We start from the raw sequence: 57,671 nt of genomic DNA, 5'->3' as shown, positions 1-57,671 counted from the left end.
TAATTGATAGCGGCTGGCCCCCTGCCCGAACAGGGTTACCATAGGGGACGCTTGCCAAGGATGAACGCCAAGGTACCTCTCATGAATATAATTTTTGTCCTGATCCCCATCGCCATCCTGTTTGTGATCATCGCCGGGGTCGTCTTCTTCTGGGCCATTCGCTCCGAACAGTTTGAAGATCTCGACCGGCAGGGTTCCAACATCCTGTTTGACGAAGAGCAACCTACCCACAAACCCGTAAAGCCTGCTGACCATGACCCACAACCTTGATCTGGCCGGCGCCCTGCTGGTCGGACTGGCAGGCTCCGCCCACTGCATCGGCATGTGTGGGGGTGTCTCTGCCGCGCTCTCCATGGCGATCCCCGCCAACAAGCAGCACTTTTGGGGGCGGCTCGCCTATCTGCTCAACTACAACCTCGGCCGGATCCTGAGCTATGTCATTGCAGGTGCACTGGTGGGCGGCCTGCTCGCCACCACCAGCGAGCTGGGCACAGGCAAACACGCTATTGCCGGTTTGCGTCTCGTGGCAGCGCTATTGATGATTGCGCTTGGCCTTTATCTGGCGGGCTGGTGGCAAGGGATCTTGCTGCTGGAGCGGCTCGGCGCAAGACTTTGGCCCCGTATCAAACCGCTGGCGGGCAAGTTTCTCCCCTTCACCTCACCTGTGCAGGCACTGCCCTTTGGCATGGTGTGGGGTTGGCTGCCCTGCGGGCTGGTCTACTCCATGCTGACCTGGAGCGCGGCGGCCGGTTCGGCCAGTGGCGGGGCGCTCATCATGCTCTTTTTTGGTCTCGGCACCCTGCCCACCCTGTTTGCGTTGGGAGGGCTTGCCGATCGCCTGAGATACTGGCTCACCCTGCGCAGTTTGCGCCTTGGCGGTGCCCTGCTGCTCATTTTGTTCGGGGTGCATACCTTCTGGATTGGCATTGCTTCCTTTTGAAACCCTATCCAAAACGGATGAGTTGATGGTAAACTTGTTTGATATAAATCAATTATTCGTATGAGCCTATGATCCCGGAAAAGAAACCTGGCAGACGTATCCAGAGCGGTGGCTGTGCAATTCATTGCCAGGATTGCAGCATCAGTCAGCTCTGTATTCCCTTCACTCTGAACGACAACGAGCTTGATCAGCTGGACAGCATCATCGAGCGCAAGAAGCCGATCCAGAAGGGTGAAGAGCTGTTCAAGGCTGGCGATGAGTTCAAATCGCTCTATGCCATCCGTTCCGGGACCATCAAGTCTTACACCATCACCGAGCAAGGGGATGAGCAGATCACTGCGTTCCACCTCGCTGGCGATCTGGTCGGTTTTGATGCCATCAACAAGCAGGCCCACCCCTCCTTCGCCCAGGCGCTGGAAACGGCCATGGTGTGCGAGATCCCCTTTGAAGTGCTGGATGATCTCTCCGGCAAGATGCCCAAACTGCGCCAGCAGATCATGCGTCTGATGAGCAGCGAAATCATGGGCGATCAGGAGATGATCCTGCTGCTCTCCAAGAAGAATGCTGAAGAGCGCCTCGCCGCCTTCCTGCACAATCTGTCGGTACGCTTCTCCGAGCGCGGTTTCTCCGCCAAGGAGTTCCGTCTATCCATGACCCGTGGTGACATTGGCAACTATCTGGGTTTGACCGTCGAGACCATCAGTCGTCTGCTCGGCCGTTTCCAGAAGTCCGGTCTCATCAGCGTTAAAGGCAAATACATTACCGTGCTGGATCAGGTCGCCCTTGGCATGATGGCCGGAGCCACTCGCCCGCCCTGCGGCTGATTTTTCCGCTTACCCTCCCGCTTTTCTTCTTCTTTCCCTGCCGGATCCTTTCCTCTGGAATGTGATCCGGTACGTTCCCCATACCCTCCTCCTGCGCTAAGCTGTAATGGCTAAGATTCTGCTGTCATTGGACTTTTCCAAGGAGGAGAAGATGGTCAAATATCAGAATATTCTGGTGGTTATCAATCCAGAAGAGGAGCGTCAAATCGCCCTCGAACGGGCAGTCAAAGTCGCCGAGCTGGACGAAAACGCCCATCTGACCCTGCTGCTCACCATCTATGACTTCTCGTATGAAATGACTGCCATGCTCTCGGTGGACGAGCGGCAAGAGATGCGTGATGGCGTCATTTCACAGCGACGTGAGTGGCTGGACGAGATCCTGACCCCCTATCGGGCACAGGGGATCGAGTGCGAAGTGAAAGTAGTCTGGCACAATCGTCCCTTCGAATGCGTCATTCAGGAAGTGCTGGAGCAGCGCCACGATCTGGTGGTCAAAGCCACTCATCATCACAGCTTCCTGCAAACCTTCATCTTTACCCCCACCGACTGGCACCTGCTGCGCAAATGCCCCTGTCCGGTGCTGCTGGTCAAAGAGGGTCACTGGCAACGGGGCGGCAACATCATCGCCGCCATCAACTGCTCAAGCGACGATCCGGATCAGAAATTGCTCAACGAACGGATCACCCAGGAGGGAAGCGACATCGCCGAGCTGCTGGGCTCCAATCTCTATCTGGTCAATACCTACCCGGGCACCCCGGTCAACGTGGCCATCGAGCTGCCGGAGTTTGATCCCAACGCCTACAACGAGGCGATCCGCAAACACCACGAAAGCCTGCTGCTCAGCCATGCAGACAAATTCGGGATCGGTCATCTCTGGACCCGGGTAGCAGAGGGACTACCGGAAGAGGTGTTGCCGGATATGGCCGAAGAGCTCAAGGCGACCCTGATGATCATGGGCTGCGTCGGCCGTACCGGGCTTTCTGCTGCTTTGCTCGGCAATACCGCCGAACATGTGATTGACCGCCTCTCCTGCGACATCCTGATCCTCAAACCGGCGGACTACAGCTGCCCGGTCGACAGCCGTCGCAATCAATCATAAGGTGCCTGGCACCTTGCCCTCCCCCGGGACATGGCTATAATAACGCGCTTATTTGTGTCCCGGGTTTTACGAGCATGCTAGAAGAGCTAAACGCCAAAGAAAAATACAGTTTTAACAAACTGCAGAAGCGCCTGCGGCGCAACGTGGGTCAGGCCATTGCCGACTTCAACATGATTGAAGAGGGCGACAAGGTCATGGTCTGCCTCTCCGGCGGCAAGGACAGCTTCGGTATGCTCGACATACTGATGAGCCTCAAAGCCAGCGCCCCCATCCATTTCGATCTGGTTGCCGTCAACCTGGATCAAAAGCAGCCCGGTTTCCCCGAACATGTGCTGCCCGAGTACCTGGATTCCCTCGGCATCGAGTACAAGATTGTCGAAGAGGATACCTACTCCATCGTCAAGGAGAAGGTACCGGAAGGCAAAACCACCTGCTCCCTCTGCTCACGGCTGCGCCGCGGTATTCTCTATCGCACCGCCCAGGAGCTGGGTTGCACCAAGATTGCCCTTGGCCACCACCGCGATGACATCCTTGAGACCCTGTTCCTCAACATGTTCTACGGTGGCAAGCTCAAGTCCATGCCGCCCAAGCTGGTGAGCGACGATGGCAAGAACGTGGTGATCCGCCCGCTGGCCTACTGCAAAGAGAAGGATCTGATCCGCTACGCCGACGTCAAAGCCTTCCCCATCATTCCGTGCAACCTGTGCGGCTCGCAGGAGAACCTGCAGCGTCAGGCCATCAAGCAGATGATGCAGGATTGGGATCGCCGCTTCCCCGGTCGTATCGAGACCATGTTCACCGCCATTCAGGACGTGATCCCGAGCCACCTGCTCGACCACAAGCTGTTTGACTTCAAGAGTATCAACCGTGACTCCGGCATCATAGATGGCGGCGACAAGGCGTTTGATCCGCCCGAGATGCCAAAGGCGCCGCTGCTGGATATCGACGAGATGGACATGCTGGATGTGATTGAAGTGCGCTAAGCCGCGCTCACATGACACACGCCACGCAATAAAAAAGGAGCGATGATCGCTCCTTTTTTGCTTTCTGGATTGGCCTGTCACTGCGGTGACAGCGCGACCGATCTCACCCTTTATGCAGCCAGGGGGTCAGGCGCAACACGTCACCCTGCAGGCGCAGTTGCCCGGTGGCGAACGCGGCCAATTGCTCATTGCTCAGCAGCAGGTGGCCTTCCTGCCAGGGCAGCGCCTCCTGACGGGCGCCATCAATCAGATAAGCAGTGCCGCTCTGCTCCACCAGAGTAATGCGCACCCCTTCCATCTTCGGCAGGAAGTGCTTGCCGACCATGCCCGCCATCTTGTCGAGCAGCGACTGCATCTGCTGCTGACGGGCCGCCAGCTCGGCCAAGGGCAGCTCGGGCCCGTTCGGTGCGTCGGCCATAACCTGTACCGTCATATCGCAAGTGGCGTGCTCTTCTTTAAGGCCAACGGTCACGATCCCCTTGTCGAGGTTGAGATCCTCATCAAAAGGCAGGCGCAGTTCGCTATCGACCGTTACATCGCCCGCCACTTCCTTGCTGTCGGTTGCAACCCGGGCAAAGGTGAGGCCACAGCGCTGACCATTTTGCGGATCGGTCAGATAAAACCCCAGTCTGGCGTGACCAAACTCCCCTTTGGCAAAGGTCTTCATCTGGCTGTAGAAGGTGCTGTATTGCAGATCCAGCACCGGCTCAGCCAGCGCCAGCCCTGGCAGCAAGAGCGTGCCCAGCAGACTATGGCGCACAGCCTTGGTCACTCCATATCGACGGGTCATTCAACGTCCTTTTGCATCATGCATTGAAATGGTTGGGGCCTTCTGTCACCTCGTTAACCTCTACCCCCACCCCGCAGAGATCCCGATAGAGGATCCCCTTGCAGTTGAAATAGAGCGGTGCCACCCAGATAAGCCCCAACCCCATGGGGATCAGAGCCAGGAAGAAGAGCGCAGTCATCACGCCGTGGAACAGCACAATGCTGGGCCAGCCGCGGGCAAAGAGCTTGAGAGAGACCAGAATGGCCTGGGGCGGCGTCAGGCCGCGCTCCAGCACCAGAGGTACGGTAAAGAGCAGCCCCATGCCGATCAGGGCCGAGGGGATGAAAGAGAGTACGGCGGGCAATCCCAGCAGATCGAACAGCGGGCCAAACAGGCTGGTGAGCAGACTGCCAAGCAGGCTCAACATGCCGAGGCGTACAAAGTGGCGGAAGAAGTCGAACACCTGGTTGGCGCGGGCGCGCACCCCGACCGACTGCTGCAACCCCAGCATATCGAGGGAGCTGGTCATGGGGGCCATCACCACCGTCATCAGCAGACTCAGCACCATGGCCACATTCATCTGGCTGTCATCCCCCAGATAGGGCAACAGCAGCACATTGCTGAGCAGGATCCAGATCGCCGTCACCCCGACAATCGCCAGCAGCAGGCCAAATCCGGTACGGCGGGTCTGTTGCCATCCCTCCTGGATGACCCCTTTCAGATCAAGGCGGTAGCCCTGGTTCAGAGACTGCTCAAGGGAGCCGCCAATACGCATTTTATTACTCAATTGACTATCCAATATCGAAAACGACCAAATCAGGTGGCACATTATAGCGATTTGGTCTGCTATTCGTAGCCGTTTTTCCTGCGCAGTTGCGGCTAATTCGGGCCAAAAAGCCTTTAATTTCATGTGTCGGCTGCATAGAATGCGGCCCTCTTTCAACACGATGGCCACTGGCTGGGGTGAGACTGGCGGATGATGAACAATCCACAGGTAATTGTCGCGCTGAACAAGATCAGCAAAAAATACGATGGCAAGGTGATCCTGAGTGACCTTGACCTTGAAATCTATGACGGTGAATTTCTTACCCTGCTGGGCCCTTCCGGCTGTGGCAAGACCACCCTGCTGCGCCTGCTGGCCGGGCTCGAATCGGTCGATGGTGGCACCATCCATCTGGCCGGTGACGAGATCACCCATATCCCCGCCGAACACAGGCACATCAACACCGTGTTCCAGAGCTATGCGCTCTTCCCCCATATGACGGTGTTTGAAAACGTCGCCTTTGGCCTCGAGATGCAGAAAGTACCGGCCAGCGAGATCCGCCAGCGGGTCGAGGAGACTCTCGCCATGGTGCAGCTCACCGAGCTGGCCAACCGCCGCCCGGATCAGCTCTCTGGCGGTCAGCAGCAACGGGTCGCCATCGCCCGCGCCGTGGTCAACAAGCCCCGCCTGCTGCTGCTCGACGAATCCCTATCGGCGCTCGACTACAAGCTGCGCAAGCAGATGCAGAGCGAGCTCAAGGCGCTGCAACGTCGCCTTGGCATCACCTTTGTCTTCGTTACCCATGATCAGGAAGAGGCGCTCACCATGTCTGATCGCATCCTGGTGATGGAGGGCGGCAAGATCATCCAGCGCGGCACCCCGCGCGATATCTACGAATCGCCAGCCAACCTGTTCGTGGCCCGCTTTATCGGCGAGATCAATGTGATGGATGGCAAGCTGATCAGCCAGCGTGAGCCCGGTATCTGGCAGGCCGAGGTAGAGGGGCGAGAATGCCTGCTCCATACCACACTACCGTTTCAGCCAGACGACAAGGTACTGGTGCTGCTGCGCCCGGAAGATCTGCGCATTCTCGATCAGGATGACGATCAGAGCGGCGCGCTGCGGGGCAACATCCGCGAGCGCAACTATAAGGGGGCGACGCTGGATTCGGTGATCGAGCTCGAAAGTGGCAAACAGCTGCTTATTTCCGAGTTCTTCGACGAGGATGACCCCGATTTTGACTATCGCCTTGGTCAGGAGGTGGCGATCCACTGGGTTGACAGCTGGGAGGTGGTGTTGCCCTATGAGCCTCACTAATCTGCGGGTACCGCACAGCTTTGCCCACAACGGCTTTCGCAACGGGGCCATCGCGCTGATCCTCGGCTGGCTGACGCTGTTTGTCTTCCTGCCCAACCTGATGATCATCGGCGTCAGCTTCCTGACCCGTGACGAGTCCGAGCTTATCGCGCCGCTCTTTACCCTGAGCAACTATGGCCGCCTGCTGGACCCCCTCTATTTCGAGGTGCTGCTCCACTCCCTCTGGCTGGCGCTGCTCGCCACCGCCATCTGCCTGCTGGTGGGCTACCCCTTTGCCTGGCTGCTGGCTCATCTGCCAGCGCGTGTCCGCCCGCTGCTGCTGTTTCTGGTGGTGGTGCCGTTCTGGACCAACTCCCTGATCCGCACCTATGCGCTTAAAGTGCTGCTCGGCACCCGGGGACTGATCAATGGCTGGCTGCTGGATCTGGGGCTTATCGAGCGACCGCTGCAGATGATGTATACCGAGGTGGCCGTCATCATCGGGCTGGTCTATGTGCTGCTCCCCTTTATGGTGCTGCCGCTCTACTCCAGCATCGAGAAGCTGGATGGCCGTTTGCTGGAGGCGGCGCGAGATCTCGGCGCCAACGGCTGGCAGCGGCTGGTGCGGATCATCCTGCCCCTCACCCTGCCCGGCATCATCGCCGGTTGTCTGCTGGTGTTCCTGCCCGCCATGGGGATGTTCTATGTCTCCGATCTGCTGGGGGGCGCCAAACACCTGCTGATCGGCAACCTGATCAAGACCCAGTTCCTCAACAGCCGTGACTGGCCCTTTGGCGCCGCCATCAGCGTGATGCTGACGGTGCTGATGGCGCTGTTGGTCTACTGCTACTGGCGGGCGGGCAAACTGCTCAGCAAGAAGGGGGAGCTGGCATGATGCGCTCACTGAAAGCTCTGTTCCTGCTGCTGGTGTTTGGCTATCTCTATGTACCCATCGGGGTGTTGATCGCCAACTCCTTCAACCTGTCGAAATATGGCATCGACTGGCGCGGCTTTACCCTGGGCTGGTATGAGAAGCTGTTTGCCAGCGCCAGCCTGATGCAGGCAGCCCAGCACTCCCTGACCATCGCCGCCCTCACCGCCACCGCGGCCACCCTGATCGGCACCCTCACCGCCGTAGCGCTGTTTCGCTACCGCTTTCGCGGCAAACAGTACGTGAGCGGCATGCTGTTTGTGGTGATGATGTCCCCCGATATCGTCATGGCCATCTCCCTGCTGACCCTGTTTGTGGTGACCGGCATTGCGCTCGGCTTCTGGTCGCTACTGATCGCCCACATCACCTTCTGCCTGCCGTTCGTGGTGATCACCGTCTACTCGCGGCTGTGCGGTTTTGATGTACGGATGCTCGAGGCAGCGCGGGATCTGGGGGCTGGCGAGTGGATCATCCTGCGCCGCATCATACTGCCGCTGGCCCTGCCGGCGGTGATGGCGGGCTGGCTGCTCTCCTTTACCCTGTCGCTGGATGACGTGGTGGTGAGCTCCTTTGTTACCGGCCCGGCCTACGAGATCCTGCCGCTCAAGATCTACTCCATGGTCAAGGTGGGGGTCTCCCCCGAGGTCAACGCCCTGGCCACCCTGATGCTGGTCGCCTCCCTCGGGATGGTGCTGCTGGCGCAACTGTTACTGCGCAAACGGCAGGGTTAACCCTGCCCGTTTCGTCCCCGCCATCTTTGGCGAACTCTGTCACGGTGGGCCGCAAGGCCCCATAACCCCAAGGAGTTGTTGATGACAATCCAACACAAGGCCGGCGCCCTGCTGGCAGCCGCCCTCACCCTCACCACCCCGCTGCTGAGCCAAAGCGCTCACGCGGCCGACGACAAGGTGGTCTACTTCTACAACTGGTCGGAATATGTGCCGGATGGCCTGCTGGAGCAGTTCCAGCAAGAGACCGGCATCAAGGTGATCTACTCCACCTACGAATCCAACGAGACCCTCTACGCCAAGCTGAAAACCCATGGCGACGGCTATGACGTGGTGGTGCCCAGCACCTATTTCATCTCGAAAATGGCCAAAGAGGGAATGCTGCAGCCGCTGGATCGCGCCCAGCTGCCCAACTTCAAGCACCTCGACCCTACCCTGCTCAACCACGAGTACGACCCGGACAACCGCTACTCCATCCCCTATATCTGGGGCGCAACCGGGATCGGCACCAACACCGACATCATCGAGCAGCCGGTCACCAGCTGGAAGCAGCTCTGGGCACCGGAGTGGAAAGAGAGCCTGCTGCTGATGGACGATGCCCGCGAGGTGTTCCATATCGCGCTGGTGCAGCTGGGTTACAGCCCCAACACCCAGGACAAGGCGCAAATTGCCGAAGCGTTCGAATACCTGAAAAAGCTGATGCCCAACGTCAAGGCGTTCAACTCCGACAACCCGGCCGACCCCTTTATCGCCGGTGAGGTCAATATCGGCATGCTGTGGAACGGCTCGGCTTATGGCGCCCAGCGCGAATACCCCTCCATCCAGATGACCTACCCCGAAGAAGGGGCGGTACTCTGGATGGACAACCTCGCCATCCCGGCCAAGGCCAAGCATGTGAAGGAAGCCCACGCCCTGATCAACTTCCTGATGCGCCCCGATGTGGCCGCCAAGGTGGCCGAGGCAATTGGCTACCCCACCCCGGTCAAGGATGCCATTCCCCTGCTCACCCCGGCGTTTCGCAACAACACCATGGTCTTCCCGAGCGACGAAATCAAACGCAAGGGCGAATTCCAGTCCGATGTGGGGGACGCCTCCCACCTCTACGAGCAGTACTTCCTGCAGCTGAAAGCCATGGTGGCCAAGGCGGGTTAAGTCGGCGGTTAATCGGCCCTGACGGGCTTAATGGATAAAGGGGGCAATATTTGCCCCCTTCTCATTTTAACCACCAGCGCAATTTTTAAGCACAACAGTCATTGACACAGAGAGGCTCAGGCGCGCATAGATTAAAAGCAAAATATATAGATAGTCACCTTTAAGCCAGACAGACCACAACTCTTGTCCGCTCTCCACAACAGCCAGCTTCAAAGCAAACTTGCAGGGGAATATGAGAGTGGTAGTGGTGTCTTTTTCTATTCAGAATGGGTTCAGCATTGCTCCATTGTGGAGATATAGGCACAATAGATACGTTTATGGGGAATGACTGGCAGTCTTATCGAAACCGCGAAGGTCCGATTACGCTTCGCTAATCGAACCGATGTCCCAGCCATTCATCTAATCTCTATTATGAGAAAATAAATTGGAGCGACTACGAACTAAAATATGGATAGCTCAAAAATAACGCCTGAAAGAATTACAAAACCAATACAGCTACTCGGGGCATGGCTTGTTGGCCTACTTTCTGTTGATAGTGCTTTTCTAGTTGCTGCCACTAGAATGGATGCTAGTAGTTGGCAAGCTGGCGCTTTAGTTATCGCTGCAATTATTAACGTGCCAGTTTTTATAGGTGCGTTATTTCTTCTTCAGACCAAATTTCGACCAGAGCTTCAAGAAGACTCTTATTACTCCACATATCTAAGTAGTCGCACAAATGAACCAATAAGAGTCTCCAGAAAAGATGCACATGTGATAGATCTTGAGAAGAAAATTGATTCTATTGAAAAACTTTTGTCTTCAAACAAGACTGAACCCCCGTCTGGTTTAGCTTTATCTGACCTTTCATGTGGAGTAAATATTCATCTTTCAGACAGAGTACAGATTCTTAAAAAGCTAAATTCAATTGGCATATTAGGATTTACTGAATTTGGTGATGATGCTGCCCCTCCACCTTTCAGAAAAGTTGCTGTTTCAGAAACGTTATCTCATTCGGAGTTAAAGGAAGTTCTAAGGTTGGCGCAAGAACTTGGCTTTACTCATTATGGGTACATTCAACCTTTTGAAGAAATATCCGAGGATATATTGTTTGGTGCATATGGAACAGATGACCTCAGGCTGATCACTCCAGCTTAAGATACATGTCAAAGGCGGCAATCGTACCTCGTGCGCTTCACGTGGGAGTTAAGATATAAGTAACTCCTCCCGCCTATATAAGCAGTACTTAAAGAAATGGTGATCAAAGCCGATTAAATTCGGCGCTTTTTCATTACCCCTCAGGGGTGTAGATTGGTGGGGGGGCAAACGTTGCCCCTCTCTTTTTTCATGACTGCCCGTAGTGCTCCGCGAAGCAAGGTTTCGCAAGTATCGCGGGTGGCCTGAGCCAATCAGGAGTATTCATGTCCGATCTGACCCTCTATTTCGCTCCCGGCACCTGTGCCATGGCCGTGCAGATTGCCCTGCTGGAAGCGAATGCCCTGTTTCAACCCCGTCTCGTCAACCTCGCCGCAGGGGAGCAGCGTGACCCTGCGTATCTTGCCATCAACCCCAAAGGGCGGGTGCCTGCCCTGATCACCGAGCAGGGCACCCTGACCGAGACCCCGGCCCTGCTGCTCTATGTGGCGCAGCGCTTCCCCGCAGCCAAGCTGGCGCCGCTTGACAACCCGTTCCTGCTGGCCCGCATGCAGGAGGTCAACAGCTTCCTCGCCTCCACCGTGCATGTCTCCCACGCCCACGGTCGCCGTGGTAGCCGCTGGGCCGATGACGAGCAGGCCATTGCCGCCATGCAGCAGAAAGTCGCCAGCAATATGCGCGATGGCTTTGCCCAGATTGAGCAGCACTATCTGGCCGGTCCCTGGGTACTGGGCGAGCAGTTCAGCGTGGCGGACATCTATCTGTTCGTGGTCGCGGGCTGGCTGAAAAGCGATGGGGTCGAGATCAGTGAATTCCCCAAGGTTGCCGATCATTATCAGCGCATGCTGAGCCGTCCGGCGGTCGCCAAGGCACTAGCCAACTAACCATAAAATCAATAGTTCGATAAATAACAAGGGTGTCAGGGCTCTGCTGACACCCTTCCGGCCTCCTCCCCTGCACTTCTTCTCCCGCCTTTGAGATCGTTTTCACATTTCCGTGGTTTTGCCGTGGCCCTTCCCCGGTAAAAAGCCTATCTTTGCGCCATGACGCAACCGGTTGCGTAACCGGTTGCCTAGCGGTTCACAGATTGACGGGCCAAGGCCTGATGAGGTGCTGTATGAAACGAGGCGTACTGCTCAATGCTCCCCTGAGTGCTCTGGTGGCACAGATGGGCCACACCGACGAGATCACCGTCTGCGATGCAGGCTTGCCCATTCCGGCAGGTCCGGAGCGGATCGATCTGGCGCTGATGGCGGGGACACCCAGTCTTGAAACCGTACTGACCGCCCTGCTCACCGATCTGGTGGTGGAGAAGGTGATCATGGCGAGCGAGATCAAGCAGATCAGCCCCGCCGCCCATCAGGCGCTGGTCGATCAGCTTGAAGCCCACGCAGCCGCCCAGGGCAAGCCTATCGCTATCGAATACTGCCTGCATGAGGAGTTCAAAACCCGCTCCCGTCAGAGCAAGGCCATCGTGCGCAGCGGCGAGGTGACTCCCTACGCCAACCTGATCCTCTGCGCCGGTGTGGCGTTCTGACACTCTTCAAAGAAGGCCTCTTCAAGGAAGCTGCAAATGAGCACAACCTCCCCCCTATCACCCATTCTGGAGCTGACCGGGATCGTCAAGACCTTCCCCGGTGTGCGCGCCCTCGACGAAGCGGGTCTGCGGGTCTATCCGGGCCAGGTGATGGCCCTGCTCGGTGAAAATGGCGCCGGCAAATCCACCCTGATGAAGGTGCTGACCGGCATCTATCAGGCCGATGCGGGCAGCGTCAGCTACCGCGGCCAGCCGGTCCACTTCAAGGGCCCCCGCGACTCTCAGGATCAGGGGATCAGCATCATCCATCAGGAGCTGAACCTGCTGCCGGAGTTGTCGATTGCCGCCAACATCTTCCTCGGTCGCGAACCGCGCACCCGTTTTGGCAGCATCAACCACAAACAGCTTCGCGAGCGGGCAAGCGGCCTGCTGGCGCGACTTGGCGTCAAGCATGGCCCAGATACCCGGCTCGGGGATCTCTCCATCGGCGAACAGCAGATGGTGGAGATTGCCAAGGCGCTGTCGTTCGATGCCAGCGTCATCATCATGGACGAGCCGACCGATGCGTTGACCGATACCGAAACCGAGCAGCTGTTCAAGGTTATCCGCGAGCTGCGCGAACAAGGCTGCGGCATCGTCTATATCTCCCACCGCCTCAAGGAGATCTTCGAGATCTGCGATCGGGTCACCGTGCTGCGGGACGGCAAGTGGATCGGCGAGAAGGCGGTGAGCGATCTGGATGAAGACAAGATCATCGAGATGATGGTGGGTCGCCGGCTGGAAGAGCAGTACCCGCGCCTTGAACGCGAGCTCGGCCCCGTCAGCCTGCAGGTGAAGGATCTGGCCGGTCCCGGCGTGCGCGGGGTGAGCTTCTCCCTGCGTCAGGGGGAAATTCTGGGCTTCAGCGGCCTGATGGGCTCCGGCCGTACCGAGCTGATGAAGCTGATCTATGGCGCCAGCCCCATCAGCGCCGGTGAAGTGGCAGTGGACGGTCATGCGCTGGTGCCCAAAAGCCCGGCCGATGGGCTGGCCGCAGGCATCGCCTATATCTCTGAAGATCGCAAGGGCGATGGGCTGGTGCTGGAGCTGTCGGTGCGCGAAAACATGAGTCTGTGCGCCCTCGACGAGTTCATCAGCAACGGCAAGATTGACGGCAAGGCCGAGCGGCAGGCGGTGAGCGACTATGTGCGCCTGTTCAACATCAAGACCCCGAGTCAGGATCAGCTGATAAAGCTGCTCTCCGGCGGCAACCAGCAGAAGGTGGCCATCGCCAAGGGGCTGCTGACCCGGCCCAAGGTACTGATCCTCGACGAGCCGACCCGCGGCGTCGACGTGGGGGCGAAAAAGGAAATTTATCAGCTGATCAACCAGTTCAAGAAGGAGGGGATGAGCATCATTCTGGTCTCCTCCGAGATGCCGGAAGTGCTCGGCATGAGTGATCGCATCATGGTGATGCACGAAGGGCGCATCAGCGCAGAGTTCAACACCCGCGATGCCAATCAGGAGAAGCTGATGGCGGCGGCAGTCGGTAAACAGTGGCAAGCAGAGCAAGAGGCATCCCAATGACAACCCAAACCCTTTCCCGCCGTGGCGTCATGAGCAAGGCGTGGTGGATCGAGAACAAATCCCTGGTCGCGCTGCTGGTCCTGATTGGTGTGGTCTCCTTTCTGAGCCCCAACTTCTTCACCGCCGACAACCTGCTCAACATCCTGCGCCAGACCTCGGTCAACGCCATCATGGCGGTCGGTATGACGCTGGTTATCCTTACCGCCGGTATCGATCTGTCGGTCGGCTCTGTGCTGGCCCTGTGCGGCGCGCTGGCCGCCACCATGGTCGCCATGGAGCTGCCGATCTGGCTGGTGGTGCCCCTCACTCTGGGTGCCGGCGCCCTGCTGGGCGGCGTCAGCGGTCTCATCATTGCCAAGGGCAAGGTTCAGGCATTTATCGCCACCCTGGTCACCATGACCGCCCTGCGCGGCATCACCATGGTCTATACCGAGGGTCGCCCCATCTCCACCGGTTTCAGTGACGGCGCCGATCACTTCGCCTGGCTTGGTACCGGTTACCTGTTCGGTCTGCCGGTGCCCATCTGGCTGATGGCTATCGTCTTCCTGCTCGCCTGGTTCATGCTCAACCACACCCGTCTCGGTCGCTACATCTACGCCCTGGGCGGCAACGAATCGGCCACCCGTCTCTCCGGTATCAATGTAGATCGGGTGAAGCTGGCGGTGTATGGTCTGTGCGGCGCGCTCTCGGCGCTGGCGGGTCTTATCGTCACCTCCCGCCTCTCCTCTGCCCAGCCTACCGCCGGCATGGGTTACGAGCTGGACGCCATCGCCGCCGTGGTGCTGGGTGGTACCAGCCTGATGGGGGGCAAGGGCCGCATCATGGGCACCCTGATTGGTGCGCTGATCATCGGCTTCCTGAACAACGCCCTCAACCTGCTCGATGTCAGCTCCTATTACCAGATGATCGCCAAGGCCAGCGTGATCTTGCTTGCCGTGATGGTCGACAACAAAAGTACCCGATAACAACGTAAAACACGCCACACACAAGGAATGAAATGATGAAAAAGCTCAATACCCTGCTCGCTGCCGCCATCATGTCCGTGCTGGGCACCGCCCAGGCTGCCGACCATACCCTGGCGATGGTGGTCTCCACCCTCAACAACCCCTTCTTCGTCACCATGAAGGAGGGAGCCGAAGCCAAGGCCAAGGAGCTTGGCTACGAGCTGGTGGTGCTGGACTCCCAGAATGACCCGGCCAAAGAGCTCTCCAACATAGAAGATCTCACCGTGCGCAAGGTCAACGCCATCCTGATCAACCCGACCGACTCCGAAGCGGTGGGCAACGCCATCCGTCTGGCCAACCGCGCCAACATCCCGGTACTGACTCTGGACCGCGGCGCCGCGCAGGGTGAGGTCAAGGCTCACATTGCCTCCGACAACGTGGCGGGCGGCAAGCTGGCCGGTGACTTCATCACCGAAAAACTGGGTACCGGTGCCAAGGTGATCCAGCTGGAAGGGATTGCCGGCACCTCCGCCGCCCGTGACCGTGGCGAAGGTTTTGCCCTGGCCGTGGCGGCCAACAAGCTGCAGGTGCTGGCTTCCCAGCCTGCCGACTTTGACCGCACCAAGGGTCTGAACGTCATGGAAAACCTGCTGGCGGCCCACCCGACCGTTCAAGCCGTCTTTGCCCAGAACGACGAGATGGCGCTGGGTGCCATCCGCGCCGTGCAGGCTGCCGGTAAAGAGGTGATGATCGTCGGCTTCGACGGCACTGACGATGGCAAAGCCGCCGTTGCCAAGGGTAAACTGGCCGCCACCGTGGCCCAGCAACCAGCCCTGATCGGTGCCATCGGCGTCGAGACTGCCGACAAGGTGCTGAAAGGTCAGCCGGTAGAGAAATCCATTCCGGTACCGCTGCAAGTGGTCAGCAAGTAAGTGCTCGAGGGGAGGTTCGCCTCCCCTTTTCCCTCTCGTTCAGGTGCCTCCCGGCTTGAACTCACTCAGTCAGCGTGTTCAAGCCAAGATGCATCAGGAGTAATCAACATGAATCGTCTCGTCGTTCTGGGCAGTGTCAATGCAGACCATGTGCTGCGCGTTCCCCACTTTCCTCGCCCGGGTGAAACCCTGACCGGTCACAGCTATCAGGTGGTGCCCGGTGGCAAGGGGGCCAATCAGGCAGTCGCAGCTGCCCGCCTTGGCGCCCCCGTCTCCTTTATCGCGCGCATCGGTGATGACGCCATCGGCCACCAGATGAAGAGCGGCTTTGCCAAAGATGGCATCGACGTCAGCGCCGTCGAGCTCGATCCCAAGCTCCCGACCGGTATCGCCATCATCTATGTGAGCGATGAGGGGGAGAACAGCATAGGTATCTCCGCCGAAGCCAACGGTGCCATCACCCCTGCTGTGGTGAAAAACCACGAAGCGATGATCGCCGACGCCCACACCCTGCTGTTGCAGCTGGAAGTGCCGCTCGAGAGTGTCCATGAAGCTGCACGGCTGGCCCGCGCCAACGGCACCCGGGTGGTGCTCAACCCCGCCCCCGCCCGTCCGCTCTCGAGCGAACTGCTGGCACTGGTGGATCTTATCACCCCCAACCAGACCGAGGCCGAGCTGTTGACCGGCGTGAAAGTCACCGACGAAGCGAGTGCCCGCGAGGCGGCCGCCCGTTTCCACCAGATGGGCATTGCGGACGTGATGATCACCCTGGGGTCGCAGGGGGTCTATTGCAGCAACGCACAGCAGCAACTCATCCCGGGCTTTCGGGTCAAGGCGGTGGATACCACTGCCGCGGGCGATACCTTCAACGGCGCCCTGTTGGCGGCGGAACTGGCCGGTGCCGATTTCCACAGCGCGGTGCGCTTTGCCCACGGTGCCGCAGCGCTCTCAGTCACCCGGTTCGGCGCCCAGAGCTCGATCCCGAGCAAGCAGGAGGTCGACACCTTCCTGCTTGAGCAGACTGCACTGGGGCACTGATGGCCAATATCAAGGAGGTGGCGGCGCTGGCGGGGGTCTCGACCACCACCGTCTCCCATGTCATCAACGAGACCCGTTTCGTGGCCGAGGAGACCCGCGCACGGGTCTTCGCTGCCATGCGCGATCTCAACTATGCCCCGAGTCTGGTGGCCCGCAGCCTCAAGGTGAAGGAGACCAACAGTATCGGCATGCTGGTCACTACCTCCAGCAACCCCTTCTTTGCCGAAGTGGTGCGCGGGGTGGAGCGTTACTGCTTCGAGCAGGGCTACAACCTGATGCTGGGCAACACCGAAGGGCAGGCAGAAACCGCCCTCTCCTACCTCAAGATGATGCTGCGCAAGCGGGTCGATGGCCTGCTGATCATGTGTAGCGAAGGCCAACAAGAGGTGTTCAACCAGCTCGACTGGCTCAAGAGCCTGCCGGTGGTGGTGATGGATTGGGGGCTGGTCAGCGAGGATGTGGATCTTATCGCCGACAACTCCTTCCACGGTGGTTATCTCGCGACCCGCCATCTGATTGAGCTAGGCCATACCGCCATCGGTTGTATCACAGGCCCCCACAGCCGCGCCCCCGCCAACCAGCGCCAAGCTGGCTTTGAGCAGGCGTTGCAGGAGGCAGGTCTCACGCTCAATCAAGAGTGGATCCAGGAGGGTGATTTTGACTGCGCCAGCGGCCATCAGGCGATGACCCGTCTGCTGGCATTGCCCGAGCGTCCCACCGCCCTCTTTGTCTGCAACGACATGATGGCAATGGGAGCAATCAGTGCCGCCCATCAGGCGGGGCTGGTGATCCCGCGGGATATCTCCATCGTTGGCTATGACAATGTGGCGCTGGCCGAATTTATGTCGCCACCGCTCACCACCGTCAACCAGCCCAAAGAGGAGCTGGGACGCCTCGCCGTCACCCGCCTGCTGGCCCGCATCAACGGCGAAGTGGTGGAGAACCACCTGATCACCGTCGACCCTGACCTGGTGATCAGGCAATCCTGCGCCCCTCGCCCCTGATTTTCAGGGGCAACAAAAGAACAAGGCGACCCCGAGGTCGCCTTGTTTCATTCTGTCTCTTGCCGGTGCAATACCGCTTTTTGCCCTCAGGCCAGCGACCTCGTTTCCCTGGTTGCCAGCACTTGCAGTGGCACCAACCCCAATCGTCGGGCCAGCGGTTGCAACAACTCGCCATCTTCATCACCCTGCGGCAGCCAGTAGCGGACAGGCCAGCCGGCTGCCAACTGCGCCGCGGTGGTGCTGCCAATCTCTCTGAGCGCCAGAGAGCAACCCTGCTGCCGCAATCCTGCTAGCAGGGCACCATCCGGCTGCAGCGTCGGTATCAGCAACACCAGCAGCGTACGGGAAGCCTCTGGCAGATAGGCCAGTAAATGGGTCAGCTGGGCCTGGTTGTCGAGCGGGACCAGCAGTGCCCGACCATCGGCATACTGCGCCTCATGCGTTTGCAGCACACGGGCCAACACGGGCCCCAGTACGCCGCACTCCTGCAGCCAGCGCATGTGGCAGGGCGCCCCCTGCTCACGCCACTCAAGTGCCAATTGCCACATGTCGTTGCCCTGTCCGTCCGTCAGCGCCTGCAATGCCACTCGCAGCGGTGCAGGCTCGCGCCCCGCCAGCCACTCTCGCAGCTGATGAAGCTGCTGCTGACTCAACTGCAACTGCTGCAGCATGGCTGGCTCAAACCAGCTGATCGCCCCCTCCTGGCTACGCTTGGCCTGGTTGAGGGCCAGGATGGCCTGATCCAGCAACCGGGCGGCATCCTGTTGCTGCGCCTTGGCGACCCCGAGTCGACAGGCCAGATCGAAGCTGCACTCCCGGGTCACGAACTCGAAATGGAGCAGATCCACCAGCTCATGAATGGCGGTTTCCAGCGCATCATTCGCCTTGGTCAGCACCACGGCAAATTCATCTCCGCCGAGCCGGTAAGCGTGGCTGCCATGGGCCTGCTGCAGCTTGTTGGCCACCATCTGCAACAGCCGATCACCGACCTGATAACCCAGCAGATCATTGACCTGCTTGAAGCGCTTGAGATCGAGCACCACCAGGGCGCTCACATCATCGGCATGCAGAGCGCGAGAGAGCTGCTCCTGCAGGGCACGGCGGTTGCCAAGCTGGGTCAGGGGATCGAGCAGGGCAAGCCGGCGGTTCGCCAAATTGGCGCGAATGAGGGCTGCGACCAGAGCGCCGCCAGTCAGCAGCAGGATCAGTTGCCAGATCTGCAGCCAGAACAGGCTGTTGCGGATCTGGCTGACCGAATGCTCCCGCTCCTGGCCAGAGAGGATCTGATCCCCTATCTGTTCGACGAGACGGGTCTGTCTGGCGATCGCCTCCTGCAAGCGGGCAAGCTCAGCCCCCTCGCGCAGCGCACCAGCCTCCATCTGGGGTTCGAGCTGCTTGATCTGCTCAAACAGGGTGGCCAGCACTTTGCCGAGCCCGTGCCGCTGGCGCATCTCGGCGGTCTCACTGCTGATGAGGAAGATATCGAGCCGGTTCCACAGCAGATCGTAATCAAGGCTCAGGGTCTCCATCGACAGTCTGCCAGCCCGATAGAGCTGCAGGTCGTAGAGGAAACGCTGGGATTCGAGCATTACCTGGCTGATGTTCCAGTGGACATTGCGGTAGAAGGTATCGACCAGTTGCTCCTGCCGATACTGCAGATAGAGGCTGCTGCCCGACGAGAGCAGAAACAGCAGCGACACCGCAACCAACAGCAGATTTTGGCGGGATAGCCCCATCAATCGACGATCTCGATGCGGGTCACCTGCCACACCATGCAGTTGTGAATGGCAGGCACGTCCAGCTTGGGATAGGTGGTGAACGGGATGAGCAGCCAGAGCGGCCCCTTGTTGCGCCGGGTCAGCGGTTTGCCGTCCTCCTGACGCACCAGGGTCAGCGGCACGCCGTCGAACAGGGCCAGATCCACCACCTGCTGATAGCCGTTGAGGGCCGAGACGGCGATCTTGCGAGCATCCAGGATCCCTTGCGCCGCCAGCACTGCTGACAGGGTCGGCCCGCGATAGTGGTGGGTGCCCTGGGTCCAGGGGGTAGTCGTGGTGAATTCGGTCTGTGGCAAGGCGGAGAGGGCCGCCTCATCGAGGGTCACCTGCTGGCCATCTGGCAGTACCAGGGTCATCAGGGGGATAGAGGCCGATGCGCTGGCACTGGCCAGCATCAGGAGAAAAAAAGCGATCCATTGCTTTACTGCGGTCATGGTAATTTGCGCCAACTGCGTCCCATTTTTTTAATGGTTGCCAGTGTGGCGATTTCACCGAACCATTGCAACTGTCCCGTCGCACACTAGCTCAGGGACCGCGCATCTCCATCCAGTTGTGCCCCTCGACTTGCCTCGGTTGATGAATGCCGCACGCCTCCAGCAACTCATCGACATAGGCGGGCACCAGCAGGGAGGCAGGGCCATAACGTTTTTCGTCAAACTGGCTACCTACCTCGCTCGGTTCGAGATTGAGCTCGATGGTGTGCGCCCCGTTCAATCCCGCCTCATGGACAAACCCGGCGGCCGGATAGACGGCGCCAGAGGTGCCGATGGAGATAAAGAGATCGCACTGGGCCAGCGCACTATAGATGCGATCCAGCCCGAGCGGCATTTCGCCAAACCAGACCACATGGGGACGCATCGGCTGAGGGAACTGGCAGCAGGAGCAGAGCTCGTCCTGATGAAGATCGCCGCGCCACTCGATCACCTGACCGGATTCGGGACAGCGGGCCTTGAGCAGCTCGCCGTGCATATGGATAAGGTTCTTGCTGCCAGCGCTCTCGTGCAGATTGTCGATGTTCTGGGTCACCAGGGTGACCGTGCCGGGCAAAAGCCGCTCGAGACGAGCCAACGCATAGTGGGCCGGATTGGGGTGAACCTGGGGCTGTTGCAGCTGTTTGCGGCGGGAGTTGTAAAAGCGCAGCACCAGTTCGGGATCCCGGGCATACCCCTCGGGGGTCGCCACATCCTCGACCTTGTGCTCTTCCCACAAACCGTCGCAGGCACGAAAAGTCTTGATGCCGGATTCGGCAGAGATCCCCGCGCCGGTCAGGATCACGATATGTTTATATGACTGCGCCATAAGCTGCTCCGTCTATCCCCGCACAATAAATGTGACCTTAGCACAGGGAAAAAAGTGTCACTATTCGCCCTTGGTCTTAAGCGGCACCGCTGGCGGCACGGGCAACCAGGCATCCAGTACCGACAGATCCAGCCTGACAAAGACCATCTCCCGTCCGGTCACCAGGGTCAGCGGCAAGCCAAGGCGCTTGAGCAGGGTCAGCATGGGCCGGTTCTGGGCCAGCACTTCCGCCGTCCACTCCCGGATCCCGTCCTCCCTGGCCAGCAGTGCCAGCGCCAGCAGAATCCGTCGCCCCGCCCCCTTGTGCTGAAAGTGATCCGCCACGATGCAGGAGAACTCCGCCCGATCGGGATGAAGGCGACGGCGGATTGATTGCGCCTGAGCCAGCGGCTCACCAGCCAGATCGGTCAGCAACAGCGAAATCTGTTGTTCGGGATGGTAATTGAGAAATTGGGCCACCTGTTCCGGTGGCGGCGTCCGTTTCGGACGCATAAAGCGCAGATAGATGCTCTCTTCACTCAATGCATCGTAAGCGGCCAGCATGCGGGCAGGCGCCACACCATGCAGCTCGCGCAGCAGGCAAGGCACCCCGGAGACCTCCATAGCCAGTGGCAGTGCGGCCCGGGAAACCGGATGAGGCCAGCCATCCAGCCCTTTGCCAAGGCGCTCCCGGTGCATGGGCCAGCAGAGGTAGCGCGGCATGGCTTACCAGCGCCCCGTCATACCGCGCTCTCGCCACACTTCGACGTCGAGCAGGTTGTAAGGATCATCCAGATAGACGGCGATCCCCAGCTCTCGAACCCGGGCCATAAAGCGTCCCAGCAGGGAGTCACCGGTCAAGGACTCCATCTCCGGCAAGATCCCCTGCCCCAGCAGCAAGGCTTGCAGCGGCAAACGCTCCAGCAGATCGAATGGCAGATGCTGGCTGTTATCGAGCAGCAGCGCCAGCTTGCTCCCCGCCAGACTGGCTTGCAGCACCAGTGCGAAGCGATCGGCATTGCCGAGCAGGTGGTCTCGACGGTGGATCAGCAGGGTCAGTTCGGCTGGGGTGCGCGACTGCTCCGTCAGCCAATCCTTGAGCGCTTCCCAGCGGCTGGGCAAACCCGTCACCGCCAGCCAGACCGGATGAGGGGTCGCGGGACTGGAGAGCAGCCCTAGCTGACCCTGCACCTCCCCCTGCCACCGGCGGATGGAGCGGCGCTGGCCGCTCAAGCGCTGCTGACGCAGCGGGCCCAGATAGAGTCGGCGCAGCAACCTGAGCAGCTCGTCGCAATCAAGCGGCTTGGCCAGCGCCGCCAGAATATTGAAACCGGCATCGTGCAGCAGGCGGCGGGCACCGTCGATCAGCGTCTGCTCATGGGCCGAAAGCAGCACGATGGGCAGCCCGGCCTCCTGCAACTGGGGCTGGTTCATCAGCAGACTGATGGCATCTTGCTCCACCAGACTGAGATCGCACACCAGCAGGCTGATGTCGCCCGCCGACAATGCCGCAAGACAGGCCGATTCATCCTGTACCCACTGACAGGAGAGCCCCAACCCGGCGATGGTCTGTTGCAATTGCATCCCCTGAAACGGGTGATCCTCGAGCAGCAGCACCTTGTTAGCGGCCAGCCAGTTGCACCAGTTACGGTAACTGGCGGCAAGCCCCCCCAGCCAATCCTCGCCGATAGCGTAGATCCCCTCATGCTGCTGCAACTGGGGGAAGTAGTCCGCCTGCTGATGAGCGGCGGGGTCGTAAAGGGCAATGGCACCTGCCGCAAACAACCCTTCCCACTGCCAGCAGGCATCCGGTCGGGTACGGTGTAGCGTGACATAGGAGGGTAATGTCATGGTGCTGGCCAACTCATGGGCGGTGCTGTCGAGGGCATAGAGCACAATGGGGCAAAATCCTGCCGCCTCATGCTCTTCCGAATCGAGCAACGCCAGTAATTCTTCATCAGTGATGATCATCTTGAGCCCTCTTTGAAAACTGCTGGCTGAACTCATCCAGTGCCCGGTTCAATCTGGCTTGCAGCATCGGATGGGGCGCCTGTTGCCACTCTTCAATGACCGCCACCAACGCAGTCGCCCCTACCATTCTGGCGGCCCCCTTCAACTTGTGTAAAGCTGCATTCACGCCAACTTCATCTTCTTCTGTGCTGCAGCGCTCAAGTTCGGCCAAATCATCACGGGTAGCCTTCAGATAAAGGGCGGCCAGTTCATCGGTCAGCAGCGAGGCAACCGGTGTCGGGGCGACAACATTGCTCCCCTCTTTGGCAATATGGCGCAGCAAGGTCGCCAGCTCCTTGAGGGCGACCGGCTTGTCCAGATGGCCATCGCAACCGCAGGATTGCAGCTCCCTTGCCGCCTGATCACTGAGATCTGCGGTGATCACATAGACCGGCAGACGGGCCCAACGGGCGGATTGGCGCAATTGCCTGCACAGCTCGGCCCCGTTCATCACCGGCATCTGCAGATCGGTCAGCACAAAATCCACCTCCTGTTGCGCCAGCATCTCCAGCGCCAGCTGCCCGTTGGCGGCAGTGATAACGCTGGCACCAAGTTGCCCCAGTTGCAGGCTGATCAGCTCGCGATTGACATCGTGATCTTCAACCAGCAGTACCCGCATGCCGAGCCCGGGCTGGGTGCCGGCCACCGGTTGATCCGGGGTCAACCGTGGCTGTAGCAGAGTGATGATGGTCCCGGGCACCCAGGACTCCCCTTGCCATGCCCAATAGTAGAGCCCCTTCTCGTCCACCTCCGCTTGCAGCGTATCAACGGCGTTGCTGACGGTGGCGATCCCCAAGCGGCTGAGCCAGGGCGACAGCGCTTGCGCCTCATCGTGGGGTAAAGAGAGTGCCAGTTGCCGCACATTGGGCTGCCAGTCCGGCTCCTGCTGCACCCGCTTCAGGGGCAACTCGCAATAGAAGCGGCTACCGCCACCGACGCGCCCCTCGACATCGATAAGACCACCCATCTGCTCGACCAGCTGCTTGCAGATCGCCAGACCAAGACCGGTGCCCGGCGCCCGCAGTTGCCCTTCAACGGCAAACTGCTCGAACGGCATAAAGAGCGTGGTGCGCATCTTGGCAGTGATCCCCGGTCCCTGATCATCCACACCAAAGCGCAAGGTCGATGCGACCACCTCGGCCCACAGCACCACTTCCCCACGCAGGCTGAACTTGATGGCATTGGAGAGCAGGTTGTGGAGCACTTGCCGTACCCGGTGAGGGTCGAGGGTTTGCAGGGCTGGCAGAGCCGGATCCAACTTAAGGCGCAGTTGCAATCCCTTGGCCCGCGCCTTGGTCCAGTGCACCGCCGCCACATGCTCGCACAGCTCGGCAAAATCGGTGGGCTGGGGCGAGAGGGAGAGTTTGCTGTTTTCGTTACGGCTAAAGTCGAGCACATCGTTGAGCAGGCCGAGCAGCTCATCCCCCGCCTGACGCACCCGCGCCAGCGCAGAGTCTTGCTCTCTCGACAAAGGAGTACTGGCCAGCCACTCCAGCAAGCCGAGCATGGCGTTCATCGGCGTGCGGATCTCATGGCTGATGGCGGCCAGAAAGCGCCCCTTGGCCAGCACTGCCTGTTGCGCCTGCTCATGGGAGTGCTGCAGTGCCTGATCCTGCTCGATCCTGGTAGTGGCATCCTGCATAACCGCATAGATCCGCCAACCCTGCGGCTGACTGCGGCCACGGCCATAGAGCTGCAACCAGCGCAGACCCTTGGTCGGATGGTAATAGCGCATGGTGAACGCGAAGGGTTTGCCAGCCTGCAACATGGCGAACATCTCACGGCTTACCCGACGACGATCCTCGCGCTCCAGCATAATGAGCACCCGTTTAGGCTCACGACGGATCTGCTGACTCGCCAGCCCCAGCAGCTCGTAACAGCCCCGGCTGATAAACTCGATGCCCCCTACCCGTCCCCGCTCGAACATAAACTGCAGCACCACGCCGGGGACGGTATTGGTCAGGGCACGCAGGCGGCGCTCTGCCTGACGCAGAAAACGGGCCTGCTCACGTAGCACACTGATATCCGAGAGGGCGATAAGATCGGTGGCAGGTGCCTGCTTGTCCAGCCGCAGCGGATGCTGGGCATAGGCGAAGACCTGATCCCCCAGCACCAGCTCCCCTTCACTCTTCTGAGGCTGCACCGGCGGCAGCATCAACTGCTGCGAATAACGCAGGGCCAGACGTCGCCCCTGTTTATTGGATTTGATCACCTTGCCATGGCTGTTGCGCAGATAGACGGGCACCGGCAACGCCTGAAACATGGTTTCCCGCAGCTCGCTCTCGATGGCCAGCGCCTTCTCGGCGGCGTGGCGCTGGGCCACTTCCCGTGCCAGTTGCTGGCGGGAACGCCAGATCCCGCCGATGACAACGCCGCTGATCAGCAGTGCCATGGCGATGGAGCCAAACCAGGCGGCGTAGCTCACGCCGGGCTGCTGCACGACGAGCAAGCGGCGCCAGCGCTGGTTAAGTTCGTCGATCTGGGTGCTGGTCAGGGCCATCAGGTTGCGATCCATCACCCCGGCCAGTTCGGTCTGACTCTTGTTGATGGCAAAGCCAAGGCTGAAGCGATCTTCCAGCTCCTCGATATCGAGCCCTTCCAGCAAGTTGGTACGCTGGGGATATTGCAGCTGATAAAGCTCGCTCAACATAGCGTCAGCCTTGCCCTGTTTGATCACTGCAAGCCCCTGCTCGATGCTGTCGATGCGAACCCACTCCTGATCACCGAGCAGGGCGAGCAAGGAGGGATCGTAGAGGGACTCCGGCACCAGAATACGCTGCCGCTTGAGTTGGGTGATGCGATCGGCTGCCAACTTGCGCTTGCTGATCAAGGCAAACCGGTTGGTAGAGATCGTCCGACTGAAAATGAACTGATCCGTCAATGCCGGGGATTCCGGCAAGCCGGCCATCATATCCGCCTCACCACGGCGCAGCTTTTCTACGGCCTCCGCCTTACTGGCGGCAAGCACCAGCTTGTATTTCAGCCCGGTCTCCTGGGTGACCCAGCGCAGCACATCCGCGCTCCACCCTTTTGCCTCCCCCAGATCATTGACGCCGCTATAGGGCATCAACTCGGGATTGACCACCAGGCGAATGGTGCGCCCGCGGCCGGATAACCAGGCCTGCTCGGTATCGCTGAAGTGGGGCTGGTTGACATATAGCGACCCCTGATCGAGATAGCGAGCCAGATCGGTATAGATAGTACCGGCGGGCATATGACGGATCAGGGTGTCCACCAGATTGGCCAACTCCGGCTGATCGCGCATCATCAGGCGATAGCTGATGATCCGATCCTCACCAAACAGGCGGCGCAGGCGCAACCCATCGGCAGGAAACTCGCGCATCAGATAGCGCAGTTGCAGATAGTCCCCCAGATAGGCATCACCCTTGCCGCTCTGCAGCGCGTCGTAGACCTTCTCTCCGCTTTTTAGGGAAATAATGCGCGCCTGAGGATAGAGCTCGTGCAGCAGGCGGGCAGAGTCTGCCACCGAGTAGACCAGAAAGCGGGCCTGTTTGAGATTTTCACCCTTGTAGAGGATGGCGGCATCGGTCTCCATCATCGGACGGCTTAACCGCATACCCTCCACGGCCTTCTTGCGGGTTCCGACATAGGGAATGATGTCGCAGTCACCCTCTGCGAGCCCATTGCGCAATGTCTGCCAATCGGGCAGCTCTTTGAGCACAAGCGGAATCGGGAACAGCTCCTGCAACCGGGCGAGGCGATCCTTGAGCAGTCCACCCTCGGCCATCAGGTATGGTGGAGGAAGCGTCGCAGGATAACAGAGCGAAAGCTGACTCAGTGAATTTACATAAGCTTGGGTCGCCGGCGCCAACGGCAGCACTGTGGTCTGCAAAGGCTTGGCGTGCAATGGCACTGCCAGTACGGCACCCAGAAGAAAAACGGGGAATTTGGTCATCTGAAAACAAAAGCCAGGCATCTGCCTGGCTTTTTATCACTCGTTGGGTTCAACATTTTCTACCCTGGCCTTGAGCTTCTGGCCAGGCCGGAAGGTCACCACGCGGCGGGCGCTGATCGGAATATCCTCGCCCGTCTTGGGGTTGCGTCCGGGACGCTGATTCTTCTCACGAAGGTCAAAGTTACCGAAGCCTGAAATCTTGACTTGTTCACCACGCTCAAGCGCCTGTCGGATTTCCTCAAAGAAGGCTTCCACCATATCTTTGGCTTCACGCTTGCTCATCCCGAGCTGGGTGAACAGGTGCTCTGCAATGTCGGCTTTGGTAAGCGCCATAGATCAATCCCTCAAGGATGCATTCAACTCTTCACCAAGGGCCCGCACGACATTGTCTACGGTCTCGGCAATCTCTTTCTCCTCCAGGGTGCGCTGGGTGTCTTGCAATACAAGACTGATGGCCAGGCTCTTCTTGTCCTCTGCCATACCAGCACCCTGGTATACGTCAAACAAGTTTATTCCAACTACCTGATTTCCGCCAACTTTTTTAATTACCGCAAGCACATCACCTGCCAGAACCTGACGATCGACCACCACGGCGATGTCGCGACGGTTCGCCGGGAACTTGGAAACTTCGGCTGCCACAGGCACCTTGGCCGGGGTCAGCTTATCCAGCTCCAGCTCAAACATCACCGCACGGCTCTTGAGGCCCAGCTTCTTCTCGAGGCTCGGGTGGATCACGCCGATGTGGCCGATGATCTCGCCATTGCGCAGGATGGCTGCGCTCTGGCCCGGGTGCAGGGCGCTGTGCTCGGTACGCTCGAAGGTAAAGGTGGCCCCTTCGGCGGTCAAGTCCAGCACCGCTTCCAGCTCCCCTTTCAAATCAAAGAAGTCGGCTGCGCGGGTTTTGATGTCCCAGTGCTCGTCACTCTGGTTGCCAGTGATGATACCGGCCAGCATCGGCTCCTGACGGATGCCGTTTTCGGCGCTTTCATCCTTGATGAAACGCAGACCCTGCTCGAACAGACGCACACGCGGCTGCTGACGGTTCTGGTTGTAAACCACGGCCTGCACCAGACCCGGGAACAGAGACACACGCATGGCGGACATCTCGACCGAGATCGGGTTCGGCAGCACGATGGCATCGCTCTGCGGGAACAGGGTTTGCTGGGTCTTGGGATCGACGAAACTGTAGGTGATCGCTTCCTGGAAGCCGCGGTCAACCAGCAGGTCGCGCACACGCTTCAGGGTCACCTGCCCTTCTGCCTGCTCCACCATCGCCAAGGAGGCAGCGGGTTTCAGGTTCGGGATGTTGTTGTAGCCGTAGATGCGAGCCACTTCCTCGATGAGGTCTTCCTCGATGGCGATATCGAAACGCCAGGAGGGTGCCAGCGCAGTCCAACCGTCAGCATCCACAGTAACCTGCATGCCGAGGCGAGTCAGGATCTCGACCACCTGAGCGTCAGCCACGCTGATACCGATCACCTTGTCGAGCTTGCTGCGACGCAGCTTGATGGGTGCCGCTTTCGGCAGATGGGCATCGGATTTGACCTCGATGACCGGACCCGCTTCGCCGCCGCAGATATCCAGCAGCAGGCGAGTTGCACGGTCCATCACCTTGGCTTGCAGCTCCGGATCAACCCCGCGCTCGAAGCGATGGGAAGAGTCGGTGTGCAGACCGTAAGCACGGGCACGGCCGGTGATGGAGAGCGGCGCGAAGAAGGCGCACTCCAGCAGGATATCGGTAGTGGTCTCGGATACACCGGTGCGGTTGCCACCGAAGATACCGGCCATACAGGCAGGACCTTTGGCATCGGCAATCACCAGGGTGGTCTCTTTGAGCTTCACTTCGTTGCCGTCGAGCAGGGTCATCGGCTCGTCAGCGTGGGCGCGACGTACCACCAGCTCCCCTTCCAGGGTAGCCAGATCGAAGGCGTGCATCGGCTGACCGTATTCCAGCAGCAGGTAGTTGGTGATGTCGACGATGGCGTCGATGGAACGAATGCCGCCACGGCGCAGCTTCTCTTGCATCCAGAGCGGGCTCTGGGCCTGCAAGTTCAGCCCCTTGATAACGCGCCCCAGATACCGTGGGCAATCGGCGGTTGCTTCAACCCGGATCGGGAAAGTTGCATCAATGGTGGCAACAGCTGGTGCCCAGGTCGGCTCGACCACGTCCACGCTGTTGAGCACGCCAATTTCACGAGCCAGACCGGCGATACCGAGGCAATCGGCACGGTTCGGAGTCAGATCCACATCGATGGAGACGTCGTTCAGATTGAGGTAGTCGCGAATATCGGTACCGATGGGGGCATCGGCCGGCAGCTCGATGATGCCATCTGCTTCAACGTCGATACCCAGCTCACTGAACGAGCAGAGCATTCCGTGAGACGGCTGGCCACGCAGCTTGGCTTTCTTGATTGTGAAATCACCCGGCAGGGTCGCCCCTACTTTGGCCACACACACTTTGAGGCCCTGACGGCAGTTTGGCGCGCCGCAGACGATGTCCAGCAACTCGGCTTCACCCACGTTGACCTTGGTCACCCGCAGTTTGTCGGCATCCGGATGCTGGGCGCACTCGACCACTTCACCCACGACCACATTGTTGAACTGGCCAGCCACCGCTTCCACGGCGTCCACTTCCAGACCGGCCATGGTGATCTGCTCGGCCAGTGCATTGTCACTCAACTCGGTGCGGACCCACTCCATCACCCAGGATTTACTGAATTTCATGTTCTCTCGCCCTTACTTGAACTGCTTGAGGAAGCGCAGGTCGTTTTCGAAGAAGGCACGCAGGTCGTTGACCCCGTAACGCAGCATGGTCAGGCGCTCAACGCCCATGCCGAAGGCAAAGCCGGAGTATTTTTCCGGATCGATACCAACCGAACGCAGTACGTTCGGGTGCACCATGCCACAGCCCAGCACTTCAAGCCACTTGCCGTTCTTACCCATCACGTCTACTTCGGCGCTCGGCTCGGTGAACGGGAAGTAGGAAGGACGGAAGCGAATGGTCAGGTCTTCCTCGAAGTAGTTGCGCAGGAAGTCGTGCAGAATGCCCTTCAGCTCGGTAAAGCTGGCATGCTCGTCAACCAGCAGACCTTCAACCTGATGGAACATCGGGGTATGGGTAATGTCGTAGTCGTTACGATAGACGCGGCCCGGTGCAATGATGCGGATCGGCGGCTGCTGATGCTCCATGGTACGGATCTGCACACCGGAGGTGTGGGTACGCAGCATCAGATCAGGATTGAAGTAGAAGGTATCGTGATCGGTACGCGCCGGGTGATGAGCCGGAATGTTCAGCGCATCGAAGTTGTGGAAGCCATCTTCAATCTCGGGACCACGGGCAACCTTGAAGCCCATCTCGCCAAACAGGCGCTCGATGCGCTCGATGGTGCGGGTTACAGGATGCAGACCACCATTCTCAATGCGACGGCCCGGCAGGCTGACATCGATGGTCTCGGCGGCCAGCTTCTGGTTCAGCACGGCGACTTCGAGCGCTTCACGACGCTCGTTCAGCGCATCCTGAACCAGCTGTTTTGCCTGGTTGATCACGGCGCCCGCGGCGGGACGCTCTTCGGCAGACAAGGCACCCAGGCCCTTCATCTGCTCGGTAAAAAAGCCCTTTTTACCCAGATATTTGACCCGGATTTCGTCGAGGGTAGCGATATCGCTCACGCCCTCAATTTCGGCTCTGGCTTGGCCGACTACTTCTTCAAGCTGTTGCATGTCTTCCTCGTCACCACTCCCGGTACAGGAGCCTTTAGGCTAAATAAGGTCAAGAGGGGAATAATACAAAAAAAGCCCCTTCGCTGACCATAGTTAAGGTGGGCTTTTCTCCCTACAAATCATTTTGTTATATCAAGCGAGTCTCATCGACTCACCGCCACTCCTGAAATAATGGAACAAACATCTAGTTTGTTGGCATATAAAGCAGTTGTAGAATAGGTCATCTCGCACATATCGCTTTGTATGTAGAAAAATCTATAACTCGTGCAAAAAGCGAACAAAACGTGGATGAGAGAAAGGAAATAGTGATGCAAAACAGATGGTTATAGATACAAAAAAGGAGGCCTGAGCCTCCTTTTAGCGTTTATAACAGAACTGGATTAAACCAGAGCTGCTTTAGCTTTTTCAACCAGGGCGGTGAAAGCCATTTTGTCGTGAACGGCGATATCGGACAGGATCTTGCGATCGATCTCGATAGAAGCCTTCTTCAGACCGTTGATCAGACGGCTGTAGGACAGACCATTCTGACGGGCTGCAGCGTTGATACGCGCAATCCACAGCTGACGGAACTGACGCTTTTTCTGGCGACGGTCACGGTAGGCATACTGACCAGCTTTGGTTACCGCTTGTACCGCTACGCGGTAAACACGGGAACGGGCGCCGTAGTAACCTTTGGCGGCTTTCATTACTTTCTTGTGACGAGCTCGAGCAGTCACACCACGTTTAACTCTTGGCATTTTTCACATCCCCCCTTATGCGTACGGCAGACAAGCGACAACACGTTTGTGGTCGGCAGCAGAAACCATGAATTTCGGCCCCAGCTGACGCTTACGCTTGCTGCTCTTCTTGGTCAGGATGTGACGCAGGTGGTTGTGCTTGCACTTGAAGCGACCCGAGCCAGTCTTTTTGAAGCGCTTTGCAGCACCCCGGTTGGTTTTCATCTTCGGCATTTCATACTCCGCATTGTGAGTGACAACAAAATCGCAAGGCGAACAAACTCATGGGGCAAGCCCCATGAGTCAATTTCTTGTGGGCCTTAAGATTTCTTCTTAGGTGCGAGGACCATCACAGCTTGACGGCCTTCGACTTTCGGGAACGACTCGACTACGGCCAACTCTTCCAGATCGTTCTTGACGCGCTCCAGAACCTTGATACCAAGATCCTGGTGGGCCATTTCACGACCACGGAAGCGCAGGGTGACCTTAGCCTTGTCCCCGTCTTCCAGAAAGCGAACCAGGTTGCGTAGTTTTACCTGATAGTCGCCTTCGTCAGTGCCAGGACGGAATTTGATTTCCTTGACCTGGACGACTTTCTGCTTTTTCTTCTGTTCTTTGGTTGTTTTGCTCTTTTCGTAGAGGAATTTGCCGTAATCCATGATCCGGCAAACGGGCGGCTCAGCATTTGGACTGATCTCTACCAGATCAACTCCGGCCTCTGCGGCCAAGTTCAGAGCATCCTGAATGGAGGTAATGCCAATGGCTTCACCATCCAGACCAGTCAGACGAACTTCTTTCAGACGGATCTCTTCATTGATCCGGTGAGCGCGGGCTTGCGGTTGCTTGCCCAGTTTTTTTCCGCCTTTTATAGCTTATTCCTCCACTTTCTTTTGTCCGCGGGTCTGAACTTCCTGGGTCAACAGAGCGATGAACTCTTCAACAGGATAAGTGCCCAGGTCAGCCCCTTTACGAGTCCGTACTGCAATCTTACCGGCTTCAACTTCTTTATCGCCGCAGACCAGCATGAAAGGTACTCGCTTCAAAGTATGCTCGCGGATTTTAAAGCCAATCTTCTCATTTCTCAAGTCCGCTTTTGCGCGAAGGCCCGCATCATTCAATGCTTTGGCTACTTTCACCGCATAATCGGCCTGATTGTCCGTGATATTCATGACCACAGCCTGAGTCGGTGCCAACCAAGTCGGGAACAGACCGGCGTACTCTTCAGTCAGAATACCGATGAAGCGCTCTATAGAACCCAGGATGGCCCGGTGGATCATCACAGGTACATGGCGATCGTTGTTTTCGCCCACATAAGTGGCACCCAGACGACCAGGCAGGGCAAAGTCGAGCTGCACGGTACCACATTGCCACGCACGATCAAGGCAATCGTGCAGAGTAAATTCAATTTTGGGACCGTAGAACGCCCCTTCACCCGGCTGCAGATCGTACTTCAGACCGTTGAGCTCCAGCGCTTCGGCCAGTGCTTTCTCGGCGCGATCCCACATCTCGTCGGAGCCGATACGCTGCTCGGGACGAGTGGAGAGCTTGACCACGATGTTCTCGAAGCCAAAGGTACCGTAGACGTCATAGACCATACGAATACAGCCGGAGACCTCTTCCATGATCTGCTCTTCGGTACAGAAGATGTGCGCGTCATCCTGAGTAAAGCCGCGCACCCGCATCAGACCGTGCAGGGAACCGGACGGCTCGTTGCGGTGGCAAGAGCCAAACTCGGCCATACGCAGCGGCAGATCGCGGTAGGACTTCAGACCCTGATTGAAGATCTGGACGTGACCCGGGCAGTTCATCGGCTTGATGGCGTACTCGCGGTTTTCAGACTGGGTAGTGAACATGGCCTGGGCGTATTTCTCCCAGTGACCTGAACGCTCCCACAGAACGCGGTCCATCATGAACGGACCTTTCACTTCCTGATAGTCGTACTCTTTGAGCTTGCCGCGGATAAAGGTTTCCAGCTCACGGAAGATGGTCCAGCCATCGTTGTGCCAGAACACCATACCGGGTGCTTCTTCCTGCATGTGATACAGGTCGAGCTGCTTGCCGATCTTGCGGTGGTCGCGCTTGGCGGCCTCTTCCAGACGCTGCAGATAGGCCTTGAGCTGCTTCTTGTCAGCCCAGGCGGTACCGTAGATACGCTGCAGCATCTTATTGTTGGAGTCGCCACGCCAGTAGGCGCCGGACATCTTCAGCAACTTGAAGTGGTGGCAGTGACGCATGTTGGGCACGTGCGGGCCGCGACACATGTCGATGTACTCTTCGTGATGATAGAGACCTGGCTGGTCATCACGGGCAATGTTCTGATCCAGGATTTCGACTTTGTAAGACTCGCCGCGCGCCTCGAATACATCGCGCGCTTCTTGCCAGGAGACTTTCTTCTTGATGACGTCGTAATCCTTGGCTACCAGCGCCAGCATGCGCTCTTCCAGGGCAGCCAGATCTTCATCGGTCAGGGTACGGTCAAGATCAACGTCATAGTAGAAGCCGTTGTCGATGACAGGACCGATGGCCATCTTGGTCTGGGGCCAGAGTTGCTTGATAGCATGACCCAGCAAGTGGGCGCAGGAGTGGCGCAGGATGTCCAGACCTTCTTCGTCTTTGGCGGTGATGATGGCCAGCGCAGCATCGGCTTCGATCAGCTCGCACGCATCTACCAGTTCACCGTTTACCCGACCGGCAATGCACGCCTTGGCGAGACCGGGACCGATGTCCGCAGCCACATCCATGACGGAAACAGAGTGGGCAAATTGACGTTGGCTGCCGTCAGGCAGAGTAATGATTGGCATTATGTGTTTCCTTATACAGTGGTGACCCCTACCAAAGGTCACATGCGGGATGGAAAAGAGATTCAAAAAGGTGATGTTTTGGTTCTCCACAGCACTTTGCGAAGACGGCCTGACACGTAAACCACATGTCTAACGTGACAAACCAAGCCAAAACGGCCCCATGCTACCAGAAGTCGGGCGTGCTGTATCGGATTTGCAGATATTTTCTACAGTCAAATGAGTCGCCTGCCGACTATTCGCCAAGCAGGGATTGCCAGTTGAAGTCAAAGTCACTGCTCCCCTCCTCTGCCAGCGCCAGCTCTTGCAGCACCTGAAGCGCCAGTTTGTTGCCCTTTTGAGCCGCCTGATAGAGCCACTGTTTCCCCTGCGAGAGATCGACACGCCCGCTCGCCCCCATCAGATGGAGCACCCCGACTTTCAGCATCGCCGGCACATCGCCATTACGGGCGGCAAGATCCATCCAGTGAAAGGCTTCGCGCAGATCCCGCTTCACCCCGGTGCCACGCAAATAGGCATCCGCCAACCGGTATTGGCCAAAGGAATCGCCCGCCTGCGCCGACTGGCGATAGAGCGTGATGGCCCGATTGATATCCTGCTCGCTCCCCTGCCCCACTTCATGGCTCCAGCCCATCAAGGCTTGCGCCCGAGGTTGGCCTTGATCGGCCAGTGGCGACCAGATCCGGGTCGCCTCATCGAAATGACCGGTACGCCAAGCACGGTTGGCAGCAGCCATCTCCTGCTCGGTGGAGAGCGGAAGCAGACGCCAGATAACCAGGGCAAGCAGACCGATAAACAGCCAGCGGGAAGTGGTGGGTCTCATGATGATTTCCGTGATCCAGTTCTCATTTCGTCTATGTAAACGAAATGTAGCGCCGCGATCAAGCTAGAGATCCCTGCGACAACCCTTTTTGCACCCGGTCGATCAGCCGTTGTTGTCATTTATCCGGGGCACCTGCAAAATAACTGTATATATAAACAGTATCGGTGCACACCATGGCAGGACGAGGCAGTCCCCACAATATCGATCACCGTTTTAGCGGCCTCCTTGTCGAAGCGGTCGATGACGGCTGGCAATCGTCCGATTGGGATGCCGCCTTCACTTCTTCTGTGCCTGGCACCGAGGTGCGGGAGATCGATGCACGCAGCATCATCAGCTACAACAGCTCGCCGGATGTCCCCTTTGGTCGCTCCATCAACCCCTATCAGGGGTGCGAACACGGCTGCATCTACTGCTATGCCAGACCCAGTCACGCCTATCTGGAGCTCTCCCCTAGCCTCGATTTCGAGAGCAAGCTGTTTGCCAAACGCAATGCAGCCGACCTGCTGCGCCGGGAGTTTGCCAAACCGGCCTATCAGCCACAGACCATCTTCATTGGCGCCAATACCGACCCCTATCAACCCATCGAGCAGCGCTATCGCCTCACCCGGCAGTTGCTGGAAGTGATGCTGGCCCACCGCCATCCGGTCGGGCTCATTACCAAGAGCGCCATGATCTTGCGCGACCTCGATCTGTTGACCGAGCTGGCCAGAGAGGGACTGTGTCAGGTGATGGTGTCGGTGACGACCTTGAACGAAACCCTGCGCCGACAGCTGGAGCCCCGCGCCAGCACGGGTGCAGGCCGCTTGAAAGTGATCGAGAAGTTGGCCAACGCTGGCGTGCAGGTGGGGGTACTGGCCGCCCCCATGATCCCGCGGCTCAATGAACCGGAGCTGGAGCAGATCATCAAATCGGCCGCCGAGGCTGGCGCCAGTTGCGCCGATTACATCCTGCTGCGGTTACCCCACGAGTTGGCTCCGCTATTTGGGGACTGGCTCGATACCCACTATCCTGGCCAGAAGGAGGCTATTTTGAATCAGTTGCGAGCCAGCCGCGGTGGCGGGCTCAACAGTACCGCCTTCGGTACCCGCATGCGCGGTGAGGGGCACTTTGCCGATCTGCTGGCCCAGCGCTTTCGCCTCATCAGCAAGCGCCTCGATCTGGGCAAACGTCATATTCAGCTCAGGCTGGATGGGTTTATCCGCCCCGGGGAGCAGCTGTCGCTCTTCTAATCCCCCTGCTCACGCCCTTCACACATCAGGCGTGCCAAGAGGTTGAGAGGAAGGCCTGCCGCAACACATCCTGTGGAAACCCCGCTTTTCAGAATTTTCCAACGATGTAGCCATGTCGCGACAAGAAAGCGCTACCCGGTAAAGAGAGGGCTAACGCCTTATCCTGCGCGCTGATCCCGACCCTGCTGCACCATTTCAACCGGCAGCCGCGAGGGTTCATGGGCCACTTCGTGCTCATCCTCTTCATACTGCGGCACCTCTGACTCGCCCCATACCCGGCTCCACCAAATTTCCCACGTGATCCAACTGGTCATATGCAGCTCCTGACGGTGAAGGTGATGGCAACAACGCACCACTCGCCCGGCAGGATAGCGGCTGGGAATGACAGGGAAATGACAAAAAAATCACTTGTAAAAAGGCAACTGGCGGTGGCGAGAAAAAGCCGAAACCGCTCACATACTCGGCGAAATCACTCTGAAAGCGGTCACAAATCTGCAGGTTGTGGATTGCAGCTCACCCTGTTCCCGCCAAAGCTGGGTTGCCCATTCAGGCATCTATAAAAACAGGGACACAATAATGAAACACACAGCGGGAATATGGGCGATCGCAGGCATGCTGATCGCCCCCTTGGCGCACGCCGACGTCATACTTCACGCCTTCAACTGGAAGTACAGTGAAGTGACCGCCAAAGCCGACCTTATCAAGTCGGCCGGTTACAAACAGGTACTCATCTCACCACCTCTCAAGTCATCAGGCAACGAGTGGTGGGCTCGTTACCAGCCGCAGGATCTGCGTCTTGTCGATTCCCCCCTTGGCAACAAGCAGGAGCTCGAGCAACTGATCGCCGCCATGAAGGCGCGGGGCATCGCCGTCTATGCCGATGTGGTACTCAACCACATGGCCAACGAGAGCTGGAAACGCCAGGACCTCAACTATCCCGGCAACGAGCTGCTGCAAAGCTACGCCAGCAACCCGGCCTATTTCGAGCGCCAGAAACTGTTTGGCGATCTGGGGCAAAACTTCCTCTCCGGTCAGGATTTTCATCCCGAAGGGTGCATCAGCGACTGGAGCGATCCGGGTCATGTCCAGTATTGGCGTCTCTGTGGCGGTGCCGGTGACAAGGGGCTGCCGGATCTGGATCCCAACAACTGGGTGGTAAGCCAGCAACAGGCCTATCTCAAGGCACTCAAGGGGATGGGGATCAAGGGTTTTCGGGTAGATGCGGTCAAACACATGAGCGATTACCAGATCAATGCCGTGTTCACCCCCGAAATCAAACAGGGGATGCACGTGTTTGGCGAGGTGATCACCACAGGGGGGGCTGGCAGCACCGATTACGAGCGCTTTCTCAAACCCTACCTCGACAGCAGCGGTCAGGGAGCCTATGACTTTCCGCTGTTTGCCTCCCTGCGTGGCGCGCTGGGGTATGGCGGCAGCATGAACCTGCTGGCGGATCCGGGCGCCTATGGTCAGGCGCTACCGGGCAATCGCGCCGTCACCTTTGCCGTGACCCACGACATCCCCACCAACGACGGCTTCCGCTATCAGATCCTGACCCAGACTGACGAGAAGCTGGCCTACGCCTACCTGCTCGGCCGCGATGGTGGCTCGCCGCTGGTCTATTCGGATCACGGCGAGACCCAGGCCAAGGATGGACTGCGCTGGCAGGATTACTACCAGCGCGCCGATCTCAAGGGGATGATCCGCTTTCACAATGCGGTGCAGGGCCAACCGATGCAGCTGGTCGGCAACGGTGACTGCTTCGTGCTATTCAAACGGGGCAAACAGGGGCTGGTCGGCATCAACAAGTGCGACTATGAGCAGGAGTATTGGCTCGATACCGCCAAATTCGAGATGAACTGGTATCGCAACTATCGTGACGTGCTCGACCAAGGAGCCGTGGTCAACGTGCAGAGCCAGTGGGTACGGGTCGCCATTCCCGCCCGCAGCGCCAGAATGTGGCTGCAGGAGTGATCCAGCCGTAAGATCAGCGGAGAGTCATAAAAAGCAGACTAATAAAAAGAGCGACCACCAGGGTCGCTCTTTTTGATCAGAGACGTTGCTCGGGTAACTGATGACGATTACTCGTCGCCCGCTTCCCCTGCATCGGCCGCATCAGTGCCGGTCGCGGTATCGGTACCTTCAGATACCTCACCGTCAACGGCCAGCGCGTCGTTCTCGTCTTCGTCGCTCTCGGCGATGCGCTGCAGGCCAACCACGGTCTCGTCTTCACCGGTACGGATCAGACGGACACCGCCGGTGTTACGGCCAATGACACTCACCTCGGCAACACGGGTACGCACCAGGGTGCCGCCGTTGGTGATCAGCATGATCTGGTCGGTATCTTCGACCTGGATCGCATCGATCACCTTGCCGTTGCGCTCATCCACCTTGATGGAGATAACGCCCTGGGTACCACGGCTCTTGGTCGGGTACTCGTCGAGTGCGGTACGTTTGCCGTAACCGTTCGCGGTGGCGGTTAGGATAGCACCTTCGCCGCGCGGAACGATGAGGGAAACCACCTTGTCACCGGCGCCCAGCTTGATGCCGCGCACACCGGCCGCGGTACGACCCATGGGACGCACACCCTTGAAGGTACCCTTGGTTTCGGTGCCTTCGCCGTTGTCGCTGCCATCATCGTCGTTACCGGCGTCATCGTCGGTTTCAACGTCATCGCTGACATCCGCATCGGCGCGACCGCTGCCTTCGGCGAAGCGAACGACTTTGCCCGCGTCGGAGAAGAGCATGATCTCGTTGCTGCCATCGGTGATATCCACCCCGATCAGCTCATCACCCTCTTTGAGGTTGATGGCGCGGATACCGGAGGAGAGCGGACGGCTGAAGTCAGAGAGGCTGGTCTTCTTCACGGTACCATTGGCGGTGGCGAAGAAGACATACTTCTCGGCGTCATACTCCTTCACCGGCAGGATAGCGGTGATACGCTCACCCTCTTCCAGCGGCAGCAGGTTGATGATCGGACGACCACGGGCACCACGGGACGCTTCCGGCAGCTGGTAAACCTTGAGCCAGTAGACCTTGCCACGGGTGGAGAAGCACAAAATGGTGTCGTGGGTGTTGGCCACCAGCAGACGCTCCACAAAGTCCTCTTCCTTGATCCGGGTGGCCGACTTGCCACGACCACCGCGGCGCTGGGCCTCGTAGTCGGAGAGCGGCTGATACTTCACATAGCCCTGGTGAGACAGGGTAACCACCACATCTTCCGGAGTGATCAGATCTTCGATGTTGATCTCGGCACTGGACATGCTGATTTCGGTACGACGCTCGTCGCCATACTGCTCACGCACAGCCAGCAGTTCATCGCGGATCACTTCCATCAGACGAGCCGGGCTCGCCAGGATGTGCAGCAGCTCGGCGATCAGATCCAGCAGAGATTGGTACTCTTCCAGGATCTTCTCGTGCTCGAGGCCGGTCAGCTTGTGCAGACGCAGGTCAAGGATGGCCTGGGCTTGCTGTTCGGTCAGGAAGTATTGACCTTCACGGATACCAAACTCAGGCTCCAGCCACTCTGGCCGTGCCGCGTCGTCGCCCGCTTTTTCCAGCATGGCGGCCACGTTGCCAAGTTCCCAGCCCTTGGCAACCAGGCCCGCTTTCGCGTCGGCCGGGGTCGCGCTGTGGCGGATCAGCTCGATGATGGGATCAATGTTGGCCAGCGCAACCGCCAGACCTTCCAAAATGTGTGCCCGATCCCGCGCCTTGCGCAGTTCGAACACGGTCCGGCGAGTCACCACTTCACGGCGGTGCAGCAGGAACGCATCCAGGATCTCTTTAAGGTTCATCACCTTGGGCTGGTTGTTATCGAGCGCCACCATGTTGATGCCGAACGTGGTCTGCATCTGGGTGTGCTTGTAGAGATTGTTCAGCACAATCTCGCCGGATTCGCCGCGCTTGATCTCGATAACGATGCGCATGCCGTCTTTGTCAGACTCATCGCGCAGGGCACTGATGCCCTCGATCTTCTTCTCTTTGACCAGCTCGGCGATCTTCTCGATCAGTCGAGCCTTGTTCACCTGATAGGGGATCTCGTGAACGATGATGGTCTCGCGACTGGTCTTCTCGTCCACTTCCACTTCAGCCTTGGCCCGCACATAGATGGAGCCACGACCGGTACGGTACGCCTGCACGATGCCGGAACGACCGTTGATAATGCCGCCGGTGGGGAAATCCGGGCCGGTGATGTAGGTCATCAGCTCGTCAATGGTGAGGTCGCCGTTTTCGATCAGCGCCAGGCAGCCATTGACAATCTCGGTGAGGTTGTGAGGCGGAATGTTGGTCGCCATGCCCACCGCGATACCGGAGGAGCCGTTGACCAGCAGGTTGGGAACCTTGGTAGGCATGACCGCCGGGATCATCTCGGTGCCGTCATAGTTCGGCACCCAGTCCACGGTCTCTTTGTCCAGATCAGCCAGCAGCTCGTGGGAGATGCGGGCCATCCGCACTTCGGTATAACGCATCGCCGCGGCGCTGTCGCCGTCGACTGAACCGAAGTTGCCCTGACCATCGACCAGCATGTAACGCATGGAGAAATCCTGCGCCATCCGGACAATGGTGTCATACACAGCGATATCGCCGTGCGGGTGATATTTACCGATTACGTCACCGACCACACGGGCCGATTTTTTATAGGGCTTGTTCCAGTCGTTCCCCAACTCGTTCATAGCAAACAGAACGCGGCGGTGAACCGGTTTCAAGCCATCACGCACATCCGGCAGAGCTCGTCCTACGATCACGCTCATGGCGTAATCAAGATAGGAACTCTTGAGCTCTTCTTCGATGTTGACCGGCGTGATCTCTCTGGCCAGATCGCTCATAGAAAGCCTTATCCCTAATTAGTTGTTCTTTGGCTTAAACAGCGCGACATGGTAACACACTGAGCCAAATACCTTAAGCCACAAATCGGGTATCAGATCGGGCTGGTGTGACAAAGTCCGTCCGTTATAATGCCCGCCAGGACAATAGATTGCGCCCATGACTCAGAAGCGGGCGCCCTGCCACAGGATCTTCGAAAAATGAACAGTGATGCCAATGTCGATCTGACAGAAATCGCCAAGTTTGAAGCCATCGCCTCCCGCTGGTGGGACATGGAAGGTGAATTCAAACCCCTGCATCAAATCAATCCGGTGCGCCTTGACTGGATCACCGACAAAAGTGGCGGTCTGTTTGGCAAGCGCATTCTCGATATCGGATGTGGCGGTGGCATTCTCTCCGAGAGCATGGCCCGCCGTGGTGCCAGGGTCACCGGCATCGATATGGGCAAGGAGCCCCTCGGCGTCGCCCGCCTCCACGCTCTGGAGCAGGGTGTCGAGCTAGAATATCGCCAGATCACTGCCGAAGCCCATGCCGCCGAAGTGCCGGGCCAGTATGACGTGGTCACCTGCATGGAGATGCTGGAGCATGTGCCGGACCCCACTTCCGTGCTGCGCGCCATCGCCACCTTGGTGCGCCCGGGCGGCCGGGTGTTCGTCTCCACCATCAACCGCAACCCCAAATCCTATCTGATGATGATCATCGGGGCCGAATACCTGATGAAGATGGTGCCCAAGGGTACCCACGATCACAAAAAATTCATCACCCCGGCCGAACTGTGTCGCATGGGGGAAGCAGCTGGCCTGCTGGTGCGGGACATGAGTGGCGTCCACTACGCCCCCCTCACCAACCAGTTCAAGCTCGGCAAGAATGTCGACGTCAACTATATGGTGGAGTTTGTCCGCCCGGAGCACGGTTGATGAGCGCCTCTCACCCTGTGCCCCTGCGCTGCGTGCTGTTCGATCTGGATGGCACCCTGCTCGACACGGCCCCGGATCTCGGCGCCGCCGTCAACCATGTGCTGATAAACGAAGGTTTTGCGCCGCTCTCTGACGACATCATTCGTCAGACCACCTCCCACGGAGCGCTCGGGCTGCTCAAAGCAGGGCTCGGCAACGAACTGCTTGAAGAGCTGGGTGCCACCCGCCTGCGCAATGCCCTGCTCGACTACTACGCGGCCAATCTCTGCGTCGGTACCCGCCCCTATGAGGGAATGGTGGATCTCATCGAGTGGCTCGACGAGAAACAGCTCCCCTGGGGCATAGTCACCAACAAGCCGGGCTTTCTCACCGAGCCGCTGCTGGCGGCCCTGCCACAGCTCGCCAGCTGCGGCGTAACGGTCAGCGCCGATACCCTGCCGGTACGCAAGCCCGACCCAGCCCCCATGTTCTTTGCTTGTGAGAAGCTGGGGGTCGAAGCAGCTCACTGCCTCTATGTGGGGGATCATGTGCGGGATATCGAAGCGGGCCGCAACGCCGGCATGCGCACCGCGGTCGCTGGCTGGGGCTATCTCAATAATGAGGAAGATCCCGCCCAATGGGGCGCCGATCTGCAGTTTGATACCGTGCAGGCCCTGCACCACTGGCTGCGCTATGAGTTGACGGCCAAAGCGTAACGCGCAGCCTTACCGGCTGACATGCGATAACGGGGCGAAGAGACTCTCCGCCCCTTGCATCTTTCCTTTACGCTCCTGCGTCCTGCGCCACCATCACTCGTCTATTCATGGATAATAAAGGCAGCTTTCTGCCTGTTGGATACCCATTTGACAAGCTCGCAACCATCACAAAGCGGCTACAAACCACCGTCATCTGATGCAAAGCCCTTGCCACGCTGAGCCCGCGGCTGCGACAACTGGACAGCTTTTGACCCTTGTTGCATAAGGGATAATCAGCCGCCGTTTGCTAGTAAAAAGCCCCCCGTTTCGCAAGCAAAAAAAGTTATTTAAATTTTCCATCTTCGATCGGGAGACTTGCATTTAGCGGAGCGGACGAATGAAAACCCGCTCACTGTGAGCAGTCACTAACTGATGGGGCAAGACTCACAATTTATCCACAGCTCGTCACTTATCCACACATTGCAATGGCGGGCTGACCTCACTATCTTGTAGCTCGAACTTAAAATAACACTACATCTTGTGATTCATCGCACAATCTCTACCCAACTCCCGCATATCGCCGGGGCAAGGGTAGCGCCATTGTGCGATGGTTTTTCGGGAATCAACTGAAGGTCATCAGCCAATGAACTTGTTTGTGACGAAGCGTAACGGACACAAAGAACCCATCGATCTGGATAAAATTCACCGCGTGCTGGACTGGGCCGCCGAAGGGCTCGACAACGTGTCGGTCTCCCAGGTAGAGCTCAAATCCCACATCCAGTTCTATGACGGTATCCGTACCGCCGACATTCACGAAACCATCATCAAGGCGACGGCTGACCTCATCTCCGAGCAGACCCCGGACTACCAGTACATGGCAGCCCGTCTGGCCATCTTCCACCTGCGCAAGAAGGCCTACGGCCAGTTCGAACCGCCCCACCTCTACCAGCACGTGGCTCGTCTGGTGGACATGGGCAAGTACGACAAGCACCTGCTGGAAGACTACACCCAGGCCGAATTCGAAGAGCTGAACACCCATCTGGATCACTGGCGCGACATGGATTTCTCCTACGCGGCAGTCAAACAGCTGGAAGGCAAATATCTGGTCCAGAACCGCGTTACCGGCGAGATCTACGAGAGCCCGCAGTTCCTCTATATGCTGGTTGCGGCCTGCCTCTTCTCCAAGTATCCGAAAGATACCCGTCTGGACTACATCAAGCGCTTCTATGATGCGGTCTCGACCTTCAAGATCTCCCTGCCGACCCCGATCATGAGCGGCGTACGCACCCCGACCCGTCAGTTCAGCTCCTGCGTACTGATCGAATGCGACGACAGCCTGGACTCCATCAACGCCACCGCCAGCTCCATCGTGCGTTACGTTTCCCAGCGCGCCGGTATCGGCATCAACGCGGGGCGCATCCGCGGTCTGGGCAGCCCCATCCGTGGCGGCGAAGCGTTCCACACCGGTTGCATCCCCTTCTACAAATACTTCCAGACTGCCGTGAAGTGCTGCTCCCAGGGCGGCGTGCGCGGCGGTGCGGCCACCCTGTTCTACCCGCTGTGGCATACCGAAGTCGAGAGCCTGCTGGTACTGAAGAACAACCGCGGCGTGGAAGAGAACCGAGTTCGTCACATGGACTACGGCGTGCAGATCAACAAGCTGATGTACCAGCGCCTGATCAAGGGTGGTGACATCACACTGTTCTCCCCGTCCGATGCGCCGGGTCTGTACGATGCCTTCTTCGCCGATCAGGACAAGTTTGAAGAGCTCTACGTCAAGTACGAGCAAGATCCGGCCATTCGCAAGAAGACCCTGAAAGCGGTAGACCTCTTCTCCCTGATGATGCAAGAGCGTGCCGGTACCGGTCGCATCTACATCCAGAACGTCGATCACTGCAACACTCACAGCCCGTTCGACCCGAGCGTGGCGCCGGTACGCCAGTCCAACCTCTGCCTCGAAATTGCGCTGCCGACCAAGCCGCTCAACAACATCGACGACGAGAGTGGCGAAATCGCCCTGTGCACCCTCTCCGCCTTCAACCTCGGTGCCATCGAGAAGCTGGAAGATCTGGAAGAGATGGCCGATCTGGCCGTGCGTGCCCTCGACGCCCTGCTCGACTATCAGGACTACCCGATTGCCGCCGCCAAGAAGGGCAGCATGGGTCGTCGCACCCTGGGGATCGGCGTCATCAACTACGCCTACTACCTGGCCAAAAACGGTGCCCGTTACTCCGACGGCTCCGGTCTGGCGCTGACTCACCGCACCTTCGAGGCCATTCAGTACTATCTGCTGAAAGCCTCCGTGCAGCTGGCCCGCGAGTTCGGCCCCTGCCCGCTGTTTGGCGAGACCACCTATGCCCAGGGCATCCTGCCCATCGACACCTACAAGAAGGATCTGGATGCGCTGTGCAACGAGCCGCTGCATCTGGATTGGGAAAGTCTGCGTTCCGATATCAAGTCCGTGGGCTTGCGCAACTCCACCCTGACCGCCCTGATGCCGAGCGAGACCTCCAGCCAGATCTCCAACGCCACCAACGGCATCGAGCCGCCACGCGGCCTGGTCTCAGTCAAGGCCTCCAAAGACGGCATTCTCAAACAGGTGGTACCCGAGTATGATCGCCTGAAAGATCAATACGAATTGCTCTGGAAGCAACCGAGCGTTGACGGCTACCTGCAGCTGGTCGGTATCATGCAGAAGTTTGTGGATCAGGCGATCTCCGCCAACACCAACTACGACCCTGCCCGTTTCGAAGGCAACAAGGTCCCGATGAAACAGCTGCTCAAGGACTTGCTGACCGCCTACAAATACGGCCTCAAGACCCTGTACTATCACAACACCCGTGATGGTGCAGACGATGCCCAGACCGATCTGCAAGATGACGGTTGCGCTGGCGGGGCTTGCAAAATCTAAGTCACGGCAAGAACTGATAACCGGGCGGGAGCATGAAGCTCCCGCTCTCCTGTTTTCTCTATTCACATATTCTGGTAACCATGGCCTATTCAACTTTCTGCCAAACCCAAAACGACCAGCTCAAAGAGCCGATGTTTTTTGGCCAATCGGTCAACGTAGCCCGTTATGATCAACAAAAGCACGAAGTGTTCGAGCGGCTGATCGAGAAGCAGCTCTCCTTCTTCTGGCGCCCGGAAGAGGTGGATGTCTCCCGTGATCGCATCGACTATCAGGCCCTGCCGCCCCACGAGCAGCATATCTTCATCTCCAACCTGAAGTACCAGACCCTGCTGGACTCCATTCAGGGCCGCAGCCCCAACGTGGCGCTGCTGCCGCTGGTCTCCATTCCGGAGCTGGAAACCTGGATTGAGACCTGGGCCTTCTCCGAGACCATCCACTCTCGCTCCTACACCCATATCATCCGCAATATCGTCAACACCCCCGCCCAAGTGTTCGACGACATCGTGACCAACGAGCAGATCTTGAAGCGCGCCGGCTCCATCAGCCACTTCTACGACGACCTGATCGAAGCGACCGCCCTCTACAACCTGCATGGTGAAGGGACCCACACCGTCGCTGGCCGCGAAGTGGCCATCACATTGCGCGAGCTCAAGAAGAAACTTTATCTGTGCCTGATGAGTGTCAACGCGCTGGAGGCAATTCGCTTCTACGTCAGCTTCGCCTGCTCCTTTGCCTTCGCCGAGCGCGAACTGATGGAAGGCAACGCCAAGATCATCAAGATGATCGCCCGCGACGAAGCGCTGCACCTCACCGGCACCCAGCACATGCTGAACCTGATGCGCACCGGCCAGGATGACCCGGAGATGGCCGAGATCGCCGCCGAGTGCGAACAGGCCTGCTTCGAGATCTTCAAGGAAGCGGCCATTCAGGAGAAAGAGTGGGCCGAGTACCTGTTCCAGGACGGCTCCATGATCGGCCTGAACAAGGACATCCTCTGCCAGTACGTGGAGTACATCACCAACCTGCGCATGAGTGCAGTCGGCTTGCAGCCAGCCTTTGCCGGCACCAAGCAAAACCCGATCCCCTGGATCAACACCTGGCTGTCATCCGACAACGTACAGGTCGCCCCGCAAGAGGTAGAGGTCAGCTCCTATCTGGTCGGCCAGATCGACAGCGAAGTCAATGCCGATGACCTGGGTGATTTCGAGCTGTGAGTGACGCAACCAACACGCTGACCCCTGCCCCGCACACGCCTGCCGAACAGCATGCGGTCGTGGCACCACGGGTACATACCCGGGATGGTGCCGTGCTGCACGCCCATCCCGGCGAAAGCGTGTTGGAGACCCTGGAGCGCCATGGTCATCATGTGGAATTCCAGTGTCGCAGCGGCTATTGCGGCGCCTGCCGCACTCCGCTGATGGCCGGCAAGGTGCACTACCCCAATGTGCCGCTGGCATTTGTCGCCCAAGGGGAGTGTCTCCCCTGCTGCTGCAAACCGGTCGGCGCCATCCGGCTGGATATCCAGAAGAGCTGACGCAGCCACCAGCAGCCACTCGCACAAAATAGAAAGCCGCCGGAGCAATCCGGCGGCTTTTTTGTCTCTTCACATTGCCCGGGCGCCCGATTACAGACGCGCGAACCCTCAGAGGATTACAACCAGGGGGCGGCAGTCGGCCCGTGGTGCAGGCCCAGTTTCCAGACTCGGCCAAAGTGCTTGTAGTGACCGGCCGCGACACCGGCCTTCTCACCCATACCGTGGTAGAGATCGAGGTGCCCCTTCTTCACCGCCCCGCCCACATCCAGCGCAATCAACAGCCGCAGCTGGTGCTTGCCGGTCCAGTTGCCCTCTTTATCGAGCAGGGGAACTTCGGCGAGGATCGGCGTCCCCATCGGCAACAGGGTCTTGTCGGCAGCAACAGCCGCCATCGGCAGCAGCGGGATGCCGGCGGCGCCGATCACATCATTAGTAGGGCGGCGCTCGAAGAAGACATAGGAGGGGTTCTGCTCCACCAACTCCTTGACGCTCTCCTCCGGCTGGCGGTTGGCCCACTCCTTGATGGCCTTCATCGACATCTGCTCTTTGGGCACTTCACCGCGATCGATTAACACCCGGCCGATACTGACGTAACCGTGACCGTTCTTGCCGCTGTACCCCAGATATTGCAGCCGATCGTCATCCCCGTAGTGGACAAAGCCGGAGCCCTGCACATCCATCAGGAAGTTGTCGATAAGGGATTTGCTGTAACCCAGCTCCAGCCCTCGGTTGGCCAGCGCTCCCTGATGGATCTCGGCCCGGGTAGGACAACGGCCGCCACATTTGGGCATGGCATAGATGGGATATTTGTACTTGGCATCCGGGCGGTGGCGCACCTCCAGCACCGGCGAGTAGTAACCGGTAAAGAGCACGTTACCCATGCGATCGGCGCCGCCCAGCTGAGCCAGGCTGATACCGTAACGGGTAATGTCGGCAGGATTGCCGCCGCCCGCCACCCAGCGGGAGAGCTGGTGATAGAGCTCGCCATAACGGCGGGTCATCTTGCCGGAGCGCTCCAATACCAGTCTGCTTTGCGGGCCAAACTTGCTGTAGTCCGCACGCGCACGGCTATTGACCCGCTCCACCCTCACCAGATCCTCTGGCAAGGTCCCGTCCAGATACTGCTTGCCCAGATTTTCCGGCACCTCGCAGTTAAGAAAGCATCTGTTGTCGGTCTGTTTTTTGGGCACTTCTGCTTTGTCAGAGTTGCCCGCACAACCGGCCAGTCCCAGCACTGCGGCGGTCAGCCAGTACGCGTGTTTGTTCATATGTCCTCATATAACGCCAAGAGCCATGCTCGGCGGGGAAGATGCCAAATTTGCAGGGGGAAAGCAAACGACATCAATCACTTGAAGCAGGATTTCTCCAAAGGGGATCCGCTGGGTTATAACAAGGTGACAGGATGCGCGAGGTGATGGATGGAACAGCTCGAAATATTCCCGCTGCAGAGCCCCTGCATCGGGGTCTGCGAAGTGAACAACAAAGGCTACTGCAAGGGGTGCCTGCGCAATCGCGAAGAGCGTTTCAACTGGCTCACCATGACCCCTGCCCAGCAACAAGAGGTGATGCGCCTGTGCCGGGATCGCAAACGTCGGGTCGAGGCTGCGCGGCGCAAGGCTCGTGAAGGCGCTCCCAGTGAACTGCAAGCACAGCACGGCTGGGATTTTTAAACGCCTCCCATAGGCCACCCTACTCCCCGATACCCACCCCTGCGACCAGTGCCAGTTCGCTAAACGCCACAAACAGATGATAAAACGTGCTGGCTGGCGCATGAGAGGTCAGCGGCTTTCCCTCGTTATCCACTTGATCGACCCACTGTCCGGGCATCGCGGGCAACAGGTAGTAGTGGAAGATCCGCGCAACTACCTTGCTGATCTGGCAGGCGGTAGCCTCATCCCCCTGTTGCTCATAGGTCGCCAGGAGTGCTTTCAAATGTTCGGTCTGGCACCAGAGCCGGCTGGTATCGCGATAGGGTTGCCCATCATCGGTCAGCTCATCGATCACCAGCCCGGTTTGCCCGTGCCCGTGGCGGATGGCAAAGCGGGTCAATATCCCGATTGCCTCGTCAATCTCGGTGCTGGTTGGCTGGATTTCCCAGCTGCTGGCAAGAGTCCGGTAGCGTGCCAGCAGCCAGCACCACTCGTAGTGATGACCCGGGTCGATAAGACGGGAGTCAGCATGACGCGCCAGCAGCGCATCGTCGAAAAACTCGCGCAGTAAACCGGGTTCCAGAAAACGCTGACGAAACAGCCGATACAGCGCGGTTGCTCGCTGCTGCCATATCACATCATCAAAGCTGTCTGCCGCCACCAACAACGCCTCGAACAGATGCATATGGGGATTTTGGCTGCGCAGTGGGCCAGATGGCCAAGTGGAGTGAAATCCACCGTGCAGCGGGTCCGCAAAGAGTTGCTCAATGGTCTGATAGCGCGACTCGGCCTGTTGTTGCCAGCGTGGATCGCCACTCAGACGATAGAGCCAGCACTCAGCCAGCAGAGCAAACGCGTATTCATAGCTGCAGACTGATGCGTCAGCAATCGAACCATCCCGATTAATGGAGAAAACGCTATGCCCCGCCCCATCGTCAAAATGACCCATACCGACCAAAGCAGAACGCTCGGCAAGGGTGCGCCCGTCGTACCACCCCAGCAGGGTGGCGTGGCTGAACACATAGATCTGGCGGCTCTGTACCCGAAAACGGGTCGGCTGCCACAAAGGCTGGCCAGCACTATCCAATCCCTCGGCAAACAGCCCACGCTCAGGGTCAACCCCCTGCGCGCCCCAAAGGGGCAGCGCCTCGGAGACCAGCCAGCGATGGCAGCGCTGCGCGGCCTCAGTCACCTCGATATGCATAAATTACCTCTCGCAACGGCGATAAAAAGGGAGAGCCAGGCTCTCCCATTGTTAACCAAATGGCCTTGACCCCATCAGAACAGACCGATGGCGACCCCGAAAAAGGCCAGCACCAACAGCCCGAGCATCGCTTTGACCGGCGAGACGTTGCGCTTGGCCATCAGATACCAGGTACCCAGCACCACCACCAGCGGCATCAGTTTGGGGAAGATGCCATCCAGCATGCTCTGAACCTGGATATTGACCCCGTCCGAGGTGACAAAATCGAGCCCGGTGGAGAGGTTGACATAACTGGCCGCTACCCCGCCCATCACAAAGACCCCAAGCAGGGAGAGCGCCTCGCGCAGCTTGGCCGACTCGGAACTGACCAGAGACTCCACCGAACCAGTGCCCAGCTTGTAGCCCTTCATAAACAACATGTAGGAGCCAGTAATGGCGATGGCGTTAAAGCTGATGACGTAAAACAGCGGCCCCAGCACACTCCCCCCTGCCGCCAGCGCCATACCGATACTGAGCAAAATGGGCACCAGCATACCGGGGATCATGGAATCACCGATGCCAGCGATGGGGCCCATCAGGCCGACCTTAAGGGTATTGATGGTCTCACCGTCGATCTTCTCGCCATTGGCCCGCTTCTCTTCAAGCCCGACTGCCAACCCGTTGATAATGGCGCCGATCTGGGGCTCGGTGTTATAGAAGGAGGCATGGCGTTTCATCGCCTCCATCCGTTCAGCCTTGCCGGGATAGAGCTTCTTGAGCGCCGGCATCATGCCAAGGCAAAAGCCGAACGATTCGAGACGCTCGAAGCTCATGGAGGAGAGGTTGTACATCATCCACGAACGCCAGCAGGCACGCAGATCCCTTGAGGTAAGAGCAACCGGCTGCTTGGCCGCCAGTTCCCCTGATTGCAGCTCTGTGTTCATCAGAATTCATCCTCATCATCGGTTTGGGTGGCAGCACGGGCAGCGACTGCAGGGCGTGGTTCCGGCTTGTAGTTATAGTGAATGAGCGCCAGCAGGGCCCCAATCATCACCAGCCCCACCATGTTGAGCTTGAGAAAAACGATGCCGACAAAACCCACCAGGAAGTAGATCAGCATGCTGTTCTGTTTGATGATCTGCTTGAGCAAGATGGCAATGCCGACTGCAGGCAGAATGCCGCCCACCACCGTCATGGTACGGATCACCAGCTCCGGCAGGCTGTTCATGAACCCTTCGATGTACTGGTTGCCGAAGTAGACGGCAATGAAGGTCGGCACGAAACGCAGCACAAAGTTGCTGGCCTGCGGGAAGATGGCGCTGTTGAGGTAAACCCCCTGTTCATCGCCCTGCTCAAGCGCCACATCGGCCCTGTGGTTCCAGTAGGAGTTGAACACCATCATGAAGTTGAAGAGGATGGTCCCGGCGATGCCGATGGTGGCGGCAATCGCCACGGCAACCGACGGCTCCTTGCCCGACATGATGCCCAGCGCAATGGCCGGAAAGGCGACGAAGTTGAGATCCGCCGGCATGGAACCGCCCGGCGTCACCATGGCGATATAGACTGCCTGCACCGCCACCCCGATCAGGATCCCGGTCTGAATATCCCCCAGAATGGCACCGACCAGCATGCCCGATACCAACGGGCGAGTAATGGTATACCAGCCACCGGTCAAGCCCAGCAGCCAAGGGCTGCTGAGAGCACCGAGATAGCAGAGTATCCCGATGAGGGTCGCTTCCAGAAACATGATCTCTGCTCCCTATTTCAGCTTTTTCTGGGCATCTGCCCAGCTGTAGTGACTGGCATCCGGTACCAGCCGAAAGTCGATCTCGTGACCAAGGTTGGCCAAGTAATCAAAAGCGGCGATCTCCTGCGCCGTCACCGACTGGTTGGGGCCTATGGTGGTAGTCTGCTCGCGGGCACTCATGGGCCCGACGTTGATCTTGCCGTTGAGATTATCCAGGGAGATCCCGGCGGCGCACAGGCGCTGCAGGGTGACCGGCGACTTGCCAATCACGAAGTAGCGCTTATCACTGGCGATCACCTTGGGCAACTTGGTAATGGCGGTCGCCACATCAAACAGCCACACCTTGGTATCCGACACTGCCCCCGTCATCACCTGGGAGAGCAGCGGATCGGCCGCCACCTCATCATCGATCGCGACGATACCGTCACAAGGAAGCTCTCTGGCCCAGCGGGTCACCAACTGACCGTGGATCACCCGATCGTCAATGCGTACAAATGAAATCGCCATCTCGCTCTCCTAGAAGTTGTCATCTTGCTGGTGCACCGCCGGTGCGGCGATCACCATGGATTCCAGAGCCTGTGCCAGCAACTGGCGGGCCGCTTCGTGCACATCGGTCGCTGCAAGCCAGTCGGCACTCATCAGCAGCATGGGAAAATTCACCCCGGTCACCACGGCTACCGGCTGCGGCCATGCGGGATCAAATGCAAAGCGGCATGCCACGTTGTAGGGTGTGCCGCACTCCATGTCGCACAGCACCAACACCCCGTCAGACCCCGCGCCATGACGGCGCAGGGTCTGTTCAAACTCGGCGCGAAACGTCTCTATTCCCCCCTCTTCGGTCAGAGAGACTGTGGCTACGGCGGGCAACTCGCCGTAGACCATATTGGCGCTGGCCAGCAGGGCCGGCGCCAGTGAACCATGGGTTGCGATAAGGATCCTCAGCATCTTGGTTACCCCCTCACATAGGCCTTGATGGTGGCAATGGTCTGCCCTTCACTCTCGCCACTCGGGCGGATACGATAGCGCCCTACCGACGCCGGTACGATGAAGGTCTCGGCATAGTGCACCACGAAGGGGGCGAAGGCGTTGTCCGGGCTATCTACCGTTGCCTCCCGACCCTCTATCAGGTTGAGCACTTGTACAGTGCCGCCGGTGTCGTGCTCTACCGGCACGCTGAACCAGTGGCGACGAGTCTCGATAAATTCCCGCTCATGCAGTCCGGTGCGCTCTTCACGCCACCCTTCCCCTTCAGCGATGGGCTCAATGCAATTGACCAGATTTCGCTTGGTCCAATCGGTATCCCGATCCCACTGGATCACCTTGCTGCCATGCTCCAGATGGATGGGGCGCGGAATGCCGTCGAGCCCGACCCGGCCCCAGTCCCACAGTTTGAAGGTGAAAATGTAAGGGGTGGCGCTGATCTCAAGTACCATGGCTCCCTCTCCCGAGCAGTGGACGGTTCCAGCCGGGATCAGGAAGTGGTCGTGCTTGCGAGCCGGGAAGCGGTTGATGAAGCGCTCGTCGTCGAAGGGCTTCTCACCGCGCTGGGCGGCAGCTAGGTCCGCCAGCATTGCCTGCGGGTCGATACCGTTACGGGTGCCGAGGTAGACGCAGGAGTCCGGCTTGGCATCGAGCAGATAGTAGCTCTCGTCCTGGGTATAGTGCATACCGAACTCCTGCTGGATGTATTCGGTCAGCGGATGCACCTGCAGACTGAGCGGCTGCCCCCCCACCGTATCGAGAAAATCGAACCGGATCGGGAACTCGGCGCCAAAGCGGGCGTGTACCCGCTCCCCCAGCAGGGCTTTTGGCTGGCACAGCACCAGGTTTTGCGACGGGATCTCCACCCTCACCTCGCCAAAGCGCAGGTAGAGGCTGTTCTCCTCGGGCACACAGTCAAAACACCAGGCGTAGTTGGGTTGGGCTGGGTCCAGATCACACACCTGCTTCATCCACTGCCCGCCCCAGACCCCAGGATCGAAGAAGGGAACAACCCGGAACGGCTGGCGCGCCGCCTGATGCAACCCTTGTTGCAGTGCCGCCCCCGTTACCATGGTCGGCTTGTCCCTGGTGTTGGTGTCGAGCAGGAAATCGATGGTGGGCAGCTGGGCCAATTTATGGCGATCAAACACTCGCCACTCGATGAAGAAGGCCCGCTTGTAGCGGCGCAATATGTCCTCTTCGGTGTTATCAGCGCCCCAGTTGCCAATCTCTTTACGGCGCAGACGCTGCTGGATCTCCCAGCGGGCAAGATCGGCATAGACCCGCACATCCCCTTTCGCCACCAGCGAAGCGCCGCAGCCCATCACCACCACCAGACCTTCGGCCACCTCTGCGACCTGCTGTTGCAGGCGCACCAAGGCGACCGGGTCAAAAAACTCCACCATCTTGTGAGGTGCCAGCACGCCAAACACCCGGTCATCTGTGATGAAGCGGTCCAGCATCGCCAGCACTTTGGGTTCGGGCAGGCGCGCCTGTTCCACATCGATGAGCGTGTGAGGCCCGAATCTGGTCAGCAGCTGGTTGCGTAGCTCGGTCTGATCCACGCCGTGATAGCAGTCGATCACCAGTACCACTTTCGCCTTGTCTTGCCCGTTCACTTTGGCTTGCAACTGATGGGCAATCTCATCCCATCCCGCACAGGCGGCCCGCTCATATCCAACAACGGTCACTTCTGGATATTTGTCGTAGTTGGAAACGTAACTCGAATGAATCATTGGCTTGCTCTCTCGTTGACACCTACGACAGAGATAAATCGATTAACCTGTTAACCACAACCTGATAAACACGATTAACCTCAAACATTGGGATATATCATCGGCATGGGCGGTGAAATTCGTGATCAACCGCTCACTTGCAACCTTCTCTCATCCGAAATATAGGTTAATCGATATATCTTGATGGCACGATCATGACTGGACCCACACCATGAGCAATGTGACTGTTGCCGATATTGCCCGCCACTTGGGCGTTTCCACCGCCACCGTCTCCATGACCCTGCGCAACAAGGGACGCATTTCCGACCACACTCGCCAGCGGGTACTCAAGGCCATCGACGAGCTCGGCTATGTTTACAACCAGACTGCCGCCAACCTGCGCAACAAGAGCAGCAATCAGGTTGGCCTGTTGCTGCACGACATTACCAACCCCTTCTATGCAGAGATGACAGCGGGCCTGAGCCGGGAGATGGAACACCACGACCTGATGCTGTTTCTCGCCAACAGCGAGGAGTCGGCGGCAAGGCAGCAGCAGTTTATGGACTCGTTGCAACGCAACAGTGCCGCCGGCATGGTGATCTGCGCTGCCCAGCCTACGCCCCACAGCTTTTTCGAGAGCCTGCAACGTCGCCATATGCCCACCATTCTGGTGGTGCGACCGGTGCCGGATGTAGCGATCGACTTTGTCGGCACCGACAACTTTCTGGGCTGTCAGCTGGCGACCGAGCACCTGCTGAAACTCGGCCATCGTCATATCGCCTTTGTTGGGGGCTCCTCCACCTCCATCAGCCGCTCCCAACGCCTCGGTGGTTATATGAGCAAGCTGCTCGAACACGGTATCACTGCCAAACCGGAGTGGATCATCAGCTGCGGCGCCAGCCGGGTAGAGGGCACCCGCGCCACGACGGCGCTGCTGGAGCAGCACCCCGAGGTGACGGCAGCGGTCTGCTATCAGGATGTGGTGGCGCTCGGCGCCATGCTGGCGCTGCGCAAGCAGGGGCGGCTCATCGGCCAGAACTTTGCACTGGTGGGCTTTGACGATCTGCCGGAGACAGCGCTGGTCGAACCGGCGCTCACCACCGTCTCGGTGGCGGCACGGGAGATTGGCCGCAAGGCGGGTGAACTGCTGCTCGAGCGGATTGCCGGCAACGACGAGCCGGCCAAAAGCATCATTCTGCCCCCTACCCTGGTGGTACGCCAATCTTGCGGCAGCCGCTAACGGGGTCGCTCACGACCCATGTAGGCTGATGGTTAGGTGATTGAGACACTCACCTCGCTGCTCACAACACAAGGTTCCCCTTCCTTCCCTGCGACCACCCGCAGGCCAAACCCCCGCTCTGCCATCAGCCGGTAATCATGACCGGCAATGGCAGGCCAGACCGCCAACGCCGAGAGCTGCGTCTCGCCAGTGTTGACAAGTCGATGGGCAACGTGGCCAGGGATATGATGAACGCTGCCGGCAAAGACCTGCTCCAACCGGCAAACACCGGCCATATCCTGCAACAGCAATAGTCCCCTTCCGCACAACCCGAAGTAGTACTCCGCCTGCTCGGCGCGAGCATGGATATGACCGCGGGTCATAAAAAACTCGTTCCCTATCCTGCCGGCCTCAAGATGGGTGACACCCATGTTGAGATCCCCCTCCACGCCACTGCTGGGCAACATCGCCACACGATAGAGCACAGTTTGCGGGTCAACCCCTGCTTCAGAAGCAGGATCGGCAAACAAGCCATACAGATCAGCCAACCTTGTACACTTCTCCACCAGTTCGGCACCGGACAAGCTGCCGGTCGCAAAATCCACCATGGGCGGGCTCATCAGCTTCATCATCTACTCCTCAGTGACGCTTTATCAGATGGTGCATCTGCACCTCGCCTAAACACGCTAATTGGTTAATCCATTAATCACAAGAGAAGCACACTATTAGAAAGAGATATTCGATGACGAAAGTTCAGCCAGAAAAACCATAACGAGTCGTCAATCAAATAATGAATAAGAGCCTTCTTATCTGTTTATCTCAAGAACAAAAAACATCAGGTGGAGATACAACTCCACTGAAAATTACACAAAAAATGCCGCCCGATCTTTCGACCGGGCGGCATTGTCATTGTGATGCGCGTTATGAGCGCGGCAGATCAACCAAACAGATGGTGGCTGACGATGAACAGGCCGCCGGAGAGCAGCATGGTCAGCGGCAGGGTCAGCACCCAGGCCATCAGGATGGTCTTGATGGTCTGGCTCTGCAGGCCGGATTTGTTGGCAATCATGGTACCCGCCACCGCAGAAGAGAGGATGTGGGTGGTGGACACCGGCATACCGGTCAGACTGGCGACCCCGATGGAGGTTGCAGCCGTGATCTGGGCCGCAATGCCCTGGCTGTAGGTCATGCCGGTGGTGCCGATCTTCTCGCCCACGGTATGGACGATACGACGCCAGCCCACCATGGTGCCGCAACCGAGCGCCAGCGCGATGGAGACGATCACCCAGGTCGGTGCGTATTCAGCGGTCGCGGTCAGATCCTTGCGCCATTTGGCCAGATCGGTCAGCTCCTTGGCTGGCAGCGGCAGCTTGGCAGCCTTGCGGGCGGTGTCATCGATACAGAGCAGCAGACGACGCACTTCGCGGCGGTCAGTCAGGCTCATCTGATCATAAGTACGCACGGCACCCAGACGGGCATCCAGGGTGGCCATCGCCTGCAGCACGCCATCGGCGGAGCAGTGAGTCATCAGCTCTTCCTGAGCCGTTGCCGGTGCAGAGAAGTTGATGACGTCCGAGAGGGCGGACTGGTTGCGCTGGTAGATCTCCATGATGCGCTGGTTGGCATCCTGGGTCCGGTCCAGATCATAGGCGCGGCTGTTCATGTCCAGTGCGAAATAGGCAGGCGCCATACAGATCAGCACCAGCATCACCAGACCGATACCCTTCTGGCCATCGTTGGAGCCGTGTACGAAGCTGACGCCCATGGCCGAGGCCACCAGGGTCAGACGCGCCCAGAATGGCGGGTGCTTCTTGCCATCCACCAGCTGACGCTCTTCCGGTGTTTTGTGGATCTTGTTGCTGGTCCAGATGCGTTTCATTGCCAGCAGCAGCAGTGCCGCGATGATGAAACCTATGGTGGGAGAGATGATGAGGGAAAGCATTATGTCGATCGCTTTGCCCACGTTGATCCCTTCTGTCACCGGTTTATGGGTGATCCAGGCATAGGCGCCGCCTACCCCCAGAATGGAACCGATCAAGGTATGTGAACTGGAGGCCGGGATCCCGAAGAACCAGGTGCCCAGGTTCCACACGATGGCGGAAAACAGCAAGGAGAAGACCATGATCAACCCTTGGGTGGAGTCCATCCCAAGCAGCAGGTCGATGGGCAGCAGATGGACAATGGCATAGGCCACACCCAGACCGCCGAACATGACGCCAAAAAAGTTGAAGATCCCCGATGCAACGACCGCCAGGTGAGCTGGCATCGCCTTGGTATAGATAACCGTTGCTACCGCGTTGGCGGTATCGTGAAAGCCGTTGATAAATTCATAGGCAAGCACAAAAAAAACGGCCAATACCAAACCGATTGACCACCACAAACCCAAACCACTAAACATTTCAAACATAA

General features: G+C 58.7%; 53 protein-coding genes. 26 read left to right on the top strand and 27 right to left on the bottom strand.

Annotated elements, in window-relative coordinates; translation table 11 throughout:
* The first annotated feature begins 81 nt into the window (after positions 1–81).
* From ccoS to ttcA, 5 genes are all read left to right on the top strand, one after another.
* Entirely contained in the window at positions 82–270 is a 189-nt protein-coding gene (gene ccoS / locus OKC43_RS08755) for a cbb3-type cytochrome oxidase assembly protein CcoS (RefSeq protein ID WP_076491668.1), read from the top strand.
* A complete protein-coding gene (locus tag OKC43_RS08750) occupies positions 254–940 on the top strand; it encodes a sulfite exporter TauE/SafE family protein (protein ID WP_236271440.1) in 687 nt (228 codons plus the stop codon). Before ccoS ends, OKC43_RS08750 begins: the two co-directional genes overlap by 17 nt.
* Positions 941–1,008: 68 nt before the next feature.
* Positions 1,009–1,764 carry an FNR family transcription factor gene (locus OKC43_RS08745; protein ID WP_005351934.1) on the top strand — a complete coding sequence of 252 codons (756 nt, stop codon included), beginning with the start codon at positions 1,009–1,011 and terminating at the stop codon, positions 1,762–1,764.
* A gap of 151 nt (positions 1,765–1,915) precedes the next feature.
* Positions 1,916–2,863, top strand: a complete 948-nt coding sequence (uspE, locus tag OKC43_RS08740) for a universal stress protein UspE (protein WP_005345417.1) — start codon at positions 1,916–1,918, stop codon at positions 2,861–2,863.
* A 74-nt stretch (positions 2,864–2,937) separates the two neighbouring features.
* Positions 2,938–3,846, top strand: coding sequence for a tRNA 2-thiocytidine(32) synthetase TtcA (gene ttcA / locus OKC43_RS08735; protein ID WP_005336634.1), 909 nt, complete (start codon positions 2,938–2,940; stop codon positions 3,844–3,846).
* Positions 3,847–3,949: 103 nt separating this feature from the next.
* Here ttcA and OKC43_RS08730 read toward each other — a convergent pair whose 3' ends face one another.
* Both OKC43_RS08730 and OKC43_RS08725 read right to left on the bottom strand, forming a co-directional pair.
* Positions 3,950–4,636: a DUF2987 domain-containing protein gene (locus tag OKC43_RS08730; protein WP_236271439.1), complete on the bottom strand. Its 687-nt coding sequence runs from the start codon at positions 4,634–4,636 to the stop codon at positions 3,950–3,952.
* Between the two features lie 16 nt (positions 4,637–4,652).
* Positions 4,653–5,390 (bottom strand): hypothetical protein, encoded by a 738-nt coding sequence (locus OKC43_RS08725; RefSeq protein WP_005351939.1) that lies wholly within the window; start codon positions 5,388–5,390, stop codon positions 4,653–4,655.
* Positions 5,391–5,591: 201 nt separating this feature from the next.
* Here OKC43_RS08725 and potA point away from each other — a divergent pair, with 201 nt between their 5' ends.
* The 12 genes from potA (at position 5,592) to OKC43_RS08665 (ending at position 17,637) form a co-directional block, all read left to right on the top strand.
* Positions 5,592–6,695, top strand: coding sequence for a spermidine/putrescine ABC transporter ATP-binding protein PotA (gene potA / locus OKC43_RS08720; RefSeq protein WP_005351940.1), 1,104 nt, complete (start codon positions 5,592–5,594; stop codon positions 6,693–6,695).
* The gene (potB, locus tag OKC43_RS08715) at positions 6,682–7,569 is read left to right on the top strand and encodes a spermidine/putrescine ABC transporter permease PotB (protein ID WP_236271438.1); all 888 of its coding nucleotides are present in this window, start codon (positions 6,682–6,684) and stop codon (positions 7,567–7,569) included. Before potA ends, potB begins: the two co-directional genes overlap by 14 nt.
* The gene (potC, locus tag OKC43_RS08710; RefSeq protein WP_201937830.1) at positions 7,566–8,336 is read left to right on the top strand and encodes a spermidine/putrescine ABC transporter permease PotC; all 771 of its coding nucleotides are present in this window, start codon (positions 7,566–7,568) and stop codon (positions 8,334–8,336) included. Before potB ends, potC begins: the two co-directional genes overlap by 4 nt.
* Positions 8,337–8,417: 81 nt before the next feature.
* Positions 8,418–9,485 (top strand): extracellular solute-binding protein, encoded by a 1,068-nt coding sequence (locus tag OKC43_RS08705; RefSeq protein WP_139443768.1) that lies wholly within the window; start codon positions 8,418–8,420, stop codon positions 9,483–9,485.
* A gap of 447 nt (positions 9,486–9,932) precedes the next feature.
* Positions 9,933–10,619: a hypothetical protein gene (locus OKC43_RS08700; RefSeq protein ID WP_139443769.1), complete on the top strand. Its 687-nt coding sequence runs from the start codon at positions 9,933–9,935 to the stop codon at positions 10,617–10,619.
* A gap of 263 nt (positions 10,620–10,882) precedes the next feature.
* Complete coding sequence (locus OKC43_RS08695) at positions 10,883–11,500, top strand: glutathione S-transferase family protein (RefSeq protein ID WP_216948637.1); 618 nt, start codon at positions 10,883–10,885, stop codon at positions 11,498–11,500.
* A gap of 233 nt (positions 11,501–11,733) precedes the next feature.
* Positions 11,734–12,153, top strand: coding sequence for a D-ribose pyranase (rbsD, locus tag OKC43_RS08690; RefSeq protein WP_058052594.1), 420 nt, complete (start codon positions 11,734–11,736; stop codon positions 12,151–12,153).
* A 36-nt stretch (positions 12,154–12,189) separates the two neighbouring features.
* The gene (gene rbsA, locus OKC43_RS08685; protein WP_236271437.1) at positions 12,190–13,719 is read left to right on the top strand and encodes a ribose ABC transporter ATP-binding protein RbsA; all 1,530 of its coding nucleotides are present in this window, start codon (positions 12,190–12,192) and stop codon (positions 13,717–13,719) included.
* Complete coding sequence (rbsC, locus tag OKC43_RS08680; RefSeq protein ID WP_236271436.1) at positions 13,716–14,684, top strand: ribose ABC transporter permease; 969 nt, start codon at positions 13,716–13,718, stop codon at positions 14,682–14,684. The genes rbsA and rbsC overlap by 4 nt, the downstream gene beginning before the upstream one ends.
* Positions 14,685–14,719: 35 nt before the next feature.
* Positions 14,720–15,595: a ribose ABC transporter substrate-binding protein RbsB gene (gene rbsB, locus OKC43_RS08675; protein ID WP_236271507.1), complete on the top strand. Its 876-nt coding sequence runs from the start codon at positions 14,720–14,722 to the stop codon at positions 15,593–15,595.
* A 108-nt stretch (positions 15,596–15,703) separates the two neighbouring features.
* Entirely contained in the window at positions 15,704–16,633 is a 930-nt protein-coding gene (gene rbsK / locus OKC43_RS08670; RefSeq protein WP_236271435.1) for a ribokinase, read from the top strand.
* Positions 16,633–17,637 carry a substrate-binding domain-containing protein gene (locus OKC43_RS08665; RefSeq protein WP_236271434.1) on the top strand — a complete coding sequence of 335 codons (1,005 nt, stop codon included), beginning with the start codon at positions 16,633–16,635 and terminating at the stop codon, positions 17,635–17,637. The genes rbsK and OKC43_RS08665 overlap by 1 nt, the downstream gene beginning before the upstream one ends.
* A gap of 86 nt (positions 17,638–17,723) precedes the next feature.
* Here OKC43_RS08665 and OKC43_RS08660 read toward each other — a convergent pair whose 3' ends face one another.
* The 14 genes from OKC43_RS08660 to OKC43_RS08595 form a co-directional block, all read right to left on the bottom strand.
* Entirely contained in the window at positions 17,724–19,373 is a 1,650-nt protein-coding gene (locus OKC43_RS08660; RefSeq protein ID WP_236271433.1) for a GGDEF domain-containing protein, read from the bottom strand.
* Positions 19,373–19,849 (bottom strand): hypothetical protein, encoded by a 477-nt coding sequence (locus OKC43_RS08655; RefSeq protein ID WP_236271432.1) that lies wholly within the window; start codon positions 19,847–19,849, stop codon positions 19,373–19,375. The genes OKC43_RS08660 and OKC43_RS08655 overlap by 1 nt, the downstream gene beginning before the upstream one ends.
* A 91-nt stretch (positions 19,850–19,940) precedes the next feature.
* The gene (gene cobB / locus OKC43_RS08650; protein WP_005351956.1) at positions 19,941–20,714 is read right to left on the bottom strand and encodes a Sir2 family NAD+-dependent deacetylase; all 774 of its coding nucleotides are present in this window, start codon (positions 20,712–20,714) and stop codon (positions 19,941–19,943) included.
* Positions 20,715–20,774: 60 nt separating this feature from the next.
* Complete coding sequence (locus OKC43_RS08645) at positions 20,775–21,416, bottom strand: GNAT family N-acetyltransferase (RefSeq protein ID WP_270658576.1); 642 nt, start codon at positions 21,414–21,416, stop codon at positions 20,775–20,777.
* Positions 21,417–21,419: 3 nt separating this feature from the next.
* On the bottom strand, positions 21,420–22,664 hold the full coding sequence (locus OKC43_RS08640) for a response regulator (RefSeq protein ID WP_069527574.1): 1,245 nt from the start codon (positions 22,662–22,664) through the stop codon (positions 21,420–21,422).
* Positions 22,651–26,640, bottom strand: a complete 3,990-nt coding sequence (locus OKC43_RS08635; protein ID WP_236271430.1) for a response regulator — start codon at positions 26,638–26,640, stop codon at positions 22,651–22,653. The genes OKC43_RS08640 and OKC43_RS08635 overlap by 14 nt, the downstream gene beginning before the upstream one ends.
* 15 nt (positions 26,641–26,655) lie before the next feature.
* Positions 26,656–26,952, bottom strand: a complete 297-nt coding sequence (gene ihfA, locus OKC43_RS08630; protein WP_005300715.1) for an integration host factor subunit alpha — start codon at positions 26,950–26,952, stop codon at positions 26,656–26,658.
* Positions 26,953–26,955: 3 nt separating this feature from the next.
* Positions 26,956–29,343 (bottom strand): phenylalanine--tRNA ligase subunit beta, encoded by a 2,388-nt coding sequence (pheT, locus tag OKC43_RS08625; RefSeq protein ID WP_236271429.1) that lies wholly within the window; start codon positions 29,341–29,343, stop codon positions 26,956–26,958.
* Positions 29,344–29,355: 12 nt separating this feature from the next.
* Positions 29,356–30,339 (bottom strand): phenylalanine--tRNA ligase subunit alpha, encoded by a 984-nt coding sequence (gene pheS / locus OKC43_RS08620; protein WP_236271428.1) that lies wholly within the window; start codon positions 30,337–30,339, stop codon positions 29,356–29,358.
* A gap of 380 nt (positions 30,340–30,719) precedes the next feature.
* Positions 30,720–31,076, bottom strand: a complete 357-nt coding sequence (gene rplT / locus OKC43_RS08615) for a 50S ribosomal protein L20 (protein ID WP_005336687.1) — start codon at positions 31,074–31,076, stop codon at positions 30,720–30,722.
* 15 nt (positions 31,077–31,091) lie between these two features.
* Entirely contained in the window at positions 31,092–31,289 is a 198-nt protein-coding gene (gene rpmI / locus OKC43_RS08610) for a 50S ribosomal protein L35 (protein ID WP_005336688.1), read from the bottom strand.
* An 86-nt stretch (positions 31,290–31,375) separates the two neighbouring features.
* Complete coding sequence (infC, locus tag OKC43_RS08605; RefSeq protein ID WP_196783562.1) at positions 31,376–31,906, bottom strand: translation initiation factor IF-3; 531 nt, start codon at positions 31,904–31,906, stop codon at positions 31,376–31,378.
* Positions 31,907–31,927: 21 nt separating this feature from the next.
* Positions 31,928–33,856: a threonine--tRNA ligase gene (gene thrS / locus OKC43_RS08600; protein WP_005336690.1), complete on the bottom strand. Its 1,929-nt coding sequence runs from the start codon at positions 33,854–33,856 to the stop codon at positions 31,928–31,930.
* Positions 33,857–34,088: 232 nt separating this feature from the next.
* A complete protein-coding gene (locus OKC43_RS08595) occupies positions 34,089–34,676 on the bottom strand; it encodes a tetratricopeptide repeat protein (protein WP_236271427.1) in 588 nt (195 codons plus the stop codon).
* Positions 34,677–34,849: 173 nt separating this feature from the next.
* On the opposite strand from OKC43_RS08595, the gene OKC43_RS08590 reads away from it, so the two are divergent.
* Entirely contained in the window at positions 34,850–35,905 is a 1,056-nt protein-coding gene (locus OKC43_RS08590) for a PA0069 family radical SAM protein (protein ID WP_236271426.1), read from the top strand.
* 158 nt (positions 35,906–36,063) lie between these two features.
* Here OKC43_RS08590 and OKC43_RS08585 read toward each other — a convergent pair whose 3' ends face one another.
* The gene (locus tag OKC43_RS08585; RefSeq protein WP_005336695.1) at positions 36,064–36,219 is read right to left on the bottom strand and encodes a hypothetical protein; all 156 of its coding nucleotides are present in this window, start codon (positions 36,217–36,219) and stop codon (positions 36,064–36,066) included.
* A gap of 262 nt (positions 36,220–36,481) precedes the next feature.
* On the opposite strand from OKC43_RS08585, the gene OKC43_RS08580 reads away from it, so the two are divergent.
* Positions 36,482–37,879 carry an alpha-amylase family protein gene (locus tag OKC43_RS08580; protein ID WP_270658575.1) on the top strand — a complete coding sequence of 466 codons (1,398 nt, stop codon included), beginning with the start codon at positions 36,482–36,484 and terminating at the stop codon, positions 37,877–37,879.
* 107 nt (positions 37,880–37,986) lie between these two features.
* Here the strand turns inward: OKC43_RS08580 and gyrA are convergent, their stop codons facing one another.
* The gene (gene gyrA / locus OKC43_RS08575; protein ID WP_270658574.1) at positions 37,987–40,734 is read right to left on the bottom strand and encodes a DNA topoisomerase (ATP-hydrolyzing) subunit A; all 2,748 of its coding nucleotides are present in this window, start codon (positions 40,732–40,734) and stop codon (positions 37,987–37,989) included.
* Between the two features lie 198 nt (positions 40,735–40,932).
* Here gyrA and ubiG point away from each other — a divergent pair, with 198 nt between their 5' ends.
* From ubiG to yfaE, 5 genes are all read left to right on the top strand, one after another.
* Positions 40,933–41,649, top strand: coding sequence for a bifunctional 2-polyprenyl-6-hydroxyphenol methylase/3-demethylubiquinol 3-O-methyltransferase UbiG (ubiG, locus tag OKC43_RS08570; RefSeq protein ID WP_236271424.1), 717 nt, complete (start codon positions 40,933–40,935; stop codon positions 41,647–41,649).
* Positions 41,649–42,344, top strand: coding sequence for an HAD family hydrolase (locus OKC43_RS08565; protein WP_236271423.1), 696 nt, complete (start codon positions 41,649–41,651; stop codon positions 42,342–42,344). The genes ubiG and OKC43_RS08565 overlap by 1 nt, the downstream gene beginning before the upstream one ends.
* Positions 42,345–42,966: 622 nt before the next feature.
* A complete protein-coding gene (gene nrdA / locus OKC43_RS08560; RefSeq protein WP_179903871.1) occupies positions 42,967–45,234 on the top strand; it encodes a class 1a ribonucleoside-diphosphate reductase subunit alpha in 2,268 nt (755 codons plus the stop codon).
* An 80-nt stretch (positions 45,235–45,314) separates the two neighbouring features.
* Entirely contained in the window at positions 45,315–46,448 is a 1,134-nt protein-coding gene (gene nrdB, locus OKC43_RS08555; protein WP_157160826.1) for a class Ia ribonucleoside-diphosphate reductase subunit beta, read from the top strand.
* Positions 46,445–46,768, top strand: coding sequence for a class I ribonucleotide reductase maintenance protein YfaE (gene yfaE, locus OKC43_RS08550; RefSeq protein WP_236271422.1), 324 nt, complete (start codon positions 46,445–46,447; stop codon positions 46,766–46,768). The genes nrdB and yfaE overlap by 4 nt, the downstream gene beginning before the upstream one ends.
* 116 nt (positions 46,769–46,884) lie before the next feature.
* Here the strand turns inward: yfaE and mltA are convergent, their stop codons facing one another.
* Entirely contained in the window at positions 46,885–48,036 is a 1,152-nt protein-coding gene (gene mltA, locus OKC43_RS08545) for a murein transglycosylase A (protein ID WP_064337973.1), read from the bottom strand.
* A gap of 150 nt (positions 48,037–48,186) precedes the next feature.
* Here mltA and OKC43_RS08540 point away from each other — a divergent pair, with 150 nt between their 5' ends.
* On the top strand, positions 48,187–48,438 hold the full coding sequence (locus tag OKC43_RS08540; RefSeq protein WP_236271421.1) for a DUF1289 domain-containing protein: 252 nt from the start codon (positions 48,187–48,189) through the stop codon (positions 48,436–48,438).
* 19 nt (positions 48,439–48,457) lie between these two features.
* Here the strand turns inward: OKC43_RS08540 and OKC43_RS08535 are convergent, their stop codons facing one another.
* From OKC43_RS08535 to OKC43_RS08510, 6 genes are all read right to left on the bottom strand, one after another.
* Complete coding sequence (locus tag OKC43_RS08535) at positions 48,458–49,621, bottom strand: AGE family epimerase/isomerase (protein WP_236271420.1); 1,164 nt, start codon at positions 49,619–49,621, stop codon at positions 48,458–48,460.
* Between the two features lie 74 nt (positions 49,622–49,695).
* Positions 49,696–50,544, bottom strand: coding sequence for a PTS system mannose/fructose/sorbose family transporter subunit IID (locus OKC43_RS08530; protein ID WP_236271419.1), 849 nt, complete (start codon positions 50,542–50,544; stop codon positions 49,696–49,698).
* Positions 50,544–51,347 (bottom strand): PTS mannose/fructose/sorbose/N-acetylgalactosamine transporter subunit IIC, encoded by an 804-nt coding sequence (locus tag OKC43_RS08525; protein ID WP_064337977.1) that lies wholly within the window; start codon positions 51,345–51,347, stop codon positions 50,544–50,546. Before OKC43_RS08525 ends, OKC43_RS08530 begins: the two co-directional genes overlap by 1 nt.
* A gap of 12 nt (positions 51,348–51,359) precedes the next feature.
* Positions 51,360–51,854, bottom strand: a complete 495-nt coding sequence (locus OKC43_RS08520) for a PTS system mannose/fructose/N-acetylgalactosamine-transporter subunit IIB (RefSeq protein WP_064341276.1) — start codon at positions 51,852–51,854, stop codon at positions 51,360–51,362.
* Positions 51,855–51,863: 9 nt separating this feature from the next.
* Positions 51,864–52,292 (bottom strand): PTS sugar transporter subunit IIA, encoded by a 429-nt coding sequence (locus OKC43_RS08515; protein WP_139438023.1) that lies wholly within the window; start codon positions 52,290–52,292, stop codon positions 51,864–51,866.
* A 5-nt stretch (positions 52,293–52,297) separates the two neighbouring features.
* Complete coding sequence (locus tag OKC43_RS08510) at positions 52,298–54,064, bottom strand: class I mannose-6-phosphate isomerase (RefSeq protein ID WP_236271418.1); 1,767 nt, start codon at positions 54,062–54,064, stop codon at positions 52,298–52,300.
* Between the two features lie 211 nt (positions 54,065–54,275).
* Between OKC43_RS08510 and OKC43_RS08505 the strand changes: the two genes are divergently transcribed.
* Positions 54,276–55,283: a LacI family DNA-binding transcriptional regulator gene (locus OKC43_RS08505; protein WP_236271417.1), complete on the top strand. Its 1,008-nt coding sequence runs from the start codon at positions 54,276–54,278 to the stop codon at positions 55,281–55,283.
* 32 nt (positions 55,284–55,315) lie between these two features.
* Here the strand turns inward: OKC43_RS08505 and OKC43_RS08500 are convergent, their stop codons facing one another.
* Both OKC43_RS08500 and OKC43_RS08495 read right to left on the bottom strand, forming a co-directional pair.
* Positions 55,316–55,894, bottom strand: coding sequence for a glucose-6-phosphate isomerase family protein (locus tag OKC43_RS08500; protein WP_236271416.1), 579 nt, complete (start codon positions 55,892–55,894; stop codon positions 55,316–55,318).
* A 305-nt stretch (positions 55,895–56,199) separates the two neighbouring features.
* Complete coding sequence (locus OKC43_RS08495) at positions 56,200–57,669, bottom strand: inorganic phosphate transporter (protein ID WP_129504019.1); 1,470 nt, start codon at positions 57,667–57,669, stop codon at positions 56,200–56,202.
* Between the last annotated feature and the right edge of the window lie 2 nt (positions 57,670–57,671).

Source organism: Aeromonas sp. Y289-2, from assembly GCF_027705925.1.
Taxonomy (GTDB): domain Bacteria; phylum Pseudomonadota; class Gammaproteobacteria; order Enterobacterales; family Aeromonadaceae; genus Aeromonas; species Aeromonas veronii.
The sequence above is the reverse complement of the archived record's forward strand: the minus strand, read 5'-3'. Positions and strand labels throughout refer to the sequence as shown.

Bases quoted from the DNA above. Each gene is read 5' to 3' on its own strand.
- ccoS (WP_076491668.1), top strand. From the start codon at position 82: ATGAATATAATTTTTGTCCTGATCCCCATCGCCATCCTGTTTGTGATC.
- OKC43_RS08750 (WP_236271440.1), top strand. From the start codon at position 254: ATGACCCACAACCTTGATCTGGCCGGCGCCCTGCTGGTCGGACTGGCA.
- OKC43_RS08745 (WP_005351934.1), top strand. From the start codon at position 1,009: ATGATCCCGGAAAAGAAACCTGGCAGACGTATCCAGAGCGGTGGCTGT.
- uspE (WP_005345417.1), top strand. From the start codon at position 1,916: ATGGTCAAATATCAGAATATTCTGGTGGTTATCAATCCAGAAGAGGAG.
- ttcA (WP_005336634.1), top strand. From the start codon at position 2,938: ATGCTAGAAGAGCTAAACGCCAAAGAAAAATACAGTTTTAACAAACTG.
- OKC43_RS08730 (WP_236271439.1), bottom strand. From the start codon at position 4,636: ATGACCCGTCGATATGGAGTGACCAAGGCTGTGCGCCATAGTCTGCTG.
- OKC43_RS08725 (WP_005351939.1), bottom strand. From the start codon at position 5,390: ATGCGTATTGGCGGCTCCCTTGAGCAGTCTCTGAACCAGGGCTACCGC.
- potA (WP_005351940.1), top strand. From the start codon at position 5,592: ATGATGAACAATCCACAGGTAATTGTCGCGCTGAACAAGATCAGCAAA.
- potB (WP_236271438.1), top strand. From the start codon at position 6,682: ATGAGCCTCACTAATCTGCGGGTACCGCACAGCTTTGCCCACAACGGC.
- potC (WP_201937830.1), top strand. From the start codon at position 7,566: ATGATGCGCTCACTGAAAGCTCTGTTCCTGCTGCTGGTGTTTGGCTAT.
- OKC43_RS08705 (WP_139443768.1), top strand. From the start codon at position 8,418: ATGACAATCCAACACAAGGCCGGCGCCCTGCTGGCAGCCGCCCTCACC.
- OKC43_RS08700 (WP_139443769.1), top strand. From the start codon at position 9,933: ATGGATAGCTCAAAAATAACGCCTGAAAGAATTACAAAACCAATACAG.
- OKC43_RS08695 (WP_216948637.1), top strand. From the start codon at position 10,883: ATGTCCGATCTGACCCTCTATTTCGCTCCCGGCACCTGTGCCATGGCC.
- rbsD (WP_058052594.1), top strand. From the start codon at position 11,734: ATGAAACGAGGCGTACTGCTCAATGCTCCCCTGAGTGCTCTGGTGGCA.
- rbsA (WP_236271437.1), top strand. From the start codon at position 12,190: ATGAGCACAACCTCCCCCCTATCACCCATTCTGGAGCTGACCGGGATC.
- rbsC (WP_236271436.1), top strand. From the start codon at position 13,716: ATGACAACCCAAACCCTTTCCCGCCGTGGCGTCATGAGCAAGGCGTGG.
- rbsB (WP_236271507.1), top strand. From the start codon at position 14,720: ATGAAAAAGCTCAATACCCTGCTCGCTGCCGCCATCATGTCCGTGCTG.
- rbsK (WP_236271435.1), top strand. From the start codon at position 15,704: ATGAATCGTCTCGTCGTTCTGGGCAGTGTCAATGCAGACCATGTGCTG.
- OKC43_RS08665 (WP_236271434.1), top strand. From the start codon at position 16,633: ATGGCCAATATCAAGGAGGTGGCGGCGCTGGCGGGGGTCTCGACCACC.
- OKC43_RS08660 (WP_236271433.1), bottom strand. From the start codon at position 19,373: ATGGGGCTATCCCGCCAAAATCTGCTGTTGGTTGCGGTGTCGCTGCTG.
- OKC43_RS08655 (WP_236271432.1), bottom strand. From the start codon at position 19,849: ATGACCGCAGTAAAGCAATGGATCGCTTTTTTTCTCCTGATGCTGGCC.
- cobB (WP_005351956.1), bottom strand. From the start codon at position 20,714: ATGGCGCAGTCATATAAACATATCGTGATCCTGACCGGCGCGGGGATC.
- OKC43_RS08645 (WP_270658576.1), bottom strand. From the start codon at position 21,416: ATGCCGCGCTACCTCTGCTGGCCCATGCACCGGGAGCGCCTTGGCAAA.
- OKC43_RS08640 (WP_069527574.1), bottom strand. From the start codon at position 22,664: ATGATCATCACTGATGAAGAATTACTGGCGTTGCTCGATTCGGAAGAG.
- OKC43_RS08635 (WP_236271430.1), bottom strand. From the start codon at position 26,640: ATGCCTGGCTTTTGTTTTCAGATGACCAAATTCCCCGTTTTTCTTCTG.
- ihfA (WP_005300715.1), bottom strand. From the start codon at position 26,952: ATGGCGCTTACCAAAGCCGACATTGCAGAGCACCTGTTCACCCAGCTC.
- pheT (WP_236271429.1), bottom strand. From the start codon at position 29,343: ATGAAATTCAGTAAATCCTGGGTGATGGAGTGGGTCCGCACCGAGTTG.
- pheS (WP_236271428.1), bottom strand. From the start codon at position 30,339: ATGCAACAGCTTGAAGAAGTAGTCGGCCAAGCCAGAGCCGAAATTGAG.
- rplT (WP_005336687.1), bottom strand. From the start codon at position 31,076: ATGCCAAGAGTTAAACGTGGTGTGACTGCTCGAGCTCGTCACAAGAAA.
- rpmI (WP_005336688.1), bottom strand. From the start codon at position 31,289: ATGCCGAAGATGAAAACCAACCGGGGTGCTGCAAAGCGCTTCAAAAAG.
- thrS (WP_005336690.1), bottom strand. From the start codon at position 33,856: ATGCCAATCATTACTCTGCCTGACGGCAGCCAACGTCAATTTGCCCAC.
- OKC43_RS08595 (WP_236271427.1), bottom strand. From the start codon at position 34,676: ATGAGACCCACCACTTCCCGCTGGCTGTTTATCGGTCTGCTTGCCCTG.
- OKC43_RS08590 (WP_236271426.1), top strand. From the start codon at position 34,850: ATGGCAGGACGAGGCAGTCCCCACAATATCGATCACCGTTTTAGCGGC.
- OKC43_RS08585 (WP_005336695.1), bottom strand. From the start codon at position 36,219: ATGACCAGTTGGATCACGTGGGAAATTTGGTGGAGCCGGGTATGGGGC.
- OKC43_RS08580 (WP_270658575.1), top strand. From the start codon at position 36,482: ATGAAACACACAGCGGGAATATGGGCGATCGCAGGCATGCTGATCGCC.
- gyrA (WP_270658574.1), bottom strand. From the start codon at position 40,734: ATGAGCGATCTGGCCAGAGAGATCACGCCGGTCAACATCGAAGAAGAG.
- ubiG (WP_236271424.1), top strand. From the start codon at position 40,933: ATGAACAGTGATGCCAATGTCGATCTGACAGAAATCGCCAAGTTTGAA.
- OKC43_RS08565 (WP_236271423.1), top strand. From the start codon at position 41,649: ATGAGCGCCTCTCACCCTGTGCCCCTGCGCTGCGTGCTGTTCGATCTG.
- nrdA (WP_179903871.1), top strand. From the start codon at position 42,967: ATGAACTTGTTTGTGACGAAGCGTAACGGACACAAAGAACCCATCGAT.
- nrdB (WP_157160826.1), top strand. From the start codon at position 45,315: ATGGCCTATTCAACTTTCTGCCAAACCCAAAACGACCAGCTCAAAGAG.
- mltA (WP_064337973.1), bottom strand. From the start codon at position 48,036: ATGAACAAACACGCGTACTGGCTGACCGCCGCAGTGCTGGGACTGGCC.
- OKC43_RS08540 (WP_236271421.1), top strand. From the start codon at position 48,187: ATGGAACAGCTCGAAATATTCCCGCTGCAGAGCCCCTGCATCGGGGTC.
- OKC43_RS08535 (WP_236271420.1), bottom strand. From the start codon at position 49,621: ATGCATATCGAGGTGACTGAGGCCGCGCAGCGCTGCCATCGCTGGCTG.
- OKC43_RS08530 (WP_236271419.1), bottom strand. From the start codon at position 50,544: ATGAACACAGAGCTGCAATCAGGGGAACTGGCGGCCAAGCAGCCGGTT.
- OKC43_RS08525 (WP_064337977.1), bottom strand. From the start codon at position 51,347: ATGTTTCTGGAAGCGACCCTCATCGGGATACTCTGCTATCTCGGTGCT.
- OKC43_RS08520 (WP_064341276.1), bottom strand. From the start codon at position 51,854: ATGGCGATTTCATTTGTACGCATTGACGATCGGGTGATCCACGGTCAG.
- OKC43_RS08515 (WP_139438023.1), bottom strand. From the start codon at position 52,292: ATGCTGAGGATCCTTATCGCAACCCATGGTTCACTGGCGCCGGCCCTG.
- OKC43_RS08510 (WP_236271418.1), bottom strand. From the start codon at position 54,064: ATGATTCATTCGAGTTACGTTTCCAACTACGACAAATATCCAGAAGTG.
- OKC43_RS08505 (WP_236271417.1), top strand. From the start codon at position 54,276: ATGAGCAATGTGACTGTTGCCGATATTGCCCGCCACTTGGGCGTTTCC.
- OKC43_RS08500 (WP_236271416.1), bottom strand. From the start codon at position 55,894: ATGATGAAGCTGATGAGCCCGCCCATGGTGGATTTTGCGACCGGCAGC.
- OKC43_RS08495 (WP_129504019.1), bottom strand. From the start codon at position 57,669: ATGTTTGAAATGTTTAGTGGTTTGGGTTTGTGGTGGTCAATCGGTTTG.